General features: G+C 40.2%; 48 protein-coding genes and 1 riboswitch (1 of these 49 running past the window's edge). Of the genes, 9 read left to right on the top strand and 39 right to left on the bottom strand.

The genetic code is table 11. The annotated features are described in order from the left end of the window. From BLR54_RS13155 to BLR54_RS13130, 6 genes are all read right to left on the bottom strand, one after another. Positions 1–1184 carry the 5' portion of a trypsin-like peptidase domain-containing protein gene (locus tag BLR54_RS13155; RefSeq protein WP_090421831.1) on the bottom strand. Its footprint begins 298 nt before the window's first position, so 1184 of the gene's 1482 nt are visible here — the first part of the coding sequence; its start codon is at positions 1182–1184; the stop codon falls past the left edge of the window. A 25-nt stretch (positions 1185–1209) separates the two neighbouring features. Continuing rightward, a complete protein-coding gene (locus tag BLR54_RS13150) occupies positions 1210–4326 on the bottom strand; it encodes a cell envelope integrity TolA family protein (RefSeq protein WP_090421830.1) in 3117 nt (1038 codons plus the stop codon). A 210-nt stretch (positions 4327–4536) separates the two neighbouring features. Further along, positions 4537–5568, bottom strand: coding sequence for an ABC transporter permease subunit (locus tag BLR54_RS13145; protein WP_090421828.1), 1032 nt, complete (start codon positions 5566–5568; stop codon positions 4537–4539). Continuing rightward, positions 5568–6641 (bottom strand): ABC transporter permease, encoded by a 1074-nt coding sequence (locus BLR54_RS13140; RefSeq protein WP_330388213.1) that lies wholly within the window; start codon positions 6639–6641, stop codon positions 5568–5570. Before BLR54_RS13140 ends, BLR54_RS13145 begins: the two co-directional genes overlap by 1 nt. Next, entirely contained in the window at positions 6641–8155 is a 1515-nt protein-coding gene (locus tag BLR54_RS13135) for a sugar ABC transporter ATP-binding protein (RefSeq protein WP_090421826.1), read from the bottom strand. The genes BLR54_RS13140 and BLR54_RS13135 overlap by 1 nt, the downstream gene beginning before the upstream one ends. A gap of 96 nt (positions 8156–8251) precedes the next feature. Next, complete coding sequence (locus tag BLR54_RS13130; protein WP_090421824.1) at positions 8252–9352, bottom strand: ABC transporter substrate-binding protein; 1101 nt, start codon at positions 9350–9352, stop codon at positions 8252–8254. Positions 9353–9693: 341 nt separating this feature from the next. Between BLR54_RS13130 and BLR54_RS13125 the strand changes: the two genes are divergently transcribed. Then, complete coding sequence (locus tag BLR54_RS13125; protein WP_090421822.1) at positions 9694–10656, top strand: GntR family transcriptional regulator; 963 nt, start codon at positions 9694–9696, stop codon at positions 10654–10656. On the opposite strand, the gene BLR54_RS13120 is transcribed toward BLR54_RS13125, so the two are convergent. From BLR54_RS13120 to BLR54_RS13095, 6 genes are all read right to left on the bottom strand, one after another. Continuing rightward, positions 10657–11685 (bottom strand): ABC transporter substrate-binding protein, encoded by a 1029-nt coding sequence (locus BLR54_RS13120; protein WP_090421820.1) that lies wholly within the window; start codon positions 11683–11685, stop codon positions 10657–10659. It abuts the gene before it with no gap. Then, the gene (locus BLR54_RS13115; protein WP_090421818.1) at positions 11682–13136 is read right to left on the bottom strand and encodes a sensor histidine kinase; all 1455 of its coding nucleotides are present in this window, start codon (positions 13134–13136) and stop codon (positions 11682–11684) included. Before BLR54_RS13115 ends, BLR54_RS13120 begins: the two co-directional genes overlap by 4 nt. Continuing rightward, positions 13133–14740 carry a response regulator transcription factor gene (locus tag BLR54_RS13110; protein ID WP_090421816.1) on the bottom strand — a complete coding sequence of 536 codons (1608 nt, stop codon included), beginning with the start codon at positions 14738–14740 and terminating at the stop codon, positions 13133–13135. The genes BLR54_RS13115 and BLR54_RS13110 overlap by 4 nt, the downstream gene beginning before the upstream one ends. Positions 14741–14811: 71 nt before the next feature. After that, positions 14812–15450 carry a cytidylate kinase-like family protein gene (locus BLR54_RS13105; RefSeq protein WP_090421814.1) on the bottom strand — a complete coding sequence of 213 codons (639 nt, stop codon included), beginning with the start codon at positions 15448–15450 and terminating at the stop codon, positions 14812–14814. A 273-nt stretch (positions 15451–15723) separates the two neighbouring features. Then, the gene (locus BLR54_RS13100; protein ID WP_090421812.1) at positions 15724–17073 is read right to left on the bottom strand and encodes an ArsB/NhaD family transporter; all 1350 of its coding nucleotides are present in this window, start codon (positions 17071–17073) and stop codon (positions 15724–15726) included. Between the two features lie 77 nt (positions 17074–17150). Continuing rightward, complete coding sequence (locus BLR54_RS13095) at positions 17151–19895, bottom strand: glycoside hydrolase family 3 protein (protein ID WP_090421810.1); 2745 nt, start codon at positions 19893–19895, stop codon at positions 17151–17153. 179 nt (positions 19896–20074) lie between these two features. Here BLR54_RS13095 and metF point away from each other — a divergent pair, with 179 nt between their 5' ends. Further along, the gene (gene metF, locus BLR54_RS13090) at positions 20075–20929 is read left to right on the top strand and encodes a methylenetetrahydrofolate reductase [NAD(P)H] (RefSeq protein ID WP_090421808.1); all 855 of its coding nucleotides are present in this window, start codon (positions 20075–20077) and stop codon (positions 20927–20929) included. Positions 20930–20982: 53 nt separating this feature from the next. Here the strand turns inward: metF and BLR54_RS13085 are convergent, their stop codons facing one another. From BLR54_RS13085 to dapA, 7 genes are all read right to left on the bottom strand, one after another. Further along, positions 20983–21681: a DUF975 family protein gene (locus BLR54_RS13085; RefSeq protein ID WP_090421806.1), complete on the bottom strand. Its 699-nt coding sequence runs from the start codon at positions 21679–21681 to the stop codon at positions 20983–20985. 104 nt (positions 21682–21785) lie between these two features. Beyond that, positions 21786–22424, bottom strand: coding sequence for a uracil phosphoribosyltransferase (gene upp, locus BLR54_RS13080; protein WP_090421804.1), 639 nt, complete (start codon positions 22422–22424; stop codon positions 21786–21788). A 129-nt stretch (positions 22425–22553) separates the two neighbouring features. Beyond that, positions 22554–23909 carry a uracil-xanthine permease family protein gene (locus BLR54_RS13075; RefSeq protein ID WP_090421802.1) on the bottom strand — a complete coding sequence of 452 codons (1356 nt, stop codon included), beginning with the start codon at positions 23907–23909 and terminating at the stop codon, positions 22554–22556. A gap of 175 nt (positions 23910–24084) precedes the next feature. Further along, a complete protein-coding gene (locus BLR54_RS13070) occupies positions 24085–24855 on the bottom strand; it encodes a TraX family protein (protein ID WP_090421800.1) in 771 nt (256 codons plus the stop codon). After that, positions 24856–25332: a KdsC family phosphatase gene (locus tag BLR54_RS13065; protein ID WP_090421798.1), complete on the bottom strand. Its 477-nt coding sequence runs from the start codon at positions 25330–25332 to the stop codon at positions 24856–24858. It lies immediately after the preceding gene. A gap of 45 nt (positions 25333–25377) precedes the next feature. Next, positions 25378–26916, bottom strand: a complete 1539-nt coding sequence (locus BLR54_RS13060; RefSeq protein ID WP_090421796.1) for a Na+/H+ antiporter NhaC family protein — start codon at positions 26914–26916, stop codon at positions 25378–25380. Next, the gene (gene dapA, locus BLR54_RS13055) at positions 26903–27787 is read right to left on the bottom strand and encodes a 4-hydroxy-tetrahydrodipicolinate synthase (protein ID WP_090421794.1); all 885 of its coding nucleotides are present in this window, start codon (positions 27785–27787) and stop codon (positions 26903–26905) included. The genes BLR54_RS13060 and dapA overlap by 14 nt, the downstream gene beginning before the upstream one ends. Positions 27788–27949: 162 nt before the next feature. Further along, positions 27950–28130: riboswitch (Lysine riboswitch) on the bottom strand. A gap of 113 nt (positions 28131–28243) precedes the next feature. Here dapA and BLR54_RS13050 point away from each other — a divergent pair. Then, positions 28244–29038, top strand: coding sequence for an N-acetylmuramoyl-L-alanine amidase family protein (locus tag BLR54_RS13050; protein ID WP_090421792.1), 795 nt, complete (start codon positions 28244–28246; stop codon positions 29036–29038). Positions 29039–29048: 10 nt separating this feature from the next. Continuing rightward, complete coding sequence (locus BLR54_RS13045) at positions 29049–30020, top strand: ion transporter (RefSeq protein WP_330388212.1); 972 nt, start codon at positions 29049–29051, stop codon at positions 30018–30020. On the opposite strand, the gene BLR54_RS13040 is transcribed toward BLR54_RS13045, so the two are convergent. The 13 genes from BLR54_RS13040 to BLR54_RS12980 form a co-directional block, all read right to left on the bottom strand. After that, a complete protein-coding gene (locus BLR54_RS13040; protein WP_090421788.1) occupies positions 30006–31499 on the bottom strand; it encodes a GGDEF domain-containing protein in 1494 nt (497 codons plus the stop codon). The two genes, BLR54_RS13045 and BLR54_RS13040, sit on opposite strands and share 15 nt — an antisense overlap. Positions 31500–31531: 32 nt before the next feature. Next, a complete protein-coding gene (locus BLR54_RS13035) occupies positions 31532–33019 on the bottom strand; it encodes a GGDEF domain-containing protein (protein ID WP_090421786.1) in 1488 nt (495 codons plus the stop codon). A gap of 156 nt (positions 33020–33175) precedes the next feature. Further along, positions 33176–33808: a cytidylate kinase-like family protein gene (locus BLR54_RS13030; protein WP_090421784.1), complete on the bottom strand. Its 633-nt coding sequence runs from the start codon at positions 33806–33808 to the stop codon at positions 33176–33178. A gap of 152 nt (positions 33809–33960) precedes the next feature. After that, complete coding sequence (locus BLR54_RS13025) at positions 33961–34665, bottom strand: ABC transporter ATP-binding protein (RefSeq protein WP_090421781.1); 705 nt, start codon at positions 34663–34665, stop codon at positions 33961–33963. Between the two features lie 162 nt (positions 34666–34827). Beyond that, positions 34828–35586, bottom strand: coding sequence for an ABC transporter ATP-binding protein (locus BLR54_RS13020; protein WP_090421780.1), 759 nt, complete (start codon positions 35584–35586; stop codon positions 34828–34830). Further along, on the bottom strand, positions 35586–36665 hold the full coding sequence (locus BLR54_RS13015; protein ID WP_090421849.1) for a branched-chain amino acid ABC transporter permease: 1080 nt from the start codon (positions 36663–36665) through the stop codon (positions 35586–35588). The genes BLR54_RS13020 and BLR54_RS13015 overlap by 1 nt, the downstream gene beginning before the upstream one ends. Before the next feature lie 9 nt (positions 36666–36674). Further along, positions 36675–37556, bottom strand: a complete 882-nt coding sequence (locus tag BLR54_RS13010) for a branched-chain amino acid ABC transporter permease (RefSeq protein WP_090421778.1) — start codon at positions 37554–37556, stop codon at positions 36675–36677. An 86-nt stretch (positions 37557–37642) separates the two neighbouring features. Next, on the bottom strand, positions 37643–38824 hold the full coding sequence (locus BLR54_RS13005; RefSeq protein WP_090421776.1) for an ABC transporter substrate-binding protein: 1182 nt from the start codon (positions 38822–38824) through the stop codon (positions 37643–37645). An 85-nt stretch (positions 38825–38909) separates the two neighbouring features. After that, positions 38910–39611, bottom strand: a complete 702-nt coding sequence (locus BLR54_RS13000; protein ID WP_090421775.1) for a pseudouridine synthase — start codon at positions 39609–39611, stop codon at positions 38910–38912. A gap of 22 nt (positions 39612–39633) precedes the next feature. Next, the gene (locus BLR54_RS12995) at positions 39634–40506 is read right to left on the bottom strand and encodes a methionyl aminopeptidase (RefSeq protein WP_090421774.1); all 873 of its coding nucleotides are present in this window, start codon (positions 40504–40506) and stop codon (positions 39634–39636) included. A 1-nt stretch (position 40507) separates the two neighbouring features. Beyond that, entirely contained in the window at positions 40508–41161 is a 654-nt protein-coding gene (locus BLR54_RS12990) for a hypothetical protein (protein WP_143008452.1), read from the bottom strand. Between the two features lie 71 nt (positions 41162–41232). Further along, the gene (locus BLR54_RS12985; protein WP_176761950.1) at positions 41233–42330 is read right to left on the bottom strand and encodes a coiled-coil domain-containing protein; all 1098 of its coding nucleotides are present in this window, start codon (positions 42328–42330) and stop codon (positions 41233–41235) included. Positions 42331–42565: 235 nt separating this feature from the next. Then, positions 42566–43297, bottom strand: a complete 732-nt coding sequence (locus tag BLR54_RS12980; RefSeq protein WP_090421768.1) for a lysophospholipid acyltransferase family protein — start codon at positions 43295–43297, stop codon at positions 42566–42568. Positions 43298–43613: 316 nt separating this feature from the next. On the opposite strand from BLR54_RS12980, the gene BLR54_RS12975 reads away from it, so the two are divergent. Continuing rightward, the gene (locus BLR54_RS12975; protein ID WP_015548439.1) at positions 43614–43853 is read left to right on the top strand and encodes a Veg family protein; all 240 of its coding nucleotides are present in this window, start codon (positions 43614–43616) and stop codon (positions 43851–43853) included. 98 nt (positions 43854–43951) lie between these two features. Here the strand turns inward: BLR54_RS12975 and BLR54_RS12970 are convergent, their stop codons facing one another. The 4 genes from BLR54_RS12970 to hpf form a co-directional block, all read right to left on the bottom strand. Then, on the bottom strand, positions 43952–45331 hold the full coding sequence (locus BLR54_RS12970) for a UDP-N-acetylmuramoyl-tripeptide--D-alanyl-D-alanine ligase (RefSeq protein WP_090421766.1): 1380 nt from the start codon (positions 45329–45331) through the stop codon (positions 43952–43954). Between the two features lie 42 nt (positions 45332–45373). Further along, entirely contained in the window at positions 45374–46414 is a 1041-nt protein-coding gene (locus BLR54_RS12965; protein ID WP_090421764.1) for a D-alanine--D-alanine ligase family protein, read from the bottom strand. 63 nt (positions 46415–46477) lie between these two features. Then, complete coding sequence (locus tag BLR54_RS12960) at positions 46478–47386, bottom strand: helix-turn-helix domain-containing protein (protein ID WP_090421762.1); 909 nt, start codon at positions 47384–47386, stop codon at positions 46478–46480. Between the two features lie 95 nt (positions 47387–47481). Then, positions 47482–48015 carry a ribosome hibernation-promoting factor, HPF/YfiA family gene (gene hpf / locus BLR54_RS12955; RefSeq protein ID WP_090421760.1) on the bottom strand — a complete coding sequence of 178 codons (534 nt, stop codon included), beginning with the start codon at positions 48013–48015 and terminating at the stop codon, positions 47482–47484. A 191-nt stretch (positions 48016–48206) separates the two neighbouring features. Here hpf and ymfI point away from each other — a divergent pair, with 191 nt between their 5' ends. Continuing rightward, entirely contained in the window at positions 48207–48938 is a 732-nt protein-coding gene (gene ymfI, locus BLR54_RS12950; protein ID WP_090421758.1) for an elongation factor P 5-aminopentanone reductase, read from the top strand. A gap of 49 nt (positions 48939–48987) precedes the next feature. Here ymfI and BLR54_RS12945 read toward each other — a convergent pair whose 3' ends face one another. Then, positions 48988–49953, bottom strand: a complete 966-nt coding sequence (locus BLR54_RS12945) for a helix-turn-helix transcriptional regulator (RefSeq protein WP_090421756.1) — start codon at positions 49951–49953, stop codon at positions 48988–48990. Positions 49954–50048: 95 nt separating this feature from the next. Here BLR54_RS12945 and BLR54_RS12940 point away from each other — a divergent pair, with 95 nt between their 5' ends. From BLR54_RS12940 to BLR54_RS12930, 3 genes are read left to right on the top strand one after another with little or no spacing between them, the layout of a single operon-like run. Further along, a complete protein-coding gene (locus tag BLR54_RS12940) occupies positions 50049–51446 on the top strand; it encodes a MurL-like N-terminal domain-containing (protein WP_090421754.1) in 1398 nt (465 codons plus the stop codon). Beyond that, positions 51430–52719, top strand: coding sequence for a UDP-N-acetylmuramoyl-L-alanine--D-glutamate ligase (gene murD / locus BLR54_RS12935; RefSeq protein ID WP_090421752.1), 1290 nt, complete (start codon positions 51430–51432; stop codon positions 52717–52719). The genes BLR54_RS12940 and murD overlap by 17 nt, the downstream gene beginning before the upstream one ends. 48 nt (positions 52720–52767) lie before the next feature. After that, complete coding sequence (locus tag BLR54_RS12930; RefSeq protein WP_090421751.1) at positions 52768–53040, top strand: hypothetical protein; 273 nt, start codon at positions 52768–52770, stop codon at positions 53038–53040. Positions 53041–53230: 190 nt separating this feature from the next. Here the strand turns inward: BLR54_RS12930 and BLR54_RS12925 are convergent, their stop codons facing one another. Together BLR54_RS12925 and BLR54_RS12920 are read right to left on the bottom strand one after the other, a co-directional pair. Next, a complete protein-coding gene (locus BLR54_RS12925) occupies positions 53231–55903 on the bottom strand; it encodes an AAA family ATPase (RefSeq protein WP_090421748.1) in 2673 nt (890 codons plus the stop codon). Beyond that, the gene (locus BLR54_RS12920; RefSeq protein ID WP_090421746.1) at positions 55900–56985 is read right to left on the bottom strand and encodes a metallophosphoesterase family protein; all 1086 of its coding nucleotides are present in this window, start codon (positions 56983–56985) and stop codon (positions 55900–55902) included. Before BLR54_RS12920 ends, BLR54_RS12925 begins: the two co-directional genes overlap by 4 nt. Positions 56986–57671: the final 686 nt, after the last annotated feature.

The following is a 57671-nucleotide window of genomic DNA, read 5'->3' as shown; positions in this document are numbered from 1 at the left end:
TTTTGAGAATCAACCTTTTCTCCATCAAGCACTGTTGTTTCACCAAGTGAATTCAAACCGCCTGAAAGGACGCTGGTACCAGGTGCCTGGGAATTAATTGAACCAAGGCTTCTGATGACGTCCAGATTATCCTGGCTTGAATATCTTGCAAGAGCTTCATTTTTCGGAACATCATCTTTGCCTTTTTTAGCTTCTTTTTTGTCATTCTTACGTGTGATTTTCACAATGATGATTGTCACAATTCCTGACACTACAGATACGATTCCCACACAGATTATTATGAGTAGCCAAAGTGGTATTGAGCTATCTTTGGCTTTATCAGATTCTTCGCTTGCTGGCTTTTTCTCAGCTTCCTTTTGTTTAGGGTTTGAATATACCTTTGAATACTCGAATCCAAATCCATCAAGGACCTTGGCAATCACAGTTGAGTCCAAAGCACAGCTGTACATACCATCCTTTGAAAGGGTATTCATTCCAATAACGTAACCATATTCGTTGACCAGTGGTCCACCACAATTGTTCTCACCCACTGCCACATCACTTTCTATGGTTTGTATGCCATTGAAAGAAAGGAGGTTAGCAATGCTTCCTGCTGTCATTACAATCTGCTCATTTGTAAAATACTGAACCGCAGAATCATAACCAATGCGGTCTGGGTAGCCTAAGGCATATACCTTCTCTGTGGTTTCGTATGGAAGCTTTGTCAAATCGTAATCCTTATTAGTCAGCACTGTAAGCGGTGTTCTTGTATGAATAGGTTGTGACAGCTTCAGTATTGATAAATCATACTCAGGGCTACTGTTCACCTGCTCTGCCTGAACAACAATATCCCCTTCCATGACAATCTCAGTGGAAAGATTAATTTTGCTCCAAGCCTCATCGTTGTTTGGAATTTCATAAAACTCAAAGGCTGCGTTTTTTGCTTCCTCACTAGGATTAACAATATGACTGCAGGTGATTACATACTCTGTGCCTTCCTCGCTACCAACAATAAAGCCTGCTCCGCCACACACCACATGTTTACCTGTGTTCTCATCCACAAAAACAGTATTTATTTGAACAACACCGTTCTTTGCATCGTCTTTAGTTGGTGTTTTTTTCTTGGCATATACTGGTACACTCAATATAACCAGAAGAAGAATGCTTACAAACGTAAGCATTCCAGCCTTCTTCAAAAACTTCATTCTCAATTCTCCTAGATAAAAATAATTAATTCTTCTTATCCTTTTTTCTAATAAATAATGCTGTAGCTACAGCCACAATAACTGTCAATAATCCAAGAACAGCTACACCAAGCCATCCCATCTTGCCCTGCTTAAGCTTAGCTATTGCATCGTAATCATCTCCAGCATTTGGAGTAACCTTTGACTTAAGCTCTATTTTCTCAGCCTTCATCGAAACAATAACGTTGTAGCTAAGTCTTGTTTCATTTCCAGCATAATCAGTAGATACAAGAACTACGGCCTGTGTTTCTTCCTTCTCAGGAATTGTTACCTTTACAGTTCCACCTGTTTCTGCAAGGTCAGCGTTACTAAAGGTTGCTTCCTTCTTTGAATCCAAATAAACATCAAGCTTTGAAACACCGATAGTGTCTGTAACATTTACAGTGAATTCGTGCTCTGCCTCGTCATAGCGCTCGCCCTCTTCAAGGTCTGCTACCAAAAGAGTAGGTGCTGTTGTATCCACCATAAACTCAACCTTGGCATTCTTAGTCTGGTTGCTCTGCTTGTTTGAAGCCTTATCCTCTGAATAAACAGCTACGGAATAGAAGCCATCCTTTTCAAAGTTGCTCTTGTTGATGGTGTAGGTTACTGAATGATTACCATCACTATTTACTTCAGATACCTGGTATCCTTTTCCCTCCTGAAGGATTTTTACATTTCCATCGCAGGTAACAGATACTTCTCTGCTGCTAATTTCATCTACATTATTTTCAGTGATTACAACCTTCTGTGGCTTTGTTACATAGTAACCATTTACCATAGCAGTTGTTTCTGCACCGAGAATATAAACAGAACCATATCTGTTTATTGAATATGAAAGACTCTGCTGAGCAATATTTCCAGCTAAATCTTTTATTTCAACATTTAAGGTATAGAAATCGTCGCTATCCTTGTTGTTTGGCAAATCAAGGATGGTGTAAGTAACCATTTCTTTACCAAGCTTCATTTCTGTTGGAGGAGACATAAGGCCATGCTTAGCTCCGAAGAATGAAATATCAATAAGATTATCTCTAAGGTTCGGATCCTTCACAGTAATCACTGGATTAACACTGCCATTATTTGCAGACATGTCCTCCACACCTGTGATTTCAAGCTCTGGCTCTTTTGTATCGATTACAAACTCGTTGCTTGTATATTCTTCTGAAACATTTCCTGCCAAATCCTCAAGCTTAATAGTGAAGCCATAGGTTCCATCCTTATCAAACTTGATTGTAGTCTGGTGACTGTCACCGTTTTCTGTATAATCAGATGTCTTTGGCAAAGCATCTGTGCCCTTAAGGACATTTAACTTTACAAGGTCATTAGAGAAGCTTGCCTCTTTAATATCGATTGTTGCTGTACGAGAATTGTTAAAATACTTATCATTCTCATAGTTTGTGTTATCAAAATTTACCTCTACCACTGGGGCAGTCTTATCAATTACAAACTCTGAATATACAGTATCAGCATTTTCAAGCTCACACTTGTTTCCTGCCAAATCTATGAAACTAAAATCCTTAAAACAATAAGTTCCATCCTGATTGAAAGTGATATCAAAAGTGTTATCTTTGTCAGATGTTGAAATGGCACCAACAGTAGCCTTTTCAATTCCATCGCAGGTAAAGCCCTGTGTTGTAAGGTTATCCTGATTGATATTTTCATCTGTGACAGTTATCTTTGCCACTCTGTCTGTGTTGTAATACTTTTTGTTCTTTGGGCTGTTGTTATCATAGGCCACTGTTACCTTAGGGGCTTCCTTGTCGATAACAAAGCTTGGTGCTTCTTCTGTATGTCCAAGGACTAATTCATTACCAGCCTTATCTCTAAGTTCTCCAATAACAACGTACTTTCCTGATGCTGAATAGGTAGCACGGATTTCATATTTGTTTTTGCTTTTTCCAACTCTATCCTTATCTGTTATTTCAAAGTTGTTTTCATCAGAACCCGATTCCCCTGGAACGATAACTCTAATATTTCCTTCCTTAAGGTTCCATTCGTTTATCTTAGCAACAAGCTCCACATCACATGAATAATAAGGAGCGTATTCCTGATTATCTGCTTTGCATCCTAAATCAAGGGATGGTGCAGTGTTATCAATTCTTACAATCACTCTTTCAGAATGGAAGCTTTCACCCTGCATTCCAAAATCAAGTCGATAATAGTGAGTACCCTCCTTGTTTGTATCAATCTGGAAGGAATAATCATTTGCATAATAGATTTCGTTATCTTCTGTCATCTTTTCTGAAGATGATTCACTTGGAGTGATTACATCTGCATCTGTAGGATTCCCCTTAGAGTCCAAAGTAATCAATCTTGGGTTTTCCACTGCATGGCTACTTCTACCCTTAAAGTTAACAATCAGATCTCTATTATCATGTATAGGCTTTGAATACCACACATGCTTTCCATCCTGGATCCATGTATAGTCATCTCCATAACCATTTTTAACAGTTCTAGAAAAGTAGTAACCATTACCTTCAGACTCCATTGGTCCGATTTCTTCTAATGCTTTTTTCTTTTCTTTTTGTTTTTGTTCCTCAGCCTTTTTCTTTTCAGCCTCTTTCTTCTCGGCCTCTTTCTTCTCAGCTTCTTTCTTTTCAGCTTCTTTCTTTTCAGCTTCTTTCTTTTCAGCCTCAGCTTTTTTCTTTTCGGCTTCCTTCTTTTCTGCCTCAGCCTTCTTATCTGCCTCAGTCTTTTCTGTCTCAGTCTTCTCTGGCTTATCAGCTTTTTCTTCTATTTTCTGTTCAGGCTTTACTTCTTCCTGAGCCTTCTTATCATCCTGTTTCTCTGGTGCCTGATTTGCAGCATCCTTCTTGTCAGCTTCCTGTTTTTCTTGAGCTTCCTTCTCAGGTGCAGCTGTTTCAGCCTCTGACTTATTAGGCTCTGTCTTTTCAATCTGATTCTCAGACTCCTGATTTTCAGGCGCTGCCTTCTCAGGCTCCTGTTTCTCAGTTTCAGCCTGGTTTGTTTCAGCCGTTTCTGTTTTTTCTTCTTGGGAAATTTGTTGATTTTCCTGTTTTTCATCTGCATGAACGCAGACAAAAGAATTGCTAAACAGCACGGTGCATAATAGGCACAGTGCTACTACTCGATTGAGATTTCTCCCGTTTCTGTTCTTTTTCACCACATTATCTCCTCATAGTTTACTTCATCACTCCTCCCCGTATGTACAAAAACACACTTTTCAATTATTACATAATCGTTACATTGATGCAACATGATATTCCATTAATTTTTTAATCCGAGTATTAGGCTATAAATAAAAGGATACCAGCCAGTATATACGGCTGATATCCTTAATATAATGTTAATATTTTAGGATTTACGTAATATTTTAGTTATTTCTCCTAGCTTTAACCAGTGCAAATACTGACTGCAAAATAATGAATACACATAAGAGAGCTGCAGTTGCAATGTTTGCCCAGCTAGAAAGAAGCTTTCCGTTTGTGTTTACAAGCACTGTAATTGTACCGTTGATAAGCACACCAAACAGTGAACCAATTACATTACCAACACCACCTGTAAGAAGGGTTCCTCCGATTACTGCTGAAGCAATGGCATCCATCTCAAGTCCCTTTGCTTGGTTAACAGATCCTGACATAGTGTTCAAGCAATAAAGGATTCCACCGATAGAGCAAAGGAAAGAAGAAAGAATGTGTGAAAGCATTCTTGTTTTCTTAACATTTAATCCCATCATTGTTGCAGAGGTTTGGTTTCCACCTACAGCGTAAAGGTTACGACCAAACTTGGTGTACTTTAGCATAAGGAAAATCAATACCAAAACTACAAGAGCAATAAGCACTGTAGGTCTCATGTAAGGAACTACAATTTTACCATGACGGTTTGCCTTACCTAAAAACTCTGGAAGATTAATCTTTGAGTTTGCCCAACCATAGAAAACTGGGTTGTCAGCTTCAGTGATAGAAATCTGTCCTGAACAGATAACTGCTGTCATACCACGGGCAAAGAACATTCCTGCCATGGTAACAATGAATGGCTGAATCTCTAAATATCCAACCAAGAAGCCTTGTACCGCACCAAATACCAATCCAATTACAAGAACAAGGATTACCATTGGCACTGCCCCCATCTTCCATTCAGTCATACCATAAACTAAAAGCATACAGTCCATAGCAATGACAGAACCAACTGAAATATCAATTCCACCTGTAAGCATTACGCAGGTCATTCCGCAGGTAACACAGATAAGACCAGCATTGTTTATAAGAATGTTTAAAAATGTTTGAAGGTTACTAAAGCCCTTATCCTGATAGATTGCACATCCTACAGCGTACATAAGGATAAACAGGCCAATAGTAATAAAAATAAGTACTGTATTTGAATCTAATCTCTTTCTTGTTTTCATTATGCAACCTCCTTTACTGGTGTAGCAGCCTCAGGAGCCTTTGATGCTCTCTGAGCTTTTCTTGCTGCCATATATGCCTTAAAGGCTGGAGCCTGCACAACTACGATAATTATAACGATAATTGCCTTAAACACTGGTGCCTTATCAGTTGAAACACCCATAGCAAGAAGGGTTGTTGTAATAGCCTGAATTGTATAAGCACCGATGATTGAACCTGCAAGATTAAACTTACCACCACCAAGAGAGTTACCACCAAGAGCAACTGCTAAGATGGCATCAAGCTCATAGTTAAGACCGATGTTGTTTGAGTCTGCTGAGTAAATTCTTGAAGAAGCTACAATACCAGCAATACCAGCACAAACACCACAAATCACATAGCAGATAAAGCAAATAACATCAGAGTTAATTCCTGAAATTCTTGCTGCTCTGCTGTTGATACCTACAGACTGAATGTAAAGTCCCAGAGCAGTCTTTTTAAGAAGTACTGCCACAATAGCAATTACGATTGCAGCCACAAATACAGGTGTAGGAATTGGATTTCCTGGAAGGAAATTTCCTAGATACTTGTATGGCTCATATCGTATATACGTAATCTGGTTATTACAAAGGAGCAAGCCGATGGCACGAGCTGCTGTAAACAAAATCAAGGTTGCAACCATTGGCTGAATCTTTAGCTTTGCCACAAGTGCACCGTTCATTGCACCACTCAAGCCGCCCATGAATACGCCGAAAAGCATACCAACAATCATTGGAACTGCCAGTACTGAAACTGAGTTGTTTCCATATCCAGCCAGGAGCATACAGCAGCTACAAGCTGAAAGTGACATTACTGAACCAACAGAAATATCTGTACCTGCTGATACAGCTACAACCAAGGTCTGACCAACTGCAAGGATTGCAATCTCAGATCCACGGTTCAAAATATCAATTAAACGTCCATATAAAACACCATTGTTAATACTGATTGAAAAGAAAGCTGGTGACTTAATCAAATTAATCAGTAAAACCAAAATCATACAAAAGATTGGTAGGAACAGTGGTTTCTTTGTAAGCTTCTTAAAATTTTCCATCATTATTCTCCACCTCCTGCAATGGCAGCCATGACAGATTCCTGAGTCATGTCGCCAGAAATTTCTCCTACCTGAGCCCCATCGCGCATTACATACATTCTGGTGCAGGTACGAAGCATCTCTTCAATTTCAGAAGAAATAAATACGATACTCATACCCTCTTCCTCCGCAAACTTTAAAGCCAGCTTCTGGAATTCAGTCTTTGTACCAATGTCGATACCTCTGGTTGGCTCATCCAAAATAAGGAAATCAGGATGTGTGCATAACCATCTGGCCAAAATAACCTTTTGTTGATTACCACCTGAGAGCTGATTGATTGGAGTCTCTCTAGAGGCGGTTTTTATTTGCAACATCTCTATGAACTTATCAGCAATTTCATTTTGCTTTGAAAGTGGAATCTTCTTGAACATTCCATTTCTTGCCTGAAGGGCCAAGATAATATTCTCCCTAACTGAAAGATCACCAATACATCCATCAGCTTTTCTATCATCTGGCAAATATCCCATTCCAGCTTTAATGGCATCCAGTGGTTCTTTTACATTAAGAGCCTTTCCCTTCACCTTTAAAGTGCCAGTTTGAGCTTTATCCGCACCATAGATGCAACGAACCATCTCTGAGCGACCAGAACCAAGAAGGCCAGTAACACCAACAACTTCACCCTTCCTAATCTTAAAGTCAAAAGGTTTGATAGTACCCTTATGACTGAGGTTGGATGCTTCCACAACCAATTCATCTGATACACTGCTATTACCCTCCTTTTTGATAGATGCTAAATCATCAAAATCTTTTCCAAGCATAGCAGCAACAAGTTTAACTCTTGGCATTTCCTCTACTGAGTACTCGCCAGCAAACTCGCCATTTCTAAGTACAGTGATTGTGTCGCACACTGCGTATACCTGCTCCAAGAAATGTGTTACAAATACTATTCCAACTCCCTTTGCTTTCAGGTCTCTCATAACCTTGAAGAGCTTTTCTACTTCGTTATCGTCAAGTGATGAAGTTGGCTCATCAAGGATAAGAACCTTACAATCCATATCTACAGCTCTTGCAATTGCTATCATCTGCTGAATCGCAAGAGAATAATTTTCAAGTGCAATAGTTACATCAATTTTAATATCCAAACCATCCATTATTTCCTTGGCGCGTTTGTTCATCTTACGCCAGTCGATGGTTCCTATTTTTGTCTTTGGCTCACGGCCAATAAACAAGTTTTCTGCCACTGTTAAGTTAGGGCAAAGGTTTACCTCCTGGTAAACTGTGGCGATTCCCTTTTCCTGGGCCTCCAAGGTAGAATGGTTTACAACAGGGCCATCTATACCAGCCACATGGATTTCTCCAGCATCCAGAGAATAAACACCTGTTAATACTTTAATAAGAGTAGATTTTCCTGCACCATTTTCCCCCATTAGAGCATGTATCTCTCCCTTTCTGAGAGTGAATTGTGCATGGTCTAATGCTTTTACACCCGGAAAGGATTTGGATATGTCCCGCATTGTGATAAGTAAATTTTCATCCATATTCTCTCCTCCTAGCGCTCATCAACTTCTTCTAGCCACCTTACTTAATAAAAGGGGAAGGAAATTTCCTTCCCCTGAGTGATACGTATATACGATTTAGTATGAAGCCTGTGATGCTGCGTCTGTAACCTGGATAAGGTCTTCTGTAACTTCCTTGCCTGCATTGTTTGTGTATGTGATTGACTTAAGGATATCTTCTGCAACATACCATGGCTCTGTCATGAATGTCTGCTTCTGAACATCTTCACCCTTCTTAAGTGCCTGGATGATGTCTGCACAGTAAGAACCCTGAAGTGGGTAGCACATGAAGTCTGCGTTGATGTCGCCTGACTGAACATACTCAAGACCAGCCTTGCAAGCGTCGAAGGAAATAAGGATTACGTCCTTGTCAACACCATAAGAAACACCAGCTGCCTTCATAGCATCCATAGCACCGAAAGCTTCGTTATCATTCTGGCAAACAACTACGTTGAACTTACCTTCATATGACTTGCAGTATGATTCCATAACCTGCTGTCCACCATCCTGTGTGAAGTCGCCATCCTGAGAATCAAGGATTGTCCATCCTTCCTGATCAGCATACTTCTTGAAACCATCTGTACGTCCAATCTGAGCTGAAGAACCATTAGAACCTTCAATAACAAGGATGTTAAGATCTGTGATTCCCTTAGCCTCTGCATAAGCCTTTAACCAAGCACCTGATGCAAGACCTTCGTTCATGAACTCTGAACCAACCCATGAAACATACTTATCTGAATCTTCGATTGTTCTATCGATTACGATTACAGGAATACCTGCGTCCTCGCACTCTGTAAGAACTGTATCCCAACCTGTTGAAACGATAGGATCGATTACGATGTAATCAACATCATCCTGGATGAACTGTCTAACTGCTTCGATCTGCTTTGCAGAATCATTATCGCAATCAACGAACTCAAGGTCATATCCGTTAGCCTCTGAGAAAGCTTCCTGAACTGAGTTTGTTGAAGCTGTACGCCAATCAGATTCGTGACCAACCTGAGCGAAACCAACGATGATCTTCTCTCCAGAATCCGCTGCTGTGTCTGAGCTTCCAGCGTCAGTTGTCTCTGCTGATGAATCTCCTGTGTCTGCTGCTCCTGTATCTGAGCTACCACAAGCTACCATTGATACAGCCATAAGGCTTACGAGCATTCCTGCTACTAATCTTTTTTTCATAAGGTTTTCTCCTTCCTTCTCCTTGCCAGGTCCCCCCCTGGCCCTTTGTTTTCTAAATTTAATTTATCATTGTGATTTTTTTACAACAATGAAATCACCCTAAAAAAACACGGTTCTAACTTTTGGATGATACCAATTTTCTCATTCTAAAAATTTCACATACCAATTTCTTACAGGGTATGTATTTCACGTTTTCAGGGGTAAATATTTTTGATAGATAGGTTAGAAATATTACGATTGGTATGTATTGTATTTAGATAAATTTCATACCAATTTTAGTGAGTCTATGTTAAAATTTTGGTAGTGTATAGGGAACATTTTGTATTAGGGGGAATTATTTTATGGTTCCAAAATATATTCAACTAAAAGAAACTATCAACAATGAAATTCTAAAAGGCACCTATCCAATTGGCTCAAAGCTTCCTACAGAGGTACAGCTGGCTGACATGTATCAGGTCAGTCGTTCCACCGTAAGGCAAGCTCTTCAGATGTTATCTGAGGAAGGTATTATCAATAAACACTGGGGTAGTGCCAACACAGTCATCTCCAAAAGCGATACCTCCAAAAAGAAGATTGTGGTTATCCTAGTGCCCTTCAAGAAAAATCCTTACTACTCTATCCTAATAGAAAACCTGACTGCCAAGCTTTTAAAGGAAGGACTCACTCCAGAGGTTCACGAAAGTAAGAACCATCTTTCAGAAGAGCGTACTGTCCTTTCATCTATGATAAATGACCTTTACGGCGGATTGATTATTGCTCCTGCCCTAAGCGGCAGACCTTCCACAAACTGTGATTTGCTTCAGCTACTGTTAAAAAGAAAAACTCCTATTGTTTTTATAAATACAGCTCCAGTGGGTATCTACAATCCAGCTGTCATCTCTGCCGATGACTACAGCAAGGGCTATCAGATGGCCAGAAGCTTTATAAATTCTGGGCATAAAAAAATAGGTGGAATTTTTGTACACGATCGTTACTCCTCCATCTGTTCCTTCTCAGGTTTCGTGGATGCCATTAGGGACGCTGGCCTTACTATCAATGATGGTTGTTTTCTTTGGATTAACTCCGTGGACCCTCAAGGTTGCACCAGCAGAAGCTCCAGCTCCATCAATCGATTTTTGAAGTACGCCTACGAAACTGTGTCTGTGGTATACGTGGACGATTCCACTATAAACACTGACGGGGCATATCCTTTATACAAATCCACCTTATCTCCTACAAAGGATATGGGTAAGGAAGCCGCAAAGCTTTTCTTAGAAATAAAAAAGAATGGCAACAGTTCATCTGTTACCATTCCCTATAAATAATTAAAACTTTCTTTTCTCTATAAACTGTGCTGTCAGATTATCCTTGGTGAAGTGCTGTTCCTTAACATAAGTTATCTTTGGAACAGCCTCGCCTTTTTCCAATCGACTGATTAGCTTATAAATATATGGGCCCTGGAGAGGATTACACTCCACCTCCACACTTATCTGACCCTCCATGCACATCACAAGTGCTGTGTTCATAGCATCAAAGGAAATCACCTTTATCCCCGAATCACTTCCATAGGAAACTCCAGCCTCATTCATGGCTGCAATTGCTCCGTAGGCTTCTTCGTCATTCTCACAATATATTACATCTATGTTTTCTGGACCAACTTCCTCCAAAGCTGTGGTCATGATTTCTCGCCCCTTGGCCTTTGTGAACTCGCCACAGGCTTCGTAGGTTACCTTCCAGTCAGGATGTTTTTCAAGAGCTCGTTCCAAAGCGCCGCTTCGACCAAGCTGCGCAGAAGAACCAATAGTTCCCTGAATATGTACAATGTTTAATTCTTTTGAAGCATCCTCCTCTAAGGATAACATGCTTTCCAATTCTGCTATAGCTGCATCTCCCTCAGCCTTAAAATCCGAACCTACAAAGGCCGTGTAAAGAGATTCATTTTCAACCACTACATTTCTGTCGCAGATAATCACTGGAATACCTGCCGCCTTGGCCTCAGATAAAACAGTATCCCAGCCGGTCTCCACTATAGGACTAAGCACAATATAGTCTACGTCCTGTTGGATAAAGGTTCTAATATCTTTGATTTGATTATCCTGCTTTGACTTGCCATCCTTGTAAATCAGCTTGTAGCCTCTTTCCTCTGTGAAGCTTTCCATAACTGAGTCTGTAAGGGCAACTCGCCATGAGGACTCTGCTCCTGGTTGAGAAAAACCAACTACTATTAGGTCTTGCTCTTCATCTTCGTCCAGGGAGGAAGATTTTTTTCCTGTTAAACCACAGGAAACAATAAAAAATGTTAGGACAAGTAACAGTATGCTTGCTAAAACTAATTTCTTACTATGAACTTTCATTTTATCTCCCTATATATTAACACCTCATCCGAGCCCTTCGGGCTTACTTTAGGTATTACTGCTGTGATTGTGGTTCCAACTCCTTCTGTGCTGGAAATGGTCAGGCCATATTCATCCCCGTATAGAAGCTGCATTCTCTGATGCACGGTTCGAAGTCCAAATCCAATCTTCTCTCCTGTCTCCATGGCATCACGCATTTCCTGGAGTCTTGCCTCAGTCATTCCGGCACCATTGTCTTTGACTGTAAGCTCAATCTTATCACCTATATCAACAGCATCCACTCGAATTACGCCCTTTTCACGCTGAAGTTTTATGCCATGGTAAATACTGTTTTCTACCAAGGGTTGAAGTGTCAGCTTTGGTATAGAATATTCATAAAGGGATGCAGGAATATGCACCTCGTAATCCATTCGGTCCTGGTATCTGGTCTTTTGAATGGCCAAGTAACTAAGCACATGCTTCTGCTCCTCCTCAAGGGTGATAATATCTCGGCCTCGGCTAAGGCAGAATCTAAAGAAATCCGACAGAGCGCTGACCATTTGAATGCTATCCTCTTTTTTGTCAGCCTCTATAAGCCAGATGATAGTGTCCAAAGTATTGTACAAAAAGTGTGGATTTATCTGGGCCTGCAAAAGCTCCAGCTCTGCATGACGCTTTCTTCGCTCAGCTTTTTTGTTTTCCTGAATCAGATTGTTCAGCTGACCAACCATGTCTTCAAAACCATCTGACAGACTTTGAATCTCGATGGAGTCTGCTTCCACCGCTTCCTTCACCTCAAAATCACCAGCCTTAATATCCTCAACTCTTTTTGCCAGCTTTGTAATCGGGTGGGTGATTCTTTCAGTAATGTTTGAAGTATAAATTGCCACTGCAAGAGTCATTATTATAAACAGTCCTACTGTACCAAGAATCAAATACCTAAGCTCCTCTGACAGCTCCTCCTGAAGGCTGCTAAGGTAGGCTGATTCATAATAAAGATAATCGTACATGTAGGTCTGAATCAAATCAGTGAGGATATAGATGTTGTTCTCCAGCTGCTCCATGCCCTCATCGTAGGAGGCAGCATCATCTATCTCATCCATTCTCTGTTCCAAGGTAACACACAGGTTTCTTACGGAGGTAATGGCTTCCATACTCTTTTTTTGAGTGGTGTTATCCAAAAGCTCCTCCGCTAGCTTCCTGGCGTTCTCCACCTCATCAATAGGCTTGCCATCAGCATAGGCACTATCACTAACATAGTAGAACATCTTCAAGTCCACCACATTTTTGAAGTCCTGGTTGAAGGCCGAAGCCTCTGTTACATTGGCAAGAATCGTCTGATACTGAAAAGCATACCAGCTTAAAATACCTATGAGCACAGCGATAACTATACTCATAGGCACAAGAATAACCGATATCAAACGCCTCAGCATGACACTCATTGTTTGCTTCTTTTTAATCACGTTTCTCATGCTCCCCGTTCCTTGGTACGAAACTCCTTTGGACTAAGTCCGTAAGTCTTCTTAAAAATATAGCTGAAATAATGAGGATCCTTATAGCCCACCTGCTCAGCTATAATCTGGGACTTTTCACCTGTTGTAAGAAGCATTTGCTTTGCATGCTCCATACGCTTTGCTGTCATATATTCCACAAAGGTGGTCTTATTTTCCTTGGAGAACATTGCGCTCAAATAGCTAGGTGAAATGTTCACTTCCTTTGCCACCTCGTTCAGGCTCAGATTGCTATCACAATAATGCTCGTCCACATATCGGATAGCCTCAGAAAGCTGTGACTTTGATTGTTTTCCAAATTCGTTTTTACGTTTTGAAATAACCGTTGCAAACATCTTTGCCACAAATGGAAGAACAGTATCTTCCTCCACTCGCTCCACCTGTGTTCTGGCATCACTTTCAAGAATCACATCCGGATTCAAGGATAGCTTTCGCAAATAATCAGACACACACATGTACATGGTCATAGCAAAATACTTGCAAAACAAAATAGACTTCAAGGAATTCTTTGTCTGCTTGTTTAAAAGATTATCTAAAAATCCATCAATTTCGGATTCCTCAGCATTCTCCAAAAACAACGTAACCAGTCTTTGATCTATGTCTATAGTCTCACTTTCCTCATTGTTAATCTTGATAGCCTCAATATCATTATCTGTAAAAATATGTCCTGAAGGATTAATAAACCTACACCCCAGTCGCTTGCTGGCCCTATCGCAGGCTGCGGAGAATTCTGAAATCCTTGTAATGGTTCCGCTTTCTGCAAGATACCAATTAATCTCATCCTCGTACACCAGACAACGACGCTCCACATTTTCAATTAAAGTTTTTGTGAGACTATCAATGGAATGCTCATCCCCTTTGACGATAATGGCATAGCCCTCCATACTCCAATGGAAAACTATGTATTCAGGACAGCATTTCAGATATTGCATGAGCTGCTCAGACAAGCGAGCCCTATGCTTAGAAAAGCTAGGCGCAGATCCCACACCATCCATAGGCGTGAAATCCAAAAGCACCATGTTATAATGAGTTGCATCAAGAGAAAGCCCCAGCTCCTCAGATTTCTCATAGACCTCTGAGACAGACATGGTGCCTCCCACTAATTGATTAAAGAATCTTACTCTTGCGAATTGTTCGTACTCTTGACTTTCTGCTTTGAATTGCTCGAGGTAATTATCTTTTTCATTTTCCTTATCCAGCTTGCTCTTAACATCAGACATAACCTCACCAAGCTTATCCTTGGTAATAGGCTTCAGCAAATAATTATCTACTCCGATGCCAATAGCCTCCTGGGCATAAGAAAAATCATCAAAGCCGCTAATAATAATTATTCTTGTATTAGGCAGCTCCTTCTTAATAATTTTAGACAACGCAATGCCATCCATAAATGGCATTCTAATATCTGTGATAATAACATCTGGCTTTGTCTGCCTAATCTGTGGTAATGCCATCTCTCCATCCGCTGCATCACCAACATAGGCAAAGCCATGCTGCTCCCATGGGAAGCTTGCTTTCAACCCATCGCGGATGACAATCTCATCCTCGACTAAAAATACACTATACATTATTCCCCAAAAATCCTTCTTAAAACCTGTGACCTTCTCCCCTTCAGAAGAAAGTCAAAACCCCAAAACTACTAACTTGATTTCTTCTCAGTAGCTGCCTCTTCCGCCTCAGCAGCTTTCCTGGTTTCTACAAACTGAGAAACCATATCACACAAGACCTCCGCTGTAGCCTGCACACCAAGCAAAGAGCTGTTAATGCAAATATCATAACCTCTACTATCTCCCCATTTCATTGTAGAGTAATAATTATGATATGCCTTTCTCTTCTTATCATGGCGGAACATCTTTGCCTTAGCTTCCAGCCTATTAAGCTTGTAGAGTCTGCAAATTCTCTGTGTCTTTTCCTCCTCGTCACCCCTAACGAAGATAGAAACCAGCGCAGGATTTCCACGCAACACATTCTCAGAACATCTACCAACCACTACAAAACTTTCTCCGCTTGCAGCCTTCTCACGTATAAAATTAAACTGCAGCTGCGCAACTGAATCCTGAACAGATGACGAATGTCCCCTAACCGTTCTCACCAATCCCCTTCTCTTCATCTCCTCGTGCTGATGAAGGGATTCGGCCTCGATGCCATTTCTGGCTGCCATCTGATCAAGCATATTACGATCATACAATGGAATATTGAATTTCTCAGATAATATGGTAGCTATTTCGTGTCCACCACTTCCGTACTCTCTACTCACTGAAATAATCAATTGCCCCATAAACTAACCCCCTTCCAGTATTATCCTAACTTTATTTTATAGCATTATAAAAAAGAAGTCGAGCCTCTAAATGCCACAAAACCATAAAAATGTTACCATTTTCAGTCTCTTCTGAAAATTTACAGGGCTGGGGGCACCTCCCACCATATAGGCCTAGGCTCAATCACAAAATAATGATTCTCTAAATGCTGCATGTAGCTTTAGGCGGGAGGTGCCCCCAGCTAATATAAAAAACAAGAGACTGAAAATGGTAAGCTCAGTCTCTTGTGGTATTTAGAGGTAACGTACGTATATGTTTATCATGGAGATAGCAAGTACGATAAGGGTGCCGGGTACGAGTTCCTTGCAGTAGGTAGCCCAGCTGATAGGGTAACCTTCTTTACCGGCTGTGGAAATACCAACTACGTTGGCGCTGGCTCCGATAGGTGTCATGCTTCCTCCAATGTCTGTTCCGATAGCAAGTGTCCAAGCCATTGTGGCAAGGTCTACGCCTGTTGCCTGTGCAAGTGCATTAATAACAGGAATCATTGTTGCGGAGAATGGAATGTTGTCAATGAAGGCTGATGCAATGGCACTTACCCAAAGGATGATGGCAATCATAACATATGCGTTGCCGCCAGATACCTTTGCGATAAAGTCTGCGATTACAACAAGCACTCCAGTCTCTTCCAAACCACCTACAACTATAAACAATCCTATGAAGAATAAAAGTGTCTCGTAGTCTACTCTCTTCAAAAGCATAGGCGCTTTTCTGCCTGCAGTAATAAGAGTGATGGCTGCAATAAACACACCGATGAAGGCAACTGTAAGACCTGTGATGGCGTGTGTAACAAGAAGAGCTACAGCGACTCCAAAGATGATGGTGCTAGTTAAAAATTCCTTCATGTTATCAATCTTTACTTCAACATCGATTGTGCTAGGGTCTACTCTGTCACCTGGATCCTGAAGACGATTTCTCATAGTGAAATAGAAATAAATGATGATGATTACCAGCGATACGGCTCCGATTGCACCTGTGTTCATTACGAAATCTGCAAAGGAATATCCAAGTGATGTTCCAATGATGATGTTTGGTGGATCACCGCACATGGTTGCACTTCCGCCAAGGTTGGCACAGAAGATTTCTGCCATGATAACAGGAACTGGGTTGAACTTCAGTGTACGTCCAAGTCGAATTGTAACTGCTGCCAAGAAAAGGATAACAGTGATTGAATCGATGAACATAGCAAGCACTGAAGACAAAATCATAAAGGAAACAAAAATCTTTACTGGCTCGTAGTTTGCAAGCTTTGCGATTTTGAGACAAAGCCAGTCAAAGAAGCCTGCCTCTGCCATTCCTTCTACCATTATCATCATTCCCCATAGGAAAATGATAGTGGCCCAGTTGATACCTGAGGTTTGTTCCGCATGCTCCCCTGCAGAATACCAAAATTCCTTTGTGAAAATACCTTTTACCGCCATAGTATTAATAAAAGCTTTGGCATCTTTCATGGCAAAGCCAAACACAAAAATACTAGTACAGGCTCCGCATGCAAGTGTGACATAGTGCTTTGGGAATCTATCCCATACAATAAAAGCAAACATAGTCACGAATACCACTAATGCTAATATTTGCGCTAACATAAAAAACTCCCTTCGTATACATTTTTCCACATCATATTGTATACGTTGGGAGTTATTTTTAGAATAAACATTTTGACCTAAATGTTTGCTTTTTTTAACAATTCCTGCATAGATGCAGTATTTTTTAATTCAGAAAGGATGTTAATGGCTGCCCACTGCAAATCACCAAGAGCTAAATATGGTCCTCGGTTAAAGCCCTTGTAGCTGATGGTTCTATCCCCATTGACTTCCACGACAATGTTGCAGATTCCTTCCTTTTGTAACTCAATAGCCTTATGACTAATCTCTTTGTCAGGTGCAACTGTGGTGCTGATGATAGTATCACCATCTTTATCAAGCTTGAAGGAACCCCACTTTTCATAGCGAATCATAGGCACGTCGTATAAGTATGCCTTTTCTACTACAGTAACGTAACCATCTGGTTCGAAGGTTGGTGGAACGTTCAGCATGCATTCCAAAATCTTGTCTGGATCATAGCCTGGCATTATCAAGTCGCAGCCGGCGTGTATGTCTTCACCTTTATCAGAAACTGAACCCCAGTCAGACATAACAAAGCCCTCAAAGCCTATATCTCTTCGTAGGATATCTATGTTCAAGCCTCTCTGTGAAGAGGTATGAACGCCATTGATTCTATTTCCAGAGCACAGGAAGCCTGCTGGTCTGCTAATAAAATGACAAGAAGAGAAAGGACGAAGATATATTTCCGCAAAGGCTCTTCTTGGAATATTTATGATAGCATCTGTATCCTCAGTTTCCTGATTGTAGGTGGCAAGATTTTTCACGATAACGTTTCTTCCCTCGTATCGTTTTACGCCCATAATAAATCCTGCACCAATAATACCTGTTAAGGCTGGGTCCTCAGAATAGAACTCATAAGACCTTCCCCACATAGGATTTCTTGTGACATTAAGTGGAGGCGCCAAGGTGTAGTCGATACCATACTCCTCCATTTCTCTACCATAGGCACGCCCCATTCTTATCATGGAATTCATATCCCAGGTCTGAGCCATATTACTTGGCGATGGGAAACAGGTACACTGTATTCCAATAATGTGAAGTCCTGATGGTCCATCTGCAATGGTGACGCCAGGAATTCCAAGAGTGGTAGCAAACTGAGAGGTTGTACGAGCCGCAACCTCTAAGCCCTTCTTATCCAGTGAAAAGTTGAAGTTAAATCGATTTTCACTGTCATACTTGGACTCATCTGTGGCACCTACTACAAGTCTTGCAAGCACCTCTGGTGAAAGTGAAGCTACAAATTCCTCCATGGTTACATTGCCCTTGATTACATCAATGAAGGTAGCACTGCCACAAGGCTTCACTATCTCAATGTTTTCATAGGCTCTAAAAGGAATGTCATAGGCATTGTTATTTACATAAGATAAGTAATTACTTCCTTCCTGTATATAGGTAGTAAATTCTTTCTTTGGTTTTACCACTTTGTTTTCAGAATTATAGTCATTACTTGAAAGAGAGGCCACCTTAATAAAGCCTGTTTCTTCCTTTTGACGGGCAGGTGGAGTCAAGAACTCCATCTCCTTAGTAACTGGCATAGCATTTGTTACCTTTTTGATTGCCGTGGTTCTATCCAGTACCATCTTGGCGCAGACTTTTGTATCCCTAGAATTTGCACCTATTCTAAAGAGATAATCTCCCTTTTCCATAACCCATGCTAGACGCTCGTCATCAAAGGATGTAAGCGACATAATAGGTATCTTTATAGTTATCTCCTCGGATTCCCCTGGTTTAAGCTTTCCAGTTTTGCCAAAGGAACAGAGAGACTGATAAGGCTTTTCCAATTTGCCTTCTGGCGAACTGCAATAAACCTGAACCACCTGTCTACCAGCATGATTTCCAGTGTTAGTCACCTTAACTCTCATAATAAGAGATATCCAGCTGGCCTCAAAATATTCCAAGCTCATATCAAAGGTTGTGTAGCTCAATCCATATCCAAATGGATAAAGAGGTGCCACATCAAAGGCATCAAAATAACGATAGCCTACGTATAAGCCTTCCTTATAATCTATCTCATGATTCTTTTCAGCTTTACTTCTTTTTGCTGGTGTCTGGCAGGTTGAATAGTCCTTATACTTCTTCGCCCAAGTAGAGGTCAGACGTCCATTTGGATTCACTGCTCCTGTCAGCACATCTGCCAGTGAGTTTCCTGCTTCCATTCCAGGAACACCCATGAGAATAATTCCCTTAACATTTTTCATTTTGGCAATAGAAGAGATTTCCATCATGCCAGAGTTCAACACAAGGATTACATTTTTAAAAGAACTGGTTATTAGATTTATATTCTCCAATTCAACCTTGGAAAACTGATAAGGCTTTTCCTGATTTCGAAGCTCCTCATCTGACACATAAGGCCTTCTAGTAACATAGATACAAGTATCTGTTCCAAGAATTGCTTCTGCCATATCAGCAACAGAAATTGGAACCTCTGCTGGACGAACCTTCATTCCCGCAAACAAACTAGATGTTCTAGAATTACCAATATATTTTTTCTCAGAAAGCTTTACCTGCTTTTCCATCTTGTTAAGCCATGTATCTGTGCTAAAGGTAAAGCCATTATTTAGAAGCCCCTGCTTAACATTTACGTTTCCATCCGTAAATACGTAGTTGTAAAAAATACCGCAAAAAATAGTGTCAACAGCACCTGCTCCAAACAATGCAACCTTCCCTTTGTTAATAGGAAGAATACCATTATTTTTAAGTAGCACCATACTGTCGGCACCGAATGTGCGCACTAAATCCCTGTGCTCTGGGAATGCCATTTTTCCAGTTTTTGTAATTACTCCCCTAAGCTGTCGCAAATTCATTACAAATTACTCCCTAGAACTACTTATTACCCAAAACTCCCCTTTTATCCTTTTTTTTCGCTATGGAATATGATACTATTTTTTTACTTAAAAAATGTGTACATTTTGTTAAATTAATATGCGCAAAAGCTGAAAATTCGCCTATTAATACTCACTTTCTATGAATAAGGAGATTAACTATGCTAAAAGACATGTTTGACCGTGATTTTTCTCTCTCTTTTGAAGTATTTCCACCAAAAAAAGATGACGAATTTGAAAACTGCTACAAGGTGTTAGATTCTCTTTCTACACTTAACCCTGACTTCATCAGTGTTACCTATGGAGCAGGTGGAAGCAACTCAAAGAAAACTGTAGACATTGCCAATTACATCCAGAACACCTTGGGCATGGATGCAATGGCTCACATGACCTGCGTAGGTTCTGAAGCCAACGATATCCTTGAGGTTACAAAGGCTTTGGAAGAGGTTGGAGTTAACCACGTGCTTGCCCTTAGAGGTGACAAGCCAAGAGACATGTCTGATGAGCAGTTTGAGCGTCGAATCTTTCCTCATGCCACAGACCTTATACACTTTTTAAACGAAAACACATCACTTAGCATATCAGCTTCTTGCTATCCTGAAAAACACCCTGAAGCAATTTCTATGGATTCGGATATTGCCTTCATGAAAATGAAGCAGGACATGGGAGCAGAGATGTTTATCTCCCAGCTTTTCTTTGACAATGCAGACTACTACAGATTTATTGAGCGTACTGACAGAGCTGGCATCACTGTTCCTGTTGTTGCAGGTATTATGCCAATCACCTCAGTTAAACAGATTGGTTCCACTGTCACCTTGGCAGGTTCTTCTGTTCCAAAGAAGCTTGCTGATATTTGCGCAAAGTACAGCGAGGATCCTGAGGCCATGAGACAGGCAGGCATCGAATACGCCATCAACCAAATCAACGATCTTCGTAAATGCGGTATGGGTCACATCCACATCTACTGCATGAACAAGCCAAAGATGACTGCAGAAATTTGCGAAGCAATAAAATAGAAACAAGACATAAAAATGCTCCAGCCTTCACTGGAGCATTTTAGTTTGCTTATTTACTGATTATTCTTAAGCTCAAGATATAAAGCTGCATCTGTATTACTCATATATGGTCCTGTCCAGAACACAAATACAATACCAAGGGTAATGATTCCTAAGAAAATCCAGCCAATGAAGGATAAGTCCAATAGGAAAGCACGTCCCTTATTTCCATTCATCATCTGACGAGATTTTGTAATTACCTCTGTTGCAGATAATTCTGGATAATCCTTAATGATGTATGGGACCATCTTATATGAATACGTTTTTACGATACCTGGAATGAATAATAATAGGAACCAAAGTCCTAGGAATAAATCTCTTAAGAACAAGGTTACAAAAGTATGTCCATATCCACCAAAGCCTTCTTTGATAGTTCCAACCTCAGCATCTCCCTCTTCCACATTCTTCTTGAAGAATCTGTAGCATCCAACCTGAATAGGATTAGTAAGGAAAATACGAACTAAAATACTGATTACAAGAGCTATACCAACAAATCCCATAAGGATTCCCAAAATAGTCAATTGCTGTTCTGGTGATAAACCAGATAATACACCAGCAGCCTCGCTTGTAGCATCATCACTATTTGTTGCTTGTGAGGCAGCTGAACCACCTGCTGTAAAGATAGAAAGTATAAACGCTACCAAAACAGATTTCCAATAGTTTGCCTTAAAGGCTGCCTTGCCTCTTGTCTTAATTTCCCCAATAGTCCACATAACTTTTTCTCCTTTCAATATCCATGTGTGAAAAGTAAAAAAATATCGCCTAACTAGCATTTTAAACTAATTAGGCGATAAAATGTGAAAATTCACAGTTTGTTCTATTTTGTACCGAAAATTCTATCTCCAGCATCACCAAGACCTGGGCAGATGTATGCGTCTGAGTTAAGCTCACGGTCGATGTGACCTACATAAATCTGAACGTCAGGATGAGCCTCGTGAAGAGCACGAACTCCTTCTGGAGCACCGATGATAGCCATGAACTTAATGCGCTTTCCACCGTGCTGCTTGATAAGGCTGATTGCATCGATTGCAGAACCACCTGTTGCAAGCATAGGATCTGTAACTACAATGAGACGCTCCTCGATTGGGCTTGGAAGCTTGCAGTAGTACTCGTGTGGGATGTGTGTCTCCTCATCACGATACATACCGATGTGACCAATCTTTGCTGTAGGAACGAGACGCTGAATACCGTTAACCATACCAAGACCTGCACGAAGGATTGGCACGATTGCCATCTTACGACCAGCGATAACTGGTGACATGCACTTCTCGATTGGAGTCTCACACTCGATGTCTACTGTCTGTAAATCGTTGAGAGCTTCAAAAGCCTCAAGCATAGCTATTTCTTCTACAAGAGCACGGAACTCTGCTGTTCCTGTGTTCTTGTCTCTAAGCATTGTGATTTTGTGCTGAAGTAGAGGATGTGTTAACTCTACTACATTATCTAATTTTTCCATTAGAATAAATTCCTCCTAAAATTTCTTATCTTTTATAAATAAGGAAGTTCGGGCCATCTAAAATTGCCTTCGGCAAGGCCCTCACAGCTATTTCATTTTGCCAGCATAGCTGTCAAAATAAAACAGCATTTACCATCCTTCTTTATCAAATCTGTATCTCTCAGGATTACCATACTCGTAATCTCTACCAGGGATAATTGCATTGAGCAATACACCAGCGATTGCAGCGATAGCAAGGCTTGTAAGTGTGATATCTGTAGAACCTACTGTAAAGGTAAGTCCATCAGAGAAGCCAAGTCCGCAAACAAGGATAACTGCTGCAATGATAAGATTTCTTGAATGTGTGAAATCAACATGATTCTCAACCACATTTCTGATTCCTATTGCACTAATCATACCATAAAGCATAAAACTTATTCCACCTACGATTGCGCTAGGCATGGTACCGATAATGTCGGCCATCTTTGGAATGAATGAAAGTACAATAGCGTAAACTGCTGCAATTCTAATAACCTTTGGATCATGAACCTTTGAAAGCTCAAGGACACCAGTGTTCTCACCATAAGTAGTGTTAGCTGGGCCGCCAAAGAATGCTGAAAGAGCTGTAGCAAATCCGTCACCTACAAGTGTACGGTGAAGACCTGGGTCAGTAACGAGATCCTCTCCAACTGTAGCTGAGATTGCTGACATATCTCCGATGTGCTCCATCATTGTAGCGATAGCGATTGGCGCCATAACAAGGATTGCTGAGATATTGAACTTGCAGATGAAGAAATCTGGAAGACCAACCCATGCTGCCTCGTGTACAGCTGCAAAATCAAGGATTGCTGAGCCGTCTGCATTTGTCATGCCAAGTGCATTGAAAACAAGTGCGCATGCATATGAAATTACAACACCCATGAGAATTGGAAGGATCTTGAACATTCCTTTTCCCCAGATATTAAAGATGATTACAACTGAAAGTGCGATGATGGCTAAAAGCCAGTTTGAAGATGCATTAGTGATTGCTGAAGGTGCAAGTGAAAGACCGATGCAAATGATAATAGGACCAGTTACAACTGGTGGAAGATATTTCATAACCTTGTTGATTCCAACAAGCTTGATAATAATCGCAAGAATTAAGTAAAGGGATCCGGCAACAACGATACCACCACATGCGTATGGAAGCTTCTCACCCATTGTCATGTTTTTAAAAATACCAGTATTCAAATTAGCAACTGTGTGAAATCCGCCGAGAAATGCGAATGAAGAACCAAGAAAAGCTGGAACTTTTAACTTAGAACAAAAATGGAAAAATAAGGTGCCGACACCTGCAAAAAATAGAGTAACTTGAATTGAAAGACCTTCGCCTTCGAAATAATTGTTGACGAGAATTGGAACTAAAATAGTCGCTCCGAACATAGCGAATAAATGCTGGAGACCCAAAATCAACGTCTTTGTGGTGCCTAGTTTCGACACGTCTTTGATTGGTTCATTAGTGTTCATAGAATCCTCCCTTTGAATTTTTACTTAAACTTTCAATATGCTATCACATTAAAATTAAATTAGCAATTACTTTTTTTAAGTTACTATTCACAGTTATAAAATATTTAAAAACCATTATATCCAAATTTATTGGGGAATTAATGGTTTTAAATATTTTATAAACTAGAATAAATAACTAGATAAAAATAACTCTAAGCAAGTAAATCAATATCAAGTGTACTGGATAAAATGAATAAAAAAATCTACGAAGGGCCACTGAGTCTGAACCCTTTTTCCCATTGTAAAAGAATAAAGGTACAAGCATAGCAGCTGCATAAGCTTCGGTTTTGCTAGACATCAAAGTCAACATAAGCACACCAACTGCAAAGGCTGTAAGCCTGCTTTCCTTTGTGGCGCCATATAAAAAATATATAACAGCAATACAAGCGATTCCGGCATGTCTATAATCAAGCTTTGTAATATAAGCTAGTCCCATTCCAAGGAACATTATCAAAACCATTGCCACACGTCTTACAATTTCATTTTCAAAGATTCCCTCTGACAGATGTAAAACATAGTCCATACAACAAAGCACTATCAATCCAAGAAGAAGCTCCCACAACACGTTGTTAGATAAGAAATCTATCTTTCCTTTGCGAAGTGCCAGGTCAAAAGGTATCTCTGAAATGATTGCAATCTGTATAAGTCTTAAACAATAATTCTTGATATTTCTAGTATGGAAAAAGCCTTCCACAAGCATGAAGCAATAAATAGGAAATGCCATTCGGCCAATGCCACGCATCAGGTGATAAATATCACAATAGAATTCGTAGGAGGGCGAATTGAACGCCTCAGGTAATCCTAACCAATGGAGATAAAAGCCGGCTGCAAAATGATCCACAAACATGGTGATTACAGCAATCATTTTTAGAGCATTTCCATTAACCTCAAATCGCTTTTCTGACATTTATAATACCAACCACTCTATAAAATCTCTCACTGCTCCGCGGCCACCATCTTTTTTGGAAACAAAATCGGCCATATCAATGAGAGCCTGGGCTGCATCCTTAGGACATCCAACCAAGCCACCTTCTGCCTTGATTGCCTTCATAACAGTAAGATCGTTTAAGTCGTCACCCATATAAGCACAATCCTTGAGTGTGCGACCATTTGCAGACATGACACCCTTAAGCTTTCCAAGCTTATCGCTTACGCCCTGATAGATGTGGTTGATGCCAAGCTCTTCGCATCTGTTCTCAACGATTTTGCTGGTACGACCTGTAATAATCATAGGAGTAACGCCGGCTGGAATAAGCTGATGAACGATTCCATAGCCGTCCTTAATATTGAAAGCCTTACATAACTCACCGTTCTCTCCCATGTATACGCAACCATCTGTTAATGTCCCGTCTACGTCTAATACCAAATACTTAATATCTTTCATAAAAAAATCTCCTTAGTAAAAACATACTAAGGAGATTATACTACATTATGCTTTAACTTGTCTTTCAGAAACTACTTTTATTGCAAATAGTGTTCCAATCATAAGTGCGATACCAATAACAAGGCATACGAACCAGTTTCTGATAAAGCCTGAAACTACGTAAGAAACAAGGGATACACCTGCTACTGTAAAGGCATATGGAAGCTGTGTGCTTACGTGTCTGATATGGTCACAATCTGCACCAGCTGATGCCATAATAGTTGTATCTGAAATTGGTGAACAGTGATCGCCGCAAACTGCACCAGCCATACAAGCTGAGATAGCGATAATCATAAGCTCGTTGTTAACATCACCACCGAATACATTTACAACGATTGGAATAAGGATTCCGAAGGTTCCCCATGAAGTACCAGTTGCAAAGGCAAGGAAGATACCTACAAGGAATACAAGGGCTGGAAGTAAGCTCATAAGTGCATGGTTGTCAGCAATGTTTGCTACGATGCCACCAACATATTCTGCTGCACCAAGTGAATCTGTCATAGACTTAAGTGTCCATGCAAAGGTAAGAACCAAGATGGCAGGTACCATACTCTTAAAGCCCTCTGGAATTGCATTCATACATTCGCTAAAGCCTAAAACTCTTGTTGCTAGATAGAAAACAATTGTAATAATAAGTGCAACAACTGAACCATAAACAAGTCCAACTGAAGCGTCTGAATTTGAGAAGGCATCAATGAAGCTTTCTCCACTAAAGAAGCCACCTGTATATATCATACCAATTACACAACAGATAATAAGGGCTGCAATTGGAAGTACCAAATGAAGCACTGTACCTTTTTCTGAAATAGGTGGATGAGGCTGATCCTCAGCACCTGTAAGGCTGGCTGAATCTTTTTTCTTTCTTTCCTTCAACTCTGCTCTGTGATTCATTTCAGCAAGATTCATTGAAGAGTAATCGAACTTCATGTAAGTGATGGTAAACATCATTACAAGTGTAAGGAGCGCATAAAAGTTGTAAGGGATAGCTCTAATGAAAAGAGATAATCCGTTTGCTCCATCTACGAAACCAGTAACTGCTGCAGCCCAAGAAGAAATTGGAGCGATAATACAAACTGGAGCAGCTGTGGCATCGATTAAATAAGCAAGCTTTTCACGAGAAATACCGTGCTTATCAGTAACAGGTCTCATAACTGAACCAACTGTAAGGCAGTTAAAATAATCATCGATGAAAATTAACATACCAAGGATGATTGTTGCAACCTGTGCGCCTGCCTTTGTCTTTACGTGAGTTACTGCCCACTTACCAAAAGCAGCTGAACCGCCGGCACGATTCATAAGCATTACCATGCTACCAAGTACAACAAGGAACACAAGAATACCAACGTTCCAAGCATCTGAAAGCTGACCAATCATTCCATCTACAAAGATGTGCTCCATTGCTGCGGTAAGATTGAAGCCTGCGTATAAAAGACCACCAGTAAAAATTCCTATAAATAATGAAGAGTAAACTTCTTTTGTAAGCAACGCCAATAGGATGGCAATTAATGGTGGCAACAACGACCATATTGTATTAGTAAATTCCATAAGTCTTCATATTCTCCTTTAGTGTATTTGCATGAGCCTCTTCCATTTCTGTAAGTGGCTTTCTGAGAGGACCAGCCTCAAAGCCCATAATGTTAAGAGCCTTCTTTACAGGAATAGGATTTACCTCGCAGAAAAGTGAATCGATAAGAGGTAATGCCTCAAGCTGCATTGCTGCTGCCTTCTTAAAATCTCCATCGAGACATGCCTGGCACATATCATGTGTCTGCTGTGGTGCAACATTTGATAAAACAGAGATAACACCAAGTCCGCCAAGTGACATAATTGGTACTATCTGATCATCGTTTCCTGAGTATACATCGATGCATCCCTTTGCAAGCTGAAGAAGCTTTGCAATCTGACTAATGTTTCCACAAGCCTCTTTAATAGCAACGATGTTATCCACATCCTTAGCAAGCTTTACTGCTGTCTCTGGCAAAATGTTGCAGCCTGTACGTGATGGAACATTATAAAGGATACAAGGAAGCTTAATTGCATCTGCTGTATCTTTGAAATGCTCATAAAGACCACGCTGTGTTGCCTTGTTGTAATAAGGTGTAACAAGAAGCACTGCATCTGCTCCAACCTTTTCAGCTTCCTGCGAAAGGTAGATAGCAGTCTCTGTTGAGTTTGAACCTGTGCCTGCAATAACTGGCACACGCTTATTTACAGTCTGAACACAGTGCTTGATTACATCAATGTGCTCTTCATGTGAAAGTGTTGAAGCTTCACCTGTGGTACCACAGATTACAATTGCATCTGTGTTGTTCTTAATCTGAAATTCGATTAACTCATCAAGCTTCTGGTAATTAACGGATCCATCCCCATTAAATGGAGTTACAATTGCTACAGCTGCGCCAGTAAATATACTCATTTTTTTCCTCCTAAAATCCGTCGGTTACAACTACAAGCCACAAATATCTCAGCTCAACTAACACGTTTCGCTTGAGACATTTGTGAGCTTGTTGTCTACCGACTCATTAAAATAAAAAAGCTGACCACATAATAAATGGTCAGCTTAAAAATTATATTCGTACGAAATGATAGCTCCCCACCTATTATTTATTCGGTGACAGTCATACGGATGTTATCCGTATGCCCAAGACAAGCATCTACAGACGATGCTCTCTTTCGGCGAAATCCCCTTTTATCTCATATCACTTGGGCCTGTCCCATCAATGAGATTACTAATGTTTCTCGCAACCTCTATCTGTTATTAAGTTGAACTTATACTACATCCCCCGAAGACTGTTGTCAACAAGAAATTGCTATTCATTTAGTAGGATGTTAGAATTATTGTAAAATTATAGAAAAGTAGAGGGGTATTCTTATGAAAATTCGTACAAAAAAACTATTATCGCTGGCACTTGCGTTTACATGTTCACTTTCTCTTTTTGCCAGCACTCCAATAAATGCTGAGGCAAAAACTTCAAAGAAGGCAGCGAAAAACATCGTTGTAGTTTTAGACCCTGGCCATGACAACACTCATCTTGGTTGTCATTACGAAGGCTTCGAAGAAGGCATTGCTAATCTCTACATTGCCTACTATTGTAAAAACGAACTCGAAAAGTATTCCGGTGTAACAGTTTATATGACTCGCTATGGTTTCGATTGTGCCTACGGTGCAAATCCAGATTCCTCTGCAGACTGTCTTACCGGCAGAGTGAATTTTGCCAAATCCGTAAATGCGGATGTAATGATTAGTCTTCACAATGACTATGATCCTGATTTAGACAAATCACAGAACGGTGCAAAGGTCATTATTCCAAATCCAAACTACAAGCCTGCTGTTTGTGCAAAGGGCATGGCTGTTGGTAAATCCATCCTTTCAGAATTAACCACCACTGGACTTAATGTAAACGACTGGAAGATGTGCCCAAACGGAACAGGTATTGTTACCAGGGATTCTGATAGTGGAAAGTATCCAGATGGTTCTGCTAAGGATTACTACGCACTCATTAACAAGTCAAAATCCCTAGGTATGACTACAGTAATTGTGGAGCATGCTTTTGTAACTAATGATAGTGACAGACTCAATCACTTAAGCACTCCTGAGCAGTACCAGCAGCTTGGTATTGCAGACGCTACAGGAATTGCTAAATATTATGGGTTAAAGTTGAAGTAGGAGAATGATTTTGAAAAAGCTAGATAAGCAAAAAGTATTTAACATAATTCAGATTGGTAATAAAGAGGATAGACCTAGTCACGCTTTTGATATTTTTATCACCATCACTATCCTATTAAATATTTCAGTGATGGTTCTCCAAACCTACGAACAGTTTTCTAATTTCTTTCCTATTTTTGATGCCATCGCTCTTATCACTATGATTATTTTCTGTGTTGAGTATGGTTTTAGAATTTGGACTGCAGATTGTTTGTATCCAGAGGATTCCCATCCAAAGGCTGTGGTTAAATTCCTATTATCCTTTGATGGAATAGTAGATTTATTTACTATCCTGCCATTTTTCTTTTTGTCAGGCTTTGTTGCCTTTAGAATTTTGAGAGTAATTCGTATTTTCCATCTGTTCAGAATAAATGGTCAGTACGATTCCTTTAATATCATTTTCTCAGTTCTGAAAGAAAAGAAAAATCAGATATTATCTTCCATGGTAATTGTTTTGATTTTGATGCTGTCCAGCTCCATTGGTGTTTACTACGCTGAGCACGACATGCAGCCATATGTTTTCAAAAATGCCTTTTCAGGTGTTTGGTGGTCAGTTTCCACCTTGCTTACTGTAGGCTACGGAGACATATATCCTATCACCACTGTTGGTCGTATCATGGCAATCATCACAGCCTTCCTGGGGGTTGGTGTTATAGCTATCCCTACTGGTATCATTAGTGCTGGTTTCATGGAGCACTACTCAAAAATGAAGCTCCTCAACAACTTTGCAAGGGATGAACAGGTGGATTTACTTACCATCAGAATTACTGAAGGTCACTGTTGGAATGGACTTCAGGTTTCAAAGATTGGTGTTCCTGATCATTTTCTACCATGTGTTGTTATGCGAGATGGAGAGGCACTTATTCCTGTGCCTGATTTTACAATAAAAATCGGCGACACAGTTGTACTGGCCGCCGAAGGTTTCTTTTCACATTCGTACTAAGCTATCTATTATTCTTCTATATTCTTCATCAGGTGAATCAATCATAATCACCTCGTCTGCGCCAAAGTCATGGGCCAGGAAGCTGGATTCTTGGTCCATTGCCAAAGCCAGAACTGGAATACTAGCAAAGCTCTGTCTGTTTTTTATATACTTGAGAACCGTATCTCCCAAACCTCTTTCTTTGTCCACCTCAAGAAGTATTATCCTTATCTGATTGTGATACTGGCTTATGGTTCGAAGTGCGTCATCATTAGTAAGGGCCGTGACTATATCAAACCTTTCTCCTTCAGCGGCATACATTCTTCTAACTGCCTCAGTCATCTCACCTCTAATTGATAATAGGATTGGCTTCTCATAGGTTTTTGCATCAATCACCCAAGCATTGCACCGATTCTTACCTTCCAGCTTTGATTTATAAAGGGCATCATCAGCCATTTTGAAAACTTCTTCGTAATTACGAATTCCATCGCAAATAGCTGCACCAATACTTACTGAAAAATCATGATTAGAGCCAAGATCAAAATCGCCTAAAAACATCTGCATGGTGCGACATCGCATTTGAAGAATAGCCACATCCCCCATCTGTGGCATCAGTACCACAAACTCATCTCCGCCATATCTTCCAATTACATCATAAGCTCTGAAATTATCAATTAGTAATTGACCTACACGTTCAAGGAGCATATCTCCTGCATTATGTCCCAGATTATCATTAACATCCTTAAAATTATCTAAGTCGATAATGCAAATAGCGCATGGCTCTTCAGCTGGCTTAGCGACAAAATATTCTTCCATTCTATCCACCAGCGCAGCTTTATTTAGTACATGGGTAAGCTTATCCAAAGAACTAAAACGCTTTAGTTCCTTGGCATACAGACACTCACGACTACGCATTTCAAGAACAATATGGGCTGCCAGCATAGAGATAATATATGCTGCAAAAAGCAAATATAAATGCTTTAAAAATAGGTCTCTTTCCTCTATAAAATAGGCTACAACACCATAGATTACTACTACCAGCAATTCCTCTGTGCCGTATTTGTACATCCTGTCAATATAGAGGGTTGGGAAAACCAACACCAGCATGGTGGTCCAAAAATTATCAGACAAGCCCTTAGAAAATATATCAATATAAATAAAAGCACATGCAAGAAGAAAATAAAAAGAGCAGCATATTATTCCAACAAGATTTGTATGTATTTTTTTGCCATTGTTTCGAGCATACAAATTAAAGAAAAAATATACTATCAACAAAGGGAAAATTAAAATATGTCCAAGTGTAAGACCATATCCCCTCACCATGGAAAAACCAAGAACAAGTACAACTAAATAGGTAATGGAAACATACATGCACACCTTCCTAAGCATGAACAGATTAGCTTCATTGATATCGTCCATGCAGGTATGGAAGTACTCAAGAATTTGCTTATTCTCTCGCTTATGCATTTTTGTAATTTTACTTAGGCCTATAATTTCCATTTAACACATCCACTGGCATAGCAGCCATTGACTTAACATCCTATCAGTTTCTCCAAGTTTTTCTTGAAAACTGGATTAGGTGTGTCTCTTTGCAAAACATCATCCACACCAAGTTCCCTTGCCATCTTGTAGTCTCTGTCACTGTTAACTATTGCAAGGATAGGTATGTTAGCAAAAGCCTCTCTAGTCTTTAAATATTTAAGGGCAAACACACCAAGACCTGTCTCCATATTTAACTCCATAAAAATAATCTTCAGGTCTTTTTGGTATTCACTTATATCTCTTAAAGCTTCATCATCATCCTTTGCCAAAATGATTTCGAAGCGTTCTCCCTGATCTTCTTTAAGCTCGATTATGCCTTGATGCTCCTCGCTGGTCATTACCAAAAGAACTGGCTTATCCACCGGCTCATTACGATACTTCCAAACTGTACAACAATTCTTGCCCTGGATTTTAGATTTATAAAGTGCATCATCCGCCATTGAAAAAACGCTATCTACATCTAGCACATCGTTATTTAAAATCGCACCAATACTTGCTGTTACCCTATGATTATTTGGAAGCTCTATTTCACTAATAAACATCTGTAAAGCTTTACAACGGGCCTTTAAAATATCCTGGTCAGACATTTTTGGCATAACAACTATAAATTCATCTCCACCATATCGACCAACAATATCGTAGGCTCTGAAATTTGTAGATAATAGATTTCCCACTTGTTCCAAAAGAACATCACCAATGTTATGTCCCAGGTTATCATTAACAAGCTTGAAATCATCCAAATCTATTACGCACATAGCACAATATTCAGATGGAATCTTTGTCTCGAAATAGCTTTCAATTCTCTGAAGAAGTGCACCTTTATTAAGCACATGAGTAAGCTTGTCTAAAGCGCTTAATCTTGTGACCTCTGCTATAGCCAGTGTCTCTCTAGCTCTCATCTCCAGGATGATTCTAGCTGAAAGTATTGAGATAAAATAAGCGGATACAGATATATACACATCCCTCATAAAGATTTCTCTTGGCTTATTAAAGAAAGACAGAATAAGCATGATTGAAAGAACAACAAGCTCCTCAAAACCATACTTATAGATTCTGTCTATAAAAATCATAGGTAGTGCAATGACTGCAATTGGAAGCCACAAAGCCTGGGTTGATACGGATTGGAAGACATCTATAATTCCTAGATAAACTCCCAATAGGAAATAGAAGGAACAACAAATAGCAGCTGTTTTTCCAGTGCTAATTTCACCTCTATGCTTCAGTGTATAAAGGTTCACATTGAAATAAACCAGCAATAATGGAATGATTAGCAAATGAGGCCAAGTAATTGTAAAACTTGAAATTAGACAATTTACAATTACAAGCATCAAACAATAGACTAAGGCGATATACATACATGTCTTTCTCAACATGTATAGATTGTTATCGTTAATAGTCTCAAGGCATTCTCTGAAATACTGGCGAATAAGTTCCAGTTCTTCGCTATTTAAATCTATGTATTTTTTCAACCTATCCATAGCTTTCCCCACTTATGGCTACACTTTTGCATAGTGCACTATTATCTTTTTCTAATTTAGCAGAATAATTTTTCGCAAACGTGCAACTTGTGTGAAAAAAATATGAAAAAAGCTCCCCGCTTAAAGCGAGGAGCTCAATTTGTCTAGTACCTTTATTTAATTAAATTCTCTATTTTTGATATCGATATAGGCTTTTACAACCTCTATCAATCTATCATAATCCATCACTCCAGTATCGAGACAGAAGTCGTAATTTCTAGCATCATTCCAATCTCGTCCTGTGTAGTACTTGTAATAATCTGCACGATGCTTATCAATGTCATGCATTCTCTTAAGCAGTTCTGCATCAGTACCACTAACCTGACGACGAAGGCGCTTTAAGCAATCCTCCTCTGATGCATAGAAGAAAAGTGACAGCACATATGCTCTGTCCTTAAGGATGTAATCTGCACAGCGGCCAACAATAATGCAGCTTTGTGTGTTGGCAATACGTTTGATAACATCTGCCTGAAGTTCAAACAGATTGTCATCTGATGTGAATGCAGCATACTCTGGACTAAGAGGCAAGCCCTTGTAGTGTGCCTTAGCTGAAAGAAAAATCTTTCTTACGTGCTCATCTACCTCCCCAAACATTTCTTCATTAATACCGCTTTGATCAGATGCCATACGCAGAATTTCTCTGTCGTATACAGGAAGTCCCAACTCCTTTCCAAGTTTCTTAGCTAATGTAAGACCACCTGAACCATAACTTCTTGCAATCGAAATAACTAGCTTCTTCTCATCCCCCATGATGAAACCTCCCTTAATACTCGCAGCCACCATAGTCTTTCTAAGCTGGTTACAACTACAAGCATAGATATCTTCTGTTCAGCTGAAGAAAGCTTCACATAAGCCATCTATGAGCTTGATGTCTACCAGCTCATGTAGATTATCTTGGCTACTTACTCTCCTAGGTACGCTTTCTTTATCGAATCATCATTCATGAGGTCTGAGGCTACGCCTTCGAGTACAATCTTGCCAGTCTCAAGCACGTAGGCGCGGTCTGCGATAGCAAGTGCCTTCTTCGCATTCTGCTCTACTAAAAGGACTGTAGTTCCAGCCTTTGAAATAGACTCGATAATTTTGAAAATTTCTTCTACATAGATTGGAGAAAGACCCATTGAAGGCTCGTCCATAAGCACGATGCTTGGCTGGCTCATAAGAGCACGCCCCATAGCCAACATCTGTTGCTCACCACCTGAAAGTGTTCCAGCCAGCTGATTCTGGCGTTCCTTCAAGCGTGGGAAGCTTTCATAAATCTTCTCAAAGGTATCAGAAATTTCCTTCTTGTTACTTCTAGTATATGCTCCCATTTTCAAGTTTTCAAGCACAGTTAATCCAGGAAAAACTCTTCGTCCTTCTGGCACGTGAGCCATTCCCATAGAAACGATTTTATGACCAGGAACCTTTGTGATATCTGTTCCCTCAAGGAGCACCTGTCCGCTTGTTGGTGTAAGCATTCCCGAGATTGTTTGAAGAGTGGTGGTTTTGCCTGCGCCATTGGCTCCAATCAAGGCAATAACCTCACCTTCGTTTACCTCAAAGCTTATGCCCTTTAAAGCTTGTATTACTCCATAATTTACTACTAAGTTTTCTACTTTTAACATAATACCTCTAATCCATAGCCCATACCTACTTTATCATGCTCCCGCAGGCCACCTTCCATACTCAAGCTAGGCAACTTTCCCCTTTGGGGCTCCCTCCTAGCTTGGCATGGAGCCTTCCTGCTCGCGCTTGCCTAACTTTACTAGGGCTATTCATCTAATGTTTTACTCGCCTAAATAAGCCTTAATAACTTCTGGATCATTTAACACGTCAGAGGTACGTCCCTGCGATAATACTCGTCCGAAGTTTAATACTGTCAGCTTTTCACATATTCCTGATACAAGCTTCATATCATGCTCGATAAGAAGGATAGTTACGCCAAATTCCTTGCGGATAAGGGCGATGGTGTTCATCAGGTCACGTGTTTCGTTTGGATTCATACCAGCAGCTGGCTCATCCAAAAGCAGGAGCTTTGGATTTGTAGCCAAGGCTCTTGCAATCTCAAGCTCTCGCTGTTTTCCATATGGAAGATTTGATGCCAAAACATCAGCCATAGAATCAAGACCAAACACTGAAAGAAGCTCTAAGGCTTTCTTATCCATTTCTTTTTCTGTTGCAAAGTATTTTGGCAATCTAAAAATTCCAGTTGCTGTTCCATAATCAAAAGAATTGTGTAATCCGATTTTCACGTTATCAAGTACAGATTGATCTCCAAAAAGTCGAATATTCTGGAAGGTACGAGCCACACCTGCCTTGTTAATATCAGCTGTCTTCTTTCCTGTTATGTCCTTGCCATCAAGGAAAATCGCACCATCTGTAGGCTTGTAAATTCCTGTAAGCATGTTGAAGACTGTGGTTTTTCCTGCACCATTAGGTCCGATTAAACCGTAAAGCTCTCCTCTTTCAATAGTGAGATTGAACTCATCTACGGCTCTAAGACCACCAAAGGAAATGCCTAAGTTGTTTACTTCTAGTAATGACATTACTGCACCTCCTTTTTCTTGAATCTTCCCATAATTGCAGCTGCACTGAGACCATGTGCCTCTCTCCACTTAAGGATTCCTGGTGCCCAGTTAAAGAGCATAAGAGCAATAAGGACGATTGAGTAAATAAGCATTCTGTATGTAGAAAGGCCTCTCAATAACTCTGGGAGCATTGTAAGTACAACCGCTGCAATTACTGAACCAGAGAAATTTCCGATACCACCTAAAACTACATATACCAAAATCATGATAGACATGTTGTACCCAAAGTTGTTAGTTGTGGCGGTAAGGGAATTAATGTTGTGGGCGTAAAGCACACCACCTACACCAGCAATAGCTGCCGACAAAGTGAAAGCTACAAGCTTGTACTTTGTAACAGGAAGTCCAACTGTTTCTGCTGCAATCTGATTGTCACGAATGGCCATAACCGCACGACCTGTACGCGAATGAACAAAGTTGTGAGTTACAATAAGTGCCAATATAAGAAGTAGCATCGCAATCAAAAATGTTGATTGTCTTGGTGTTCCAGTGATACCCTGTGGACCATTGATGAGCATCTTTCCATCAAAATCCATATTCAAGGACATCTGATCCTTCATAGAAAAATGAACTCCCTTTGAGTCAACACCCACATATAACACGTTAATAACATTCTTTATAATCTCACCAAAGGCAAGAGTTACGATTGCAAGATAATCTCCCAAAAGTCTAAGTACAGGAATAGCAATCAAAAATCCAAATAAGGCTGCCATAATTGTGCCTAATATAAGAGCAAGAATAAAACGAGGAACATCTGGAATTACCTCCTGAAAAGCTCTGGAAAACAAAGCTGAGGTAAAAGCTCCTACACACATAAATCCTGCATGACCTAAGGAAAGCTCTCCTAAATATCCAACGCAAAGATTAAGTCCAACAGCCACCAATGAATAAGCACAAACTGGAACCAACAATCCCTTCATAAGAGAAGTAAGATTTCCTGTGCTATCCATAATAGAAACAACGATAAATAAAACTATAAGTACAGCCACAGTTCGAACAAGCTTCTGTGTAGATTTGTTTAATTTCTTGTATAAATTCATTTTTCCCACCTACACTTTCTCTTTAATTTGCTTGCCTAAAATACCTGTAGGCTTAACTAAAAGTACAATAATGAGTACCGTAAATACGATAGCATCTGCCAACTGACTTGAAATATAAGCCTTTGCAAAAATCTCGATGATACCAAGTAAAAGACCACCAATTAAAGCTCCTGGAATAGAACCAATTCCACCAAATACCGCAGCTGTAAAGGCTTTGATACCAGGCATTGAACCTGTGTAAGGAGTAAGTGATGGATATGAGGAACAAAGAAGTGCACCAGCAATAGCTGCAAGTCCTGAACCGATTGCAAAGGTAAGCGAAATTGTTGCATTCACATTTATACCCATAAGAATTGCAGCATCCTTATCCTCAGAAACTGCACGCATTGCCTGACCTGGCTTTGTGTTTTTTACGAACCACATAAGCGCAATCATAATCACGATACAAGTAACGATAGTTACAATTGCATTTCCTGTGATTTTAAGAGCACCGCCAGCAAGGCTAATTCCCTGCCACTTAATAACTGATGTAAAGCTTACAGGATTTGAACCAAAAATCATCAGTGCCATATTCTGAAGGAAATAGCTGACACCGATGGCTGTAATCAATACAGCAAGGTTTGTTGCCTTTCTAAGTGGTTTATATGCTATTTTTTCTATAATCATTCCAAGGGCTGTACAACATACTATTGAAATAACAATAGAAACTACAGCAGGCATGCCGGAATTTGACATGCACATAAAAACTAAATATGCACCAATCATAATTACATCGCCATGTGCGAAGTTAAGCATCTTTGCAATACCATAAACCATGGTATATCCAAGTGCTATGAGGGCATATACACTTCCCAAGCTTAATCCATTGATTAAATAGGTTAAAAATCCCATACGTAATACTCTCTTTCGTAGAAATGAATTACGATGCAGAGCTGCCCCTTAAAAGGAACAGCCCTGCATCGCCTTTGATGCTCTAATTACTCAACAGAAGCGTATGCTCCGTCTTTGATTACTACAGCCTTAGGAGCTTTCGAAACCTCTCCTTTTTCATTCCAAGTCATATTCTCACCTGTAAGTCCATTGTAAGAAACCTTCTGGATTTCTGCGATAAGTGCCTCACAGATTTCCTCTGAAGAAGCCTCTGGTGTAAGGTTTGCTGACTCAAGAGCTTCCTTTAAGATATAAACACCATCGTAAGCGTCTGCTGCAAACTGGTTTGGTGTGCCACCGAACTTCTCTTCGTAAGCTGAAACGAATTTCTGTGTAGCCTCATCCTCTGCATCAGCTGCGAATGGAGTAAGAAGATATACACCCTCAGCAAGCTTTACGTCGAAGTTTTCAACAGAAAGAAGACCATCAAATCCATCTACGCCGAAGATTGTAGGAGCATATCCCATCTGGTTTGCCTGAGTAAGTACGATAGAACCCTCTGTGTAATAGAATGGAAGGAAGAGGAGGTCTGCACCTGCATCCTTACATTTCTGAAGCTGTGTTGTAAAGTCTGTCTTTGAATCTGCTGTGAAAGCCTCAGTTGCTACAATTTCAAGATTCTTTGCCTTTGCCTCAGCTGCAAATGTCTGATAAACACCTGATGAATATGGATCTGAGCTATCGTAGATAACGCCAACCTTTGTTGCTAATTCATTATCTGCAATATAGTCTGCTGAAACTGCACCCTGGTTTGGATCTGAGAAGCAAACCTGGAATACATTGTCATGTCCGTTTGTTACATCTGTTGATGAAGCAGATGGTGTAAGCATGAACATTCTGTCTGCATATGTCTCAGCTGAAACTGCCTGACCTGCACCTGAAGTAACTGTTCCTTCAAGAATCTGCATGCCCCAATCCTTAAGTGTATTGTAAGCATTTACTGATTTCTGCTGATCTGCCTCGTCATCCTGGAAATTAAATGAAATCTGATATCCGTTAATTCCGCCTGCCTCATTAACCTCGTCCACTGCAAGCTGAATTGCATTCATAACACCCTGACCGTACTGAGCAGCACCACCTGTGATTGGTCCAATACCACCAATTCTCCATGTTAGCTCTCCAGATGTGTCAACTGACTCTGATGAACCTGCTGAACTGTTTCCACAACCGACAAATAAGCTTGTCATCATTGCTGCGGAAAGCACTAAACTTAAAGCCTTCTTCTTCATATCCAATACCTCCGATTTCTCTTTCGCGCTTTAGCACTTTAAATTCTAAAATCACTCGTTTTGAATATAATAAATCTTGTTTAAATTATTTGCAAGAAAAACTTTCAGGGTTTAATGTGGTAAAGTGTCCCTCAGGTAATTTTTCCTCATCTAGAGTAAGTGGTCCAAAGGCCGTTCTTTTCAGCTCTAGCACCTGTCTGCCCACTGCAAAAAACATTCTTTTTACCTGGTGAAATTTTCCTTCATGAATAGTAATGTAGCAGGACTTTCCTCCCTCATATTTAACTGTTGCTGGTTCTGTCAAATCACCCTCTCCTATGTGTACCCCACTTTCTAGGGCGGAAACATCTTCGGAAGAAAGCTCTCCATCCAGCTCTACATAATAGGTTTTATCCACGTGTTTTTTAGGGGACAACATATCATGGGCAAGCTGTCCGTCGTTAGTAATAAGCAAAAGGCCTGTTGTATCTTTATCTAATCGTCCTACTGGAGCCAAGCCCTTTGGAGCATCTGGACACTGGCTGTAAAAAACATCCATTACAGTTCGCTCATGGGCATCCTCTGTGGCGGTGATAACTCCCTTAGGCTTGTTGATAACATAGTAATGAAACTTCTGATATGTGTATTTCCTGCCCTGATAAGTAATTACAGCAGTGTTTTCATCCACCTTAGTTTCTGGCTTTACAATCTTTTCTCCGTCCACAAAAATAAGGCCCTTCTTAAGAAGAGCCTTAACTTCAGACCTTGTTCCGATATTTAATTCTACCAAAAGCTTGTCTAATCTCATTTATTCAATTTCCTTTTTAGTTTTAGTATGAAATAACCTCGTAGCCTGTCTCCGTAACCAATACCTGGTATTCCCACTGAGCAGATGGCTTGCCATCTAAAGTAGAAACCTCCCAGCCATTGCTTGGATCAGTCTTAATCTTCTGAGTTCCCATATTAATCATTGGCTCAATTGTAAACATAAAGCCTGGAACCATAAGCATCTCTGTGCCAGGAAGAGTGTTGTAGCCAACCCATGGCTCCTCGTGGAACTCAAGGCCAACTCCATGTCCACCAATTTCACGAACAACCTGGTATCCGTTTTCATGTGCATGCTTGCAAATAGCAGCGCCCACATCTCCCAAGAAGCCCCATGGCTTAACCTGCTCGAGACCAAGGTCGCAGCATTCCTTTGTAACCTCAACAAGCTTCTTTGTCTCTGGATCAACATCTCCAATCATAAACATTCTTGATGAATCAGAGAAGTAGCCATCTAAAATTGTAGAACAATCTACATTAACGATATCACCACTTTTAAGGATAACATCCTCTGATGGATAACCGTGACAAACCTGATCGTTTACAGAAGTACAAACACTGTATGGGAATCCCTCGTAATTAAGTGGAGCTGGAATACCTCCCATCTTTGTGGTTGTATCATATACAATCTTGTCGATTTCTGCTGTGCTCATTCCCTCGTGGATTGCCTCTGCAACAGCATCAAGACATGCCATATTAATAACTGCAGACTGCTTTATCTTCTCAATCTGTTCTGGTGTCTTAATAAGCTTGTGACTTGGAACCTTGTGGCCCTTTACCGCGAAGCTTTGAATCTTTCTGTCAAAAGCCTCATGGCACTGCTTATACTTACGGCCACTGCCACACCAACATGGATCATTTCTGTTAATCTTTATCATTTCAATTGCCTTCTTTCTCTTTGCTCTTTTCCTTGTCCTCATTTGTCAAACCATTTATATAATTTATCTTTGAATGCTTAAGCGTAACATCACCAAGGACAAATTTATCCCAAAGCTTTTTGTTTATTTTAATATCATGCTCATCTTTAATGAGACTATAATAATAGCCATCGTATTTGTAAGCTGCACGACTTGGCCCTTCCTTATCTGCCAGCTTATTTTGATATTTCTCTGCGATTGCAGCTATGCGAATCTGTTCATTTATTGTTTCTTCGTCACAAGGAAGCTTTTCCCATTGGATATCCAAAAGGTCCTCCCAAAAATCTGTCTGTCGATACTTTAAATCCTCTTCCTCTTTTGCGTCAAGTTTGTCTAGGCCTTCCTCCACTGCCAACTGATAAAAAAGATGATCGTGAATTGCCATCCCCATAACTACATCCTTGGCTTCCTCCTGGATGAAAGTATCGTTGGTATGAAGATTCCAATAATCCTTGGTGTAGTCAGAATTATAGATCTTAGCCTGCTCTTCCACCTTTTCTTCTTCAAACAGAATGTAAAAGGCTAAATCTTCAAAGGTGACATCTTCGCCATCTATTGTGACCGCCGTATCCTGTAAATGCTCCTGATACTTTACCGGACCTCTACCTTCACTCATAGAAATAAGTGCGTATACCATCACGGCAACGCACATTATCAGAATTATAGGTTTTGCATATTTTTTGATTATCATAGTACCCTTCGAATTGTAATAATTGAATGGCAGGTAACAGGACGATAGTTCGTAATACCTGTAGCAGTACTTTGAGCTTCAACAATCAGGCCTCCGCCTGCATAAATCGCAACGTGTCCAGGGTAACAAACAATGTCACCTGGCTGCATGTAATTGTAACTAACTTCGTTTCCAACGTGTCTGAAGGAACCAGAAGTCATTCTTGAACCATAGTTAATACCGAAGTTTGCAAGAACTCCCTGTACGAAACCAGAACAATCGCAACCTTCTGTAAGGGAATTTCCACCCCAAACATATCTGTTTCCAACAAACTGATTTGCATAGGAAACAACACTTGAACCACTGATGCCAGTTGTTTTGCCTGGATTCAAATCACCGTTAACATTGTAGCCACCAGTAGATCTAACCTCGCCTGAGGTGCCGCCAGCTGCTGCTCTAGCTGCCGCCTCTCTAGCTGCTCGAAGGGCTGCCTCTCTAGCTGCAATTTCCTTTGCTTCCTTAAGCTCTGCATCAAGATCATCCATCTCTCCACGCTTTTCAGCTACCATTGTTTCAAGGGCAGCCTCCTGAGTCTTAAGCTCAGTCTTGGAAGTCTCAAGAGATGCTTTCTCCTCTGCAAGTGCAGTGCTCAATTCTTCAATTTCATTTTGAGTAGCAATAAACTGCTCAAGCTTTTGCTGGTCATAATCGTATACCTGGCTGGCATACTCGATTTTATTTAAAAACTGTGTGATTGACTTTGATGAAACAAGCATTTCGAAAAGGCTTTCATCTTCCTTTTCGTACATGTACTTGATTCGAAGCTTCATCGCCTCGTATTGTTGATTTCTGGCTTCAGTAGCATCTGCTAGTGCCACCTCTGTGTCGGCAATTTCTGCCTCAGTCTCACTAATAGCTGTGTTAATCTCGGTTATCTGACTAACCAAGTTATATAAATCAGCATCCAAAGTATCGATTTCCTCTTGAAGGGAATCCTGCTCGGCCTCAATCTCTGAAATAGAACGGACCGCCTTAGAGGTAGTGGAATCCGATGCCAACAGACATACCGAAACCACTATGCATAAGGATGCCTTAAAAAACTTGTTACACTTCATAAACATTATCTCCAAATACCAGATAAACCCTATATCTAGTATAAAATTCTCTATTGATTCTATATTATGATACTAATTTAACCTTGTCATTTCAAGGAATATCACCGTTTTTTCAAGTATTGTTCAAATAACCCTTTCCTCTGAAAATAAAAATGGATTCTAGAAAATCTAGAATCCACAATAATCAAAAACCTATGACTTCTTGCTGGCAGAACAAGGAATTGCCAGTAAGAATCTATAATAGCTTTGCATCCTCATCCAGCTGGGCCTGAATGTTTTTTTGTACGTATACTCCTGGATGTTTTTTGTCTTCGCCCTCAAGTGCGTTAGGATCCACCGGTGGACAGAAGGTGATGATAACTTTTGTTTTCTTCATGCGAGGCAAGTGAGTCTCAAAAACTTCTCTGGTGTTGGTAAAAGCCACAGGGATGATTGGGCATCCTGTCTTTGTGGCAATCTTAAGAGATGCCTCGTGGAAAGGTGCCATCTCGCCAGTTTTTGAACGAGTTCCTTCAGGGAAAACAAACATTGAAACGCCCTGCTTAATAAATTCCTGAGCCTGAATAATAAGCTTTAAATCCTGTCGAGGATTTGTTCTAGTAAGGAAAAGGCAATAGTTCATCTTCATCCAAACGTTAAGAAGTGGAACCTTTTCAAAGGTCTGCTTTGAAAGGAAGCCAGTAACTGGTGGGCAAAGATGATAGCCGAGAATTACATCGAAGAAACTCTGGTGGTTTCCAATGTAAAGAACTGGTGTATCCTTAGGGATGTTTTCTAACCCCTTAACTTGGTATCTTGCACCGCCTAAAAAAGCTACAACGCCGAAAGCCCAAGCAACACATTTATAACCAATTCTATCCTTAGCTTTCTTGTTGAATAAACCAAGGATAAATAAGAGACCCCATATTGGGATACTAACTATCAAGAATATAACAACGAATATTAATGCAAGTAATGTTCTAATCATTATGACCTCCAAATGTGTATCTACACTATGAATTATAAAGGAGTACAGGGCAATTATCAAATAAATACCTTCATTATGTATATATACTCAAATTGGATGAATATGTTGTCAACTGGCGTCATATCAAATAACTTTAATTGTAATTTAATAAACGTTATAGTCCGTAACATTTCGGGGGTTTCTAGGCTATTTTTTATCATAAATATGCAAAAAACTCGGGATAAATTTTGACAAATTATACAAAAAATGGTAAAATCTTTTCAGCAAGAGTAAATTGCTAATAATGCAATTATTTGCTAGAAAAGGGGGAGACATCATGGAACGCGAGGACTTCGACAAGGTGCGCGAATCTGTTAGATCGCAGTGCGGTAGTAGAGTTGTTATTCAGTTAGACAAAGGACGTAACAAGGTAGACATCCAGCAAGGTGTTATTCAAGAGGCTTACCCAAGTGTTTTTACTATATTAGTTGACGACACCGAGACATGTCCATCGCAATTATTATCCTTTAGCTATACAGACATAATTACTAAAGAAATTCGCATGAAACTTTGCTAGTTAAAATTTCATAATGATCTCGAGACCTCAGCCTTTGGCTGAGGTCATTTTTTTTACCCAAAAAAGAACTACATCAGGAGATGTAGTTCTTTTATAGACTAGTTAAACTTTGCCTTGATGGCCTCCACAACTGTGGAGAAGTTCATGAAGTGTGACGCCTTCACCAGAATGGTGTCACCACCACGAATAATTGGAATCAAGTCTTCCAACATGGCATCTACTGTAGCGTAGTGATGAGCCATGCAAGAGCTATTCTTTTGGCTGAGAGCCTTGTTAATCTCTTCTGAAAGATCACCAACGGTAAATACGTAGCCGATGTGATTTTCTTCTAAATACTGTCCAATTTCATAGTGAAGCTTACGCTCGTCTTCACCAAGCTCACCCATGTCTCCAAGAACAGCAATTGAACGAGCTGGTGCCTTTCCAAGAACCTCAATTGAAGCCTTCATAGATACAGGATTTGCATTGTAGCAATCATCAATGATTGTGATATCACGTACATTAATGATGTTATTACGTCCAGAGATAGTTTCTGCTTTCTCCAAACCTTTCTTTATATCCTCGATACCAAGTCCAAGCTGAGTTCCTACAGCAGCTGCTGCAAGGCCATTAGCAACATTGTGTATACCAGGAAGTGGTATTGTAGCCTGGAAGGTTTCACCCATAACAGAAATTGTTGCCTTTGTTGCTGACATTCCTTCTGGTGTAACCTCAGTAGCGCTAAACTCTTGACCATTAAAGCCATAGAACACCTTCTTGCGACCAAGAGTGTCAGCATCAATAAGCTTGTCATCGTCACCATTAAGGATAACTATGCCATCCTTTGGCATATGTTCAAATACCTCAGTTTTAGCCTTCAGTATTCCATCTCTATCCTTTAAGAATTCCAAATGACACTGACCAATATTTGTCATAACAACAATATCTGGCTTTGCAATATCACCTAAGCGATGCATTTCACCAAAATCAGATATTCCCATTTCAACAACAGCTACCTGATGCTCATCTCTAATACGGCAAATTGTAAGTGGTAAGCCTATTTCGTTATTGAAATTTCCATCTGTTTTAAGTACAGAAAATCTGGTTTCAAGCACTGAAGAAATCATCTCTTTTGTACTGGTCTTTCCAACGCTGCCAATTACGCCAATAATAGGGATGCTAAGCTCCATTCTATAGGCTGTTGCAAGCTGCTTAAGGGCAAGCTTTGTGTCCTCTACAAGAATATAAGGGCCAGATGGATTATCAAGCTTTTTTTCAGCCAAAGTTGCTAAAGCGCCTTTGGAGAAAGCGTCCTCAATAAAATCATGGCCATCTACTCTCGCACCAACCATTGGTATGAAAAGAAAATCCTCTTCAACTTTTCTGTTGTCATTGACTGCGCCCATAATAACTCTATCCGCAAGATCCTGGCCGCCTTCAGGTAATATCAGCTGCCCATTAACCGCTTGAGCAACCTTTTTTAGTGTCATGTTTTTCATATATTACTTCTCTCTAAATCTCAACTACCGCAAACTAAATAATTAGTATTTCTTTAAAGATACCTTTATCAAATGCTCACATAAATCCTCAAAGTTCATACCAATAACTGCAGCCTCCTGAGGAAGTAAGCTTGTAGGTGTCATTCCGGGAAGAGTGTTAGCCTCTAAACAGTAAATGTTTTCCTTCTCATCCATCATGAAATCCATTCTTGCATAAGTTGTAAGACCTAATGCCTTGAATGCAGCAACCGCATATTTCTGCATTTTCTCAGTAGCCTTACGGCTAATCTGAGCTGGGCAAGTCTCTACAGCAGAACCTGCTGCATATTTGTTCTTGTAATCATAGAAGCCCTGCTTTGGAGCTATCTCAATGATTGGAAGTGCCTTTCCTTCAATAACACCATCCGAGAACTCACGTCCCTTAATAAACTGCTCGATTACAACTTCATCTTCCCATTCAAATGCAGCATCAAGGGCAGCGTCAAGCTCCTCTTTAGATTCAACAATTGTAACACCAATTGAAGAACCACCGCAGTTTGGCTTAACAATGCATGGATACTTGTCAAAAGTGAAGCCCTTTCTCTTTGACTTCTTAAGAGAAACACCTGCTGGTGTTGGAACTCCTGCTCTGATAAAGAATTCCTTTGTCATCTGCTTATCCATAGCAATTGCACTTGAAAGATAATCATTTCCAGTGTATTTGATTCCAAATAAATCAAGGGCAGCCTGAACCTTACCGCTTTCCCCATCTCCACCGTGAAGTGACATGAAAACAATGTCAGCCTTCTGGCAGATACGAATTACATTTGGACCAAAGAAGCTTTCGCTCTTGTCTGCACGGCTGGCCTTAATTGCCTTAAGATCAGGTGCATCTGTTGGAATGTTTTCAATCTTTACAGAGTATTCTTCGCTATTCTCGAAGATATCGTCAATATCACATTCCTTATCCTTAAATCCCATAAAGACATCTAAAACTAATGCCTTATGCCCTCTGTTGCGAAGGGCCTTAGCGACCATTGTTCCTGACTTGAAAGAAACATCTCTCTCAGAACTAAGACCACCAGATAAAACTACTATATTCATAATTACCTCTTCTTCATATATTTCAAATTCCTACCGAGTTAATATAGTATTTTTTCTAAAAAATTACAATAGTCGTCCTTCCACATCTTTTTTTAGCTGGTAAGTCTGTTGCATATGCCCCATCAAATTCTGGGTAGCCTGGAGGAAATTATCTATAAGACGTGCCCCCTTAAAATCTCCTATGGTGCTGCACAGTTCTCCATGAACCACCAAATTGTTAAACAGCGTTCGCGTATCATTACTTTGAAGATACTCGTTAAATACATATGCTAAGCATTCCTTGGCAGTACCATATTCCTTCTTGGCAATACATATCTTTGCCAAGGCAGAAGAAAGCTCCACATATCTTTCTTGAATCATAGGACTTCTTTCATCCATTTCATTAGAGATAAGTCCTTTGAATATCAATTCAGACTGTTCAAGATCCCCCTTAACCATATATGCCTCTGCCATATAATAAAGAAGTTGATACTCTATCTGAGTAAGATATACCTTTGAGATATCCTCTAATCTTGGTATTTTTCGCCTTATCTCAAAGATTTTTATTGCTTCTTCTAAAAACGCCTCAATTGTTAGTCCCTGCTTTCTTGTTGAAATAAGATGTCCCAAAACATAGTATTGAATATCCTCAGCATCGCTGTCATTCTCATGCTTTTCCATAAGATTCTTAAAGATATCCATTTTCCTTTCCAGTTCTTCCAATCTCCCTTTCTTGATTGCATCCATCAATTCCTTGCGAGCTCTCTTAAACTCAAAAATACTTTCCATCCATATTTCATCATATATTAACCCCATGGACTCAAAGATGCGATTAAGTTCATTGAAAATTCTCCGACTCACCAAATCCTTTCCTGACTCAATTCTTGAAATGGTAGATATGGCACAATTCACCATATCCGCCAACTGTTGCTGGGTAAGTTTAAGCTCCTTTCTCATCCATTCCAAATATTTCCCGAAACTAATTTTCTTCATAAAAACACCTCCGATCAATACATGTGAATAGTAATTCGCATTATATCAACCGGAGGTTAATAATCATTGTTTAATTTTTTATCAAATTACGAACTTTAGAACTCTGGCTCAATCAAACCGTATGCTCCGTTCTTTCTCTTGTAAACAACGTTGATTTCATCTGTATCAGCGTTGCGGAACATGAAGAAATCATGTCCAAGCATTTCCATTTCAAGGCAAGCATCCTCAGCATACATTGGCTTCATATCGAAGGTCTTCTTACGAATGATCTGGATTTTCTCCTCATCGTTAACCTTTTCCTCAATGAAATCCTGAGCAAAAATAACTCTTGAATCAGACTGCTTTCTATCAATAATTTTATTTCTGTGCTTCTTTAACTGTGCCTCAAGAGTATTTGTAACTGCCTCGATTGAAGCATACATATCTGAAGTAACCTCTTCAGCTCTCAAGTAGCTTCCCTTCATAGGGATTGTAACTTCTATTTTCTGACGTCCCTTCTCCACGTCTAATGTAACAATGGCTTCTGTGTCTTTGTTAAAATATTTGTCTAACTTCTTAAAACGCTCCTCCACTGCGTCCTTAAGACCTGCTGTCAATTCGATGTTCTTTCCTGTGATTGTAGTTTTCATGATGTCGTACCACCTTTACCGAATATTTAATAAATACCTTCCTCCTTAGTAAATATTTATTCTTTTGAGGAATTGATTTATTATGTAAATAGTATAGCAATAGAGTATATTTTTCTCAAGACGTTTTCTGATTATTAATATTTATTTAATAAATAGTATACGCAATTCCCTAGCAAAACAAGGAGATTTCAATGAAAAAGACTGCAATTATTACAGGCGCAAGCCGAGGAATAGGAAAAGCAATAGCTACTGCCCTAGCAGCTGAAGGATATCACTTAGCTCTTTTTTGCCACAGCAATATAGATATGCTAAAAGATCTTGCTGCCGAGCTTCAGGATAAATATAAAATCGAGATTTACACCTATCAGGGAGATATTGCCAACAGTGAGTTCGCTATTACCTCCTGCAAGGATGCCTTAACAAAACTTGGACATGTGGATGTACTTGTAAACAATGCCGGCAAGGCATCAATTGGATTATTAACAGATATGTCCGTAGAGGATTGGAACAGTATAATCAGCACAAATCTCTCACCCCTTTTTTATACCGCAAAGGTGGTTGTACCTGACATGGTGAAAAATAAAGCTGGCAACATCATCAATATCAGCTCTATGTGGGGTACTGTTGGTGCCAGCTGCGAGGTGGCATACTCTGCCACAAAGGGAGGTGTAAACTCCTTCACAAAAGCTCTTGCCAAGGAGTTAGCTCCTAATGGTATTGCTGTCAATGCTATTGCCTGCGGGGTTGTTGATACAGATATGAATGGCCAGCTTTCCCCTGAGGAAAAAGCTGAATTAGCTGAAGAAATCCCTGTTGGTCGCTTCTGCCAGCCATCAGAGATTGCTGACATGGTTCTTGCCATAATAAAAGCCCCATCCTATATGACGGGGCAAATTATCGGAGTTGATGGGGGCTATATTTAGCCCCTATTTTTTTATCATTTTGTTGTTTAAACAAAGAACAGCTATAAATCTAACCTATAATCAGACTCTGCAAATACTCTCTGAACTTTTCTTCCTCCTGCTGAGGAAAGCAGATTGTTGCTCCGATTCCTGTAAGCCAGCCATAGAGCTGTGGCGAAACTGCCACATTAATACGAGCTTTTATGTATTCCTCTCCATCTGGTCGAATATCTATTTCCGTTCCAAACTTATCTAAGACAACTCCAATAAGGTGCTTTGCAAAACGTATTGTAACGGTGCGCTCCTGACCTGCAAACATGCTAATGTGCTGTCTGGCATATTCTTGAGGATTTAAAGAACCGATTATTTCTGAACCCAAGCCATCTTCATCAAGCATTTCTGCCGAAAGCATCTTGTCCACTCGGTAATGACGAATCTGACCACTTTCCTGGTCATATGCCACCAAATAATAATTTTCATCGTTCCGAAGCAAGAATGCTGGGCTCACCTTATAAACCTTGCCCCCATGTCTTGGCTTCATTTCCTTAGTCAATGTCCATTCCTGATACTTAAAGGATAGCTGTTTATGATTATCCAAGCATTGATAAATCACATCTATAGAATAAAATATCTTCTCATTTCCAGATTTTGCCTTCTCTGGCACCACTACCTGTCGTTCAAGCTGCTCTGCCTCGTCTAGACTGGCAAGACTTGATATCTTTTCCACAAGCTCTTTGGTTTTCTTCTGAGATATAAACTTCGATGCACCCACAGCATCAACAAGAAGCTTTAACTCTGCCAATTCGAAGACACGGGATGCAATATAGTAACCCTTATCTCCCTTCACCACATCCACACCAGCATCCATAAGAGTATCCATATCCTTATATACGCTTTTGCGCTCCGCAGGAATTCCTCTGTATTTCAGCCTACGAGTCATCTCAACGGCATTGATTTGATGCTTCTCGTCGCTTTCCTCCATAAGAATTTGATATTCATTTATAATCTTTAGCTTCTGGCCTCCAACGTGTGGCATTTTGCACCTCTCAAATATATTTTTACAAACACATTTTTGTGATATACTTTTATAGTTAATTATAGAAGAAGACAAAATCGATTTAAAGGAATTATATGAGCAGAGAAGATTTTTATAAAAAATGCAGAGAAGATTATCCTACCTTTACATATCAGGGATATTCTTATGATTTAAATAATGAGGGCATCAGCATGACCTTCGATTTTTCTATCGATGGCCTTTCTGAGTTCCACCCAACCTGGTTCATTCCACGTATCAATCCAGTTGATTCCATTGATGAAGAACTTATTGATGAAATGGTATTTTCTCTGGGTATGGTTGAGCTTGTTAGCTATTGGAAGATTGCTTGCCCACCTACAGTTATTATCAAGGGTAGACAGCTTTCCGCAGAACAGATTGGCTGGTGGAAAAAGCTTTACTTCAACGGACTTGGTGAGTTTTATTACACCAACGGCATCGAGGAAGATTTCGATGATTTCATGACTGTTAATTGCCAGGGCGACAAAAAGCCTAGGGCAATCAATACTCCTCAGGAACGTCCACGAATTCTTGGCAATAAAAAGCCACGTGTCATGATTCCAGTTGGAGGGGGAAAGGATTCTGTTGTTTCCATCGAGCTTCTTAGAGATAAATCCGATGTTAACTGCTACGTAATTAATTCAAGAGGCGCCACAGACGCAACTGTTGAGGTTGGCGGACTTACAGACCGCACCATCTACGCAAAGCGTACCCTTGATAAAAATATGCTTGATTTAAATGCCAAAGGCTTCTTGAATGGTCACACACCATTTTCAGCTTTAGTTGCCTTCTCAAGCATTATTGCAGGCTATCTCAACGATTTACAATTCGTTGCCCTTTCAAACGAATCCAGTGCTAACGAGTCCACCGTTGCTGACAGCTACGTAAATCATCAGTATTCAAAGAGCTTCGAATTCGAGGCTGACTTTAGACGTTACGAGAGAAACTTTATCGGCTCAGGAGTTTACTACTTCAGCTTCCTGCGCCCACTTTCAGAGCTACAGATTGCCATGCTTTTCTCTCGTTTCAAAAAATATCATGGCATCTTCAAGAGCTGCAACGTTGGTAGCAAGCAGGATATTTGGTGTGGACACTGTCCAAAGTGTCTCTTTGTTTACATCATCCTGTCTCCATTCCTTTCTGTAGAGGAGCTTGACGCCATCTTTGGAAAGAGACTTTTTGAGGATGAAACACTAATGGAAGACTTCGATAAGCTTTGTGGTATCTTGCCAGAAAAGCCATTCGAATGCGTAGGTAGTCGTGATGAAGTTAATGCAGCCATCACTGAAGCCATCAGCAAATATGCAGCTTCTCAGCTTCCACTTCCAAAGCTTTTAATGCACTATCAGGATTCGGCAGTAGTTCCTGCCATTCCATTTGAAACATTCAAAAAGCAGTATGCCTACGAGCATGCTTTGGATGAATTCTTCGAAAAAATAATTAAGGACGCACTAACAAATGAAGGAAACAATTAGAAATTTAGTTAAAGATAAAAAGGTTTTAATTTTAGGCTTCGGCCGCGAAGGTCAGTCAAGCTTTAGAATGGTTACATCAGTTGGTGGCTATGCTTGCCTTGATATTGCAGATGCAAATGCTGTCACTTCAGATTTGACAGCCAGCCACAAGGTAATCACAGGTGAAGGATACTTGGATTGCCTTAACGAATATGACGTAGTTTTCAAAAGCCCAGGCATTGTTTTGCCAAAGGATATCAAGGAATACAATTGTCGTATTACTTGCCAGGCAGATCTTTTCCTTGAGGTTTACGGTGCACAGACCATCGGAATTACAGGAACAAAGGGCAAATCCACAACATCTTCACTTTTATATCATATACTTAAAGAGTGCGGTAAGGATGTTCTCTTTGGCGGCAACATTGGTCTTCCTATCTTCGATATCACAGACCGTATTCATCCACGTACAATCATCGTGTTTGAGCTTTCTTGCCACCAGTTGGAATATGCAAAGTTTGCTCCATCTAAGGCCATCCTTTTAAACCTCTACGAAGACCACTTAGATCACTATGGCTCTGTAGAAAAATACTGGAACGCAAAGAAAAACATATATCGCAATCAGGGTTATTGTGATTTCCTTTTCTGCAATCCAGACTTCTTGCCAACACCTGGTGAATGCAAGGCTTGCGTAATTAAGGTTAAAACAGGAGACTTACCTTTTAGCTCCTTCGAGGATATAGATGGTGTCACACTACGTGGTACCCACAACCTCTTCAACACAGCCTTTGTTTATGACGTTTGTCGTCGCTACGATATCAGCGATGAAGATTTCATGAAGGCTCTTTCAAGCTTCAAGACATTGGCTCACAGACTTCAGTATCTTGGAAAGCTTGATGAAGTGGATTATTACGATGATTCTATTTCTACCACAGTTGAGTCAGCAATCAGTGCAATTAAGGCTATTCCAAACGCTGGCACAATTCTTTTAGGTGGTATGGATAGAGGAATCGACTACGACCCACTTGTAGAATTTTTACAGACTCGCAATTTAGAGCACATTATTCTTATGTATGACAGCGGCAAGGTGCTTTTAGAAAAGCTTCAGGCTGTTGCTACACCAGAATTTATGGAGCATGTTCACTACATAAAGGAACTGGCAGATGCCTGCACGTATGTTAAGGAAAATGCCAGCAAGGGTACAGCAGTTATCCTTTCTCCTGCAGCTGCTAGCTACGGTGTATTTAAAAACTTTGAGGAACGTGGAGACTTTTTCAAACAGCAAATAGGACTATAATAGATTTAGCGATTCGTTTTTGTGTATAAGATGTAAAGGAGACTTTATATGACACATTCAAACGCAGATTTTCTAAATAAACAGGAACCTATGACAAGGCACTGCTCTAGGTGCGGCTGTCGTATACCTATAAGCTCTCCTTATGACCAATGTAGAGAATGCATGAAAAAGGAACTGTTCCCAAAGGTTAAGGATTTTATAAACGAAAACGAATACGTAAACGAAATGATTCTGGCGGAAGCCATGGGAATCGATAAAACCATTATCCACGAGTGGATAAGTGAGGGTCATCTGGAATATCGCGATAACAGACTACACTAGGCGAAGTCGTAACGCTTACCTGTCGCAAAGTAAATATACGTATAATAAAAAGCTGGTCACGGCTACAAGCCATAAATATCTTCCTTTCAGCTATAGAAAGCTTCAAAGAAGACATTTATGAGCTTGATGCCTACCAGCTTTTCCTTTTTATCACCTATCTGCTCAGCAGATACGAGTGTCACGCCTAACCTTATAAACGGCTTTCGTGACAGGTAAAGTATATGGTTTGGCGCTCAGTTGCGATTTTGTTAAGGAGCTTTAGTGACTCCTTTATTTTTTTCTCATCAAGGTTTGTAAATGGATCATCCAAGATAAGAATTGGCTTTTCATCAGGATAAAGCACATCTACAAGGGCAAGTCTAGAACAAAGGGCTACCAAATCCTGATATCCTTGTGAAAGATACTCTCCGCTCTTGGTGCTACCTGAATAAGAAAGCTTAATGTTCAAATCCATATCAAGCTCAAAATCTTCGATGGAATATCCTGAGTTTGTGCCATCTGGGCCGTCAATAAGCCCAAGATACTTGTGTAAGCCATTCTGTAATGGCTGCATATATTTTGAAAGAAAGCTTTCTCTTGCACGCTGAAGGAAATCTTCTGTTTTTGAAAGAATCTCAGCGTTTTTCTTATATTCCTTCTCCTGATACTCTAAGCGCTCAATTTGCTCAGAAATATCAGAAAGACGTTCAACATCCTCTAGGGTTGCAGAAAGGTTTTCCTTTTCCTGCATAATCTGACGATTAATATCCATAATCTGTTCATCTAAGAGAATTTGCTGTTGCTGCAAATCATCCACAGACTGAACATTTTCATTTACATCATACTCAGCTTCAAACTTATGAATATCATCCTTCAGCTTATTTATTCGCTCGTTCATAGACAAGTATTCACGTTTCTTAATGCCAATATCCTGAACCTTTTCAGCACGGTCAAGACTTTCATCAAGAGGGAACTGGGCAAGAATGTTGTTAATGTCCTTGGTCATGGTAGTGATTGTAATTGAATGTCTGGCGATTTCTTCGGATTTTGCCAGGAAGTCAATGTACTTATCAGCATCCTTTTTCAACTGTGCAAGGAACTCGTACTCACCACCCATGTCATAAAGATTGATACCATAAGCCGAAGCAAACGGCTGAATCTTTGTGTAAAGCTCCAGCTGTAAATCTGCCAACTCATCCAAAGTGCCCTCAGCCTCCTGATGGCGTGACATTTCCTCCTCAAGAAGATGTCTATACTGATCAAGCTTACGTCTGATTTCGTAGACATTCTCCTGCATGGTGGATGCTCTTGTCAGAAGGAAGTTTGAAAGGAATTCCTCACATTCCTCCTGAAGCTCTCTAAGCTCTAAGCGGCTGATTTCAAGAGCACTTTCTTCCTCGGAAATACGCTCTGCAAATTCTGCCTGAGCATTCAACTTCTTCACTCTTGCTCTTCTGCCACTGATGGCAAGAAGTACTAAATCTATGCCAATGGCAATAAAGCTGCCAATCTCGATAAACCTGCCAATATAATCATCCATGTACTGGGCAAACACAACTCCTGTCAAAATAAATATAACAAGGAGAATTGTGCCAAGAATATGCCATACGGAAATGCTTTTATCTCTACTGTGCTTTTCCTCGGCATCTCTTTCTGCCACAAGGGTTATAAGTCTTTCATTGCTCTGATCCACCTTGGCCTCGAGGCCTGTGATAAGAGTGGTCTGACGCTCGATATGAGCAAGTTGCTCATCACTTGGCACAAGCTTGTCAAAGAAGAATTTCAGCTCTGTCAGCTGACGAGTGGACTCTTCTGAAAGCTTTGAATGCTCAGCCTTGGCTCTAAGCTCTGAAAGGTTTGCTGCCATTTTATTCCACATGGCAAATTCTGTCTCATCTGGAATACGTGTCTCGAAAGGCTTTTCAAAAACCTCTCCCTCTTTCTCACGCTCCTCAGTAAGAACCTTTATAGCACGTTCGTGAACGGAAAGATCACGCTCTGTCTGCTCTAAAATTGCCAGCTCATCATCCGATGGAAGACCTGCCTTAAAGAACTCTTCCAGACTGGCAATCTTTTCCTGCTCCTGCTTGAGATTTTCCTTGTGAAGCTTGTAAGCACCAAGCTCCTGCTCCCTTTTACTTTGAAGCTGAATAGTTTCTGCCAGTTTAATCTTATCTGCGCTAAGCTTGTCTAAGGTTGCCTGCTTTTCTTCCACCAGACAGCTCATTGCCTCAGCGCTTTCCTCTATAGCAGGAAGTTTTTCGTATTCTTCCTTACATTTGTTAATCTCTGTCTTGATAGCCACAAGCTTACCAGGATTAATCTTACTGTTTCTGGTATATTCAGTTCTGGCATCCTTTACGCTCTTTAATGCCACATCAAAATTGCTGATATCATCCTTAGCCGATGCCAAATCTCCCATCTTTGCATTAAGGGAATCTGTCATGGCTGTACCAAGAGAAAGCTGTGGAATATATACACTCTTCTCAAAGGAATCTCTATCTACCCTGAAAAGCTCTTCACCAATATTTTCTGTGTAATCCTGGGACAATAACCCTGTCACATTATCATACAAGGCAAAGGTATCATCCTTGTCCGTTTGGCCAAAGGTACGCTCAATGCGATATTCTTTGCCCTTTGTAACAAAGACAATATTTCCACCACACTTGCTTCCATCCCATGGAAGATAATGGTTGCGCTCTAAAAGCTTTTTCTTTGTGTTTGGAGAATATTCAAGGCCATAAAACATAGCCTTCATGAATACTGAAAAGGTGGTTTTTCCCCAGCCGTTTTCCTGAAGGATTGAGTTGAACCCTTCATTGAAATCATATGAAAAATTATCTATCTTGCCAAAATGGGCAATATAGCACGATATTAACTTCATTCTATATCCTCCCCCATAATGGCTCTAATACCAAGCTCGATAATCTTGGCCTTTTCATCCTCATCCATATCCTGAGACTGCACCAAACGGACAAACTCTCCCTTAAGAGACTTGTCATACTGGAAGCTATCGTAATCTACCAAAGTCTTTGTGCGATCATAGCACTTTACGAAGAAGAACTTTGGCTCAAAATATCTAACAAATCTAGGAATATCCAGCTCATCATCCAAGTCACGCTCTCCAGTAATGATAAACTTAATTAAATCCTGTGGATCCACATCGTCAAGATAGCGCTTTGCCTTATTAATAACAGCCTGAATATCCATTTCAGCCTTAACTGGCACCTCTATCTCATGGAGGCGACGCTTGGCAAAAGGAATAAATTCTCCCTCAATCTTGCCATCCTCAATTTCAAGCATAACAAAGCCCTTGTCACCTGTCTCATCAAAGCCTCTGCCCTCCAAGCAACCTGGATAGCAAAACACGCCTCTTTCATCCAACTGCTCGTGGATATACTTATGAACATGACCCAAGGCCAAATAATCGATAAACTTTCCCTTAAGAGCTGTGGTGTTTACAATCTCCGCACCATCCTTGCCATCATAGTCAGACTGCTGGCCATGAAGCATAACGATATTTGTGGCAGCAGAATCTAATACAAGACGCTGAGCCACTGTAGACGAATTAGAAGCATTAATCTCAATACCTGTAATAACAACATCCTCAAGAGTGTAGCTAGTCCATCCCTCGTCTGTAAACATATGAAAATTCTCAGGAATAGTGTCGATACCTTCCTCCATAAAATCCTGGCGGTCATGGTTTCCCTTGAGATAATAGAAATCAATCTCTGGGTGAGCCACTATCTGCTCAACGACACGTTTCTTTATTTCCTTACGAATATGGGTTTTATCAAATAAATCACCTGCAATCAAAATGGCGCGAACCTGGTTCGAAACGGCATAGTCCACCATACGCTCGTAAGTCTCAATAAGCTCCGAACGCCTAAGAATAGCCTGATCTTTATCTAAATTGCTCTCCATTTTGGAATCTAAGTGCAGGTCTGCACAATGAATTATTCGCATACATTCTCCCTAACAATTATTACTCCCATAATTAATCTCATTTTAGCATATCTTCCTCACAATGTAACTCCCAAAAACCCCGAATCTGTGGCGATTCGCCCCCATTCGTTACATTTATTTTGCGGCCTCGCTTTCCCACCACACATCAAGCCGTCCCCTGCCCACCTCCCAACACATCTCCCTTGTTATTGTTGCCCCACTGCCCTTGCCCCTCGGGCCACCGCCCAGACCAGCACCGTGCACCTACGGACATCATTTGAGCAAAATACTAGATTTTCTTATTCCTGCAATTTGAGCTTTTGTGAGTGTACTTTCATTGGTGTTGCACTTTGAAGCTACTGTAGGTACTGCTCAGACACTTGTAGGTTTAAATAATGCTCCCCCTCAGGGTATATAACTATCAGTTGCTTCCATACTCCGTTTGCTAAGTAAAATTAAAAAAGCAGGTTTTGTATGTATAGTCACCGTGGCACATTCAACATCGTGTCTCAAGTGACCACTGCAGCCGTCGTCCTAGCGGCTGCTGCCTATACATTCAAAACCTGCTTTTTATTTTACTAAGCGCACTTCAAATTCCAGCAACTGATAGTTATATACCCTGAGGGGGAGCACTACTGAAAATAGTGTGTGTCTGAGCAGTACATACTGTAGCGATAAAAGTGCAACGAATTGAAAGAACACTCACA

This window comes from Pseudobutyrivibrio sp. YE44 (genome assembly GCF_900104335.1).
Lineage (GTDB): Bacteria > Bacillota > Clostridia > Lachnospirales > Lachnospiraceae > Pseudobutyrivibrio.
Note: the sequence above shows the minus strand (reverse complement) of the source record. Positions and strands in the feature narration are given on the sequence as shown.

Bases quoted from the DNA above. Each gene is read 5' to 3' on its own strand.
- BLR54_RS13145 (WP_090421828.1), bottom strand. From the start codon at position 5,568: ATGAAAACAAGAAAGAGATTAGATTCAAATACAGTACTTATTTTTATT.
- BLR54_RS13140 (WP_330388213.1), bottom strand. From the start codon at position 6,641: ATGATGGAAAATTTTAAGAAGCTTACAAAGAAACCACTGTTCCTACCA.
- BLR54_RS13135 (WP_090421826.1), bottom strand. From the start codon at position 8,155: ATGGATGAAAATTTACTTATCACAATGCGGGACATATCCAAATCCTTT.
- BLR54_RS13130 (WP_090421824.1), bottom strand. From the start codon at position 9,352: ATGAAAAAAAGATTAGTAGCAGGAATGCTCGTAAGCCTTATGGCTGTA.
- BLR54_RS13125 (WP_090421822.1), top strand. From the start codon at position 9,694: ATGGTTCCAAAATATATTCAACTAAAAGAAACTATCAACAATGAAATT.
- BLR54_RS13120 (WP_090421820.1), bottom strand. From the start codon at position 11,685: ATGAAAGTTCATAGTAAGAAATTAGTTTTAGCAAGCATACTGTTACTT.
- BLR54_RS13115 (WP_090421818.1), bottom strand. From the start codon at position 13,136: ATGAGAAACGTGATTAAAAAGAAGCAAACAATGAGTGTCATGCTGAGG.
- BLR54_RS13110 (WP_090421816.1), bottom strand. From the start codon at position 14,740: ATGTATAGTGTATTTTTAGTCGAGGATGAGATTGTCATCCGCGATGGG.
- BLR54_RS13105 (WP_090421814.1), bottom strand. From the start codon at position 15,450: ATGGGGCAATTGATTATTTCAGTGAGTAGAGAGTACGGAAGTGGTGGA.
- BLR54_RS13100 (WP_090421812.1), bottom strand. From the start codon at position 17,073: ATGTTAGCGCAAATATTAGCATTAGTGGTATTCGTGACTATGTTTGCT.
- BLR54_RS13095 (WP_090421810.1), bottom strand. From the start codon at position 19,895: ATGAATTTGCGACAGCTTAGGGGAGTAATTACAAAAACTGGAAAAATG.
- metF (WP_090421808.1), top strand. From the start codon at position 20,075: ATGCTAAAAGACATGTTTGACCGTGATTTTTCTCTCTCTTTTGAAGTA.
- BLR54_RS13085 (WP_090421806.1), bottom strand. From the start codon at position 21,681: ATGTGGACTATTGGGGAAATTAAGACAAGAGGCAAGGCAGCCTTTAAG.
- upp (WP_090421804.1), bottom strand. From the start codon at position 22,424: ATGGAAAAATTAGATAATGTAGTAGAGTTAACACATCCTCTACTTCAG.
- BLR54_RS13075 (WP_090421802.1), bottom strand. From the start codon at position 23,909: ATGAACACTAATGAACCAATCAAAGACGTGTCGAAACTAGGCACCACA.
- BLR54_RS13070 (WP_090421800.1), bottom strand. From the start codon at position 24,855: ATGTCAGAAAAGCGATTTGAGGTTAATGGAAATGCTCTAAAAATGATT.
- BLR54_RS13065 (WP_090421798.1), bottom strand. From the start codon at position 25,332: ATGAAAGATATTAAGTATTTGGTATTAGACGTAGACGGGACATTAACA.
- BLR54_RS13060 (WP_090421796.1), bottom strand. From the start codon at position 26,916: ATGGAATTTACTAATACAATATGGTCGTTGTTGCCACCATTAATTGCC.
- dapA (WP_090421794.1), bottom strand. From the start codon at position 27,787: ATGAGTATATTTACTGGCGCAGCTGTAGCAATTGTAACTCCATTTAAT.
- BLR54_RS13050 (WP_090421792.1), top strand. From the start codon at position 28,244: ATGAAAATTCGTACAAAAAAACTATTATCGCTGGCACTTGCGTTTACA.
- BLR54_RS13040 (WP_090421788.1), bottom strand. From the start codon at position 31,499: ATGGAAATTATAGGCCTAAGTAAAATTACAAAAATGCATAAGCGAGAG.
- BLR54_RS13035 (WP_090421786.1), bottom strand. From the start codon at position 33,019: ATGGATAGGTTGAAAAAATACATAGATTTAAATAGCGAAGAACTGGAA.
- BLR54_RS13030 (WP_090421784.1), bottom strand. From the start codon at position 33,808: ATGGGGGATGAGAAGAAGCTAGTTATTTCGATTGCAAGAAGTTATGGT.
- BLR54_RS13025 (WP_090421781.1), bottom strand. From the start codon at position 34,665: ATGTTAAAAGTAGAAAACTTAGTAGTAAATTATGGAGTAATACAAGCT.
- BLR54_RS13020 (WP_090421780.1), bottom strand. From the start codon at position 35,586: ATGTCATTACTAGAAGTAAACAACTTAGGCATTTCCTTTGGTGGTCTT.
- BLR54_RS13015 (WP_090421849.1), bottom strand. From the start codon at position 36,665: ATGAATTTATACAAGAAATTAAACAAATCTACACAGAAGCTTGTTCGA.
- BLR54_RS13010 (WP_090421778.1), bottom strand. From the start codon at position 37,556: ATGGGATTTTTAACCTATTTAATCAATGGATTAAGCTTGGGAAGTGTA.
- BLR54_RS13005 (WP_090421776.1), bottom strand. From the start codon at position 38,824: ATGAAGAAGAAGGCTTTAAGTTTAGTGCTTTCCGCAGCAATGATGACA.
- BLR54_RS13000 (WP_090421775.1), bottom strand. From the start codon at position 39,611: ATGAGATTAGACAAGCTTTTGGTAGAATTAAATATCGGAACAAGGTCT.
- BLR54_RS12995 (WP_090421774.1), bottom strand. From the start codon at position 40,506: ATGATAAAGATTAACAGAAATGATCCATGTTGGTGTGGCAGTGGCCGT.
- BLR54_RS12990 (WP_143008452.1), bottom strand. From the start codon at position 41,161: ATGAGTGAAGGTAGAGGTCCGGTAAAGTATCAGGAGCATTTACAGGAT.
- BLR54_RS12985 (WP_176761950.1), bottom strand. From the start codon at position 42,330: ATGAAGTGTAACAAGTTTTTTAAGGCATCCTTATGCATAGTGGTTTCG.
- BLR54_RS12980 (WP_090421768.1), bottom strand. From the start codon at position 43,297: ATGATTAGAACATTACTTGCATTAATATTCGTTGTTATATTCTTGATA.
- BLR54_RS12975 (WP_015548439.1), top strand. From the start codon at position 43,614: ATGGAACGCGAGGACTTCGACAAGGTGCGCGAATCTGTTAGATCGCAG.
- BLR54_RS12970 (WP_090421766.1), bottom strand. From the start codon at position 45,331: ATGAAAAACATGACACTAAAAAAGGTTGCTCAAGCGGTTAATGGGCAG.
- BLR54_RS12965 (WP_090421764.1), bottom strand. From the start codon at position 46,414: ATGAATATAGTAGTTTTATCTGGTGGTCTTAGTTCTGAGAGAGATGTT.
- BLR54_RS12960 (WP_090421762.1), bottom strand. From the start codon at position 47,386: ATGAAGAAAATTAGTTTCGGGAAATATTTGGAATGGATGAGAAAGGAG.
- hpf (WP_090421760.1), bottom strand. From the start codon at position 48,015: ATGAAAACTACAATCACAGGAAAGAACATCGAATTGACAGCAGGTCTT.
- ymfI (WP_090421758.1), top strand. From the start codon at position 48,207: ATGAAAAAGACTGCAATTATTACAGGCGCAAGCCGAGGAATAGGAAAA.
- BLR54_RS12945 (WP_090421756.1), bottom strand. From the start codon at position 49,953: ATGCCACACGTTGGAGGCCAGAAGCTAAAGATTATAAATGAATATCAA.
- BLR54_RS12940 (WP_090421754.1), top strand. From the start codon at position 50,049: ATGAGCAGAGAAGATTTTTATAAAAAATGCAGAGAAGATTATCCTACC.
- murD (WP_090421752.1), top strand. From the start codon at position 51,430: ATGAAGGAAACAATTAGAAATTTAGTTAAAGATAAAAAGGTTTTAATT.
- BLR54_RS12930 (WP_090421751.1), top strand. From the start codon at position 52,768: ATGACACATTCAAACGCAGATTTTCTAAATAAACAGGAACCTATGACA.
- BLR54_RS12925 (WP_090421748.1), bottom strand. From the start codon at position 55,903: ATGAAGTTAATATCGTGCTATATTGCCCATTTTGGCAAGATAGATAAT.
- BLR54_RS12920 (WP_090421746.1), bottom strand. From the start codon at position 56,985: ATGCGAATAATTCATTGTGCAGACCTGCACTTAGATTCCAAAATGGAG.